Source organism: Wenyingzhuangia marina (genome assembly GCF_900130035.1).
GTDB classification, from domain to species: Bacteria; Bacteroidota; Bacteroidia; order Flavobacteriales; family Flavobacteriaceae; genus Wenyingzhuangia; species Wenyingzhuangia marina.
In genome coordinates, this window is sequence record NZ_FQXQ01000003.1 from 1 (window position 1) to 57,671 (window position 57,671).

Below are 57,671 nucleotides of genomic sequence, written 5' to 3' on the forward strand. Positions count from 1 at the left end.
GCCTATTAGCGCAGATGGTACTAGCAATTGCTGGGAGAGTATGTCATCGCCTTTTTTTAGAAACCTCATTCATCTTTTTGAATGAGGTTTTTTTTGTCCTAAATTTTAATGAAGATGAGTATTAGGTAAATAAAGTTTAAAGTAAATGAAAAAAGCCGATGCTATTTCAGTAGCATCGGCTTTTAATTTTATTTATAATTCTAATATTTTACGAAGTATATTTCAATCTTTTTTCAATTGCTTGAATAATTGTACCTGCAATATCTTTTCCAGTAGCATTTTCTATTCCTTCTAGTCCTGGAGATGAGTTTACCTCTAGTAATAAAGGCCCTTTATTAGAACGGATTAAATCTACTCCAGCAACAGGAAGATTTAATATTTTAGCAGATTTTAAAGCTAGTTTTTTCTCTTCAGAAGATATTTTGACAATAGATGCTGATCCTCCTTGGTGAATGTTTGCTCTAAATTCTCCTTTAGCGGCAGTCCTTTCAATTGCTGCAACAACTTTTCCATCAACAACAAAACACCTTAAGTCTTTACCATTTGCTTCTCTAATAAATTCTTGAACTAAAATATTAGCATTTAAACTTTTAAAAGCGTTGATTACTGATTCAGCAGCCTTATTTGTTTCTGCTAATACGACTCCTTTACCTTGTGTACTTTCTAATAATTTAATAATTAATGGAGCACCCCCTACCATGTGAATTAAATCTTTGGTGTCTAAAGGTGATTTTGCAAAACCTGTTGTGGGAATATGAATATCATTTTTTGAGAACAATTGAGAAGAAAAAAGTTTATCTCTAGAGGAGCTAATAGATTCAGCATCATTTAAACAATATGTTCCTAGTGTTTTAAACATTCTTAATAATGCACAACCATAAAAAGTCATACTTGTTTTAATTCTTGGTATCACCGCATCAAAATCATTAATAACATTACCACCTCTATAACGTATTTCAGGAGTAGCAGTATCTAACTTCATATAACATTGTTGCACATTTAAAAAGACCATTTCATGTCCTCTTGCACGTCCTGCTTCCATTAATCTTTTGTTAGAATACAGTTCAGGGTTACTAGCCAAAACAGCAATTTTTAATCCTGATTTCGTAAGCACAAATGATTTGTACATCTGATCAATTTCTTCAGGACTAATTTTTCCTAAAACAAATTCGTCTGATGGATTAACAATCATTCTATTTTCCATGGCTTGCCTACCTAAAAGCATCTTGAACTCCATGTTATCCCTATCAGCAAGAGTAAGTTCTATTTCCCAAGAATCATCTCCCATGGTAACATAAGATTTGATTACATATCTTTTTTCGGGTATACCAGAAGAACTTTTAACAATTCTATTCCCAACCACTTTTGCTTCACATTCAATAGAAATACTTCTGTTTTCTGTTAGTGGCTGGATATTGAAACGAACCCAATTTTCTTTGTTTTTTTTGTACGGTGTGATATCTGTTGCTTGAATAGAGGAAGTTTTAGCTCCAGAATCTATTCTAGCTTTAATTGCAGGTATTCCTAAATGATTAAAACGACACCATTCTTGATTTCCTACTACTTTTAATTGATTCATAATCTGCATGTTTTGATATAATTAACCACAATTATTAGTTAATTATGTTGACTATTTATTATTTTTAAAGATATGGTATTTTCTTTATTTTAAATGCTTTTAAAATCATATTGAATTGTTATATTTGTCGAATAAAATTTAGAACATGAATTCAGTAAAGTTACATCATCATCACATCCAGTACTGCGCTTAAGCGAGTTGGAAGGATTATGTTGTAATGTAAACATATATTTTCAAACCCGTTTGAGCTGTCTCGAACGGGTTTTTTATTTTAAAAATTGATATAAACTATATACTAATGAGCACGTTAAAAATTGCCATTCAAAAATCAGGAAGATTAAATGAGGATTCTTTGCAACTATTAAAAGAGTGTGGAATTTCTATTGATCATCGTAATGCACAGTTAAAAGCTACGGCGAGAAATTTTCCTTTAGAAGTTTTTTATTTAAGAAATGGAGATATTCCTCAGTATTTAGAAGATGGAGTGGTAGATATTGCAATTTTAGGAGAAAACACTTTGATTGAAAAAGGTGAAAACTTACCTATTGTTGAACGTTTAGGTTTTTCTAAATGTAAAGTTTCTTTAGCGGTTCCAAAAGGAGTAGATTATAAAGATATTTCATATTTTGAAGGGAAGCGTATTGCAACAAGCTATACAAATACATTAGAAAAATATTTAAAGGAGAAAAACATCAATGCAACTTTTCATAAAATTGCAGGGTCTGTAGAAATTGCTCCAAATATTGGTTTGGCTGATGGAATTTGTGATATTGTAAGTTCTGGAGGAACTTTATTTGCGAATGGTTTAAAAGAAGCAGAAGTAATGTTTTGGTCTGAGGCAGTATTGACAAAATCGCCAGTATTATCTCCTGAAAAACAAGCGTTGTTAGATAAATTACAGTTTAGAATTCAAGCAATTTTAAAAGGTCGTGCTAACAGATATGTTTTATTAAATGCTCCTAATGATAAAGTAGATGATATTATCAAGGTTATTCCAGGAATGAAATCTCCAACAGTTTTACCATTGGCACAAGAAGGATGGAGTTCTATACATACAGTAATTCCAAAAGATAAATTCTGGGAAATTCTAGATGAGTTAAAAACTTTAGGAGCAGAAGGTATTTTAACTACGGAAATTGAAAAGATGGTTTTATAATAGTACAAAGTAAAAGTATAAAGTACAAAACAGCGTAGCTATGGTACTTAATACTCAATACTCAGTACTCAGTACTAAAAGTAAATGAAAACATATAACAATCCAGCAAAAAATACATGGGCAGCAATTACCCAACGTCCTGCTAAAGAAGCGAATACGTTAGGAGCAACTGTAAAAGCTGTTTTTGAAGATATTAAAGAGAACGGTGATCAGGCTTTAAAAAATTACACAGAGAAGTTTGATGGTGTAATTTTGTCAGATTTAAAAGTTTCTCAACAAGAAATAGACAATGCAATTCCTTTGGTTTCACAAGAATTAAAAGACGCTATTGTATTGGCTAAAAACAATGTAGAAAAGTTTCATGCCTTTCAAAAAATTGAGAAAAAAGTAATTTCTACAGTCAATGGGGTAGATTGTTGGCAAGAAATGAAGCCTATAGAAAAAGTAGGTTTGTACATTCCAGGAGGTTCAGCACCTTTGTTTTCTACTATTTTAATGTTAGGAGTTCCTGCAAAAATTGCCGGAGCTACAAAAATAGTTTTATGCACACCTCCATCAAAAGACGGTACTATTAATCCAGCAATTTTATTTGCTGCTCAGTTGGTAGGTGTTACAGAAATTTATAAGTTGGGAGGAATTCAGGCCATTGCAGCGATGACTTACGGGACGGAATCTGTACCAAGTGTTTATAAAATATTTGGACCTGGAAACCAGTTTGTAACAGCAGCAAAACAATACGCTTTAACACAAGGATTGGCTATTGATATGCCAGCTGGACCAAGTGAAGTTATGGTTGTTGCCGATAAGGATGCAGATGCTAGTTTTGTAGTTGCAGATTTATTATCACAAGCAGAACACGGTGCTGACAGTCAAGTGATTTTAGTAACGGAATCTCAAAAATTAATTGATGAAGTTCAAATTGAGTTAGAAAAACAATTAGCTGAATTACCAAGACAAGAAGTAGCAAGATTGGCTATAGAAAATTCTAGTGCTATTTTAATAGATAGTATTGATGCTCAAAACGAATTGATTAACGAATATGCTCCAGAACATTTAATTTTAAATGTATTAAATGAGGATGTGTATTTGGATAAAATAGTGAATGCAGGTTCTGTATTTATTGGTCCTTTAACACCAGAAAGTGCGGGGGATTATGCATCAGGAACCAATCATACTTTGCCAACCAATGGATACGCAAGAATGTATAGCGGAGTAAATTTAGACGCATTTACAAAAAAAATCACTTATCAAAAAATAACAGCAGAAGGAATTCAGAATATTGGTCCTGCAATTGAATTGATGGCAGCAGCAGAAGGATTAGATGCTCATAAAAATGCAGTGACTTTAAGGTTGAATAGTTTAAAAAAATAGTTTATAGTTGATGGTTTTTAGTTATTAGTACTAACAGCCAACAACTAACAACCAACAACCAACAACTATGATGAAATTTAATTTAAAAAATATAATCAGAGAAAATGTAGCCAATATGAAGGCTTACTCTTCAGCAAGAGATGAGTTTCAGGGAGCTACTGATGATATGGTGTTTTTGGATGCGAATGAAAATCCATTTGAGAATGGAGTGAATCGTTATCCTGATCCGATGCAGAAAACTGTAAAATCGGAATTGGCAAAAATTAAAGGAGTTGCTCAAGAAAATATTTTGTTAGGAAATGGTTCTGATGAAGTAATAGACTTGATTTTACGTGCTTTTTGTGAGCCTAAACAAGACAATATCATCACTTTGCCACCTTCTTACGGAATGTATGATGTGTCGGCAAATTTGAATAATATCACAATTAAAGAAGTTCCTTTAAAAGAAAATTTTCAACCGAATGTGTCTAAAATATTAGAAACAGTTGATGAAAATACAAAGGTGATTTTCTTATGTTCTCCAAATAACCCATCTGGGAATTTGTTTGACTATGCCAATGTAAAAGCTATTGTAGAAGGTTTTAATGGATTAGTAGTAGTAGATGAAGCATATATCGATTTTGCCTCTGAGCCAAGTTGGGTAACTAGATTATCAAAACATCCGAATTTAATTGTAAGTCAAACCATGTCTAAAGCTTATGGTATGGCGGGAATTCGTTTGGGAGTTTGCTATGCATCTAAAGAAATTATTTCGGTACTAAATAAAATAAAACCTCCTTATAACATCAACGAATTAACACAACAAAAAGCTTTAGAGCGTTTGCTAGCCTATGAAGATGTACAAGAGGAGATTGAAGCTGTTTTGGTAGAACGTGATAATTTAGAAATTGCATTAAAAGAGGTTTCTTTTGTAGAAAAAATTTATCCAAGCGATGCTAATTTTTTATTGGTAAAAGTAGATGATGCAACCAAGCGATACAATCAATTGATAGAAAAAGGAATTGTAGTTAGAAATAGAACTACACAGTTATTGTGTGAAAATACTTTGCGCTTTACAGTCGGAACAATTAAGGAGAACATTGCTTTGATGAAAGCTTTGAAGGAGTTAGAGTAAAAGAAGTTAAGAATTAAAGAAGTTAAGTAAGTGGTAGTCTTTTTGCCTTTTACTTTTATCTAGATACTGAAAAGATGAAAAAAGTTTTATTTATAGATAGAGATGGTACACTTTGTATTGAACCACCTGTAGATTATCAATTAGATAGTTTAGAAAAGTTAGAATTTTATCCAAAGGTTTTTCGTTACATGGCAAGAATTGCTGAAGAATTGGATTATGAGTTGGTAATGGTAACCAACCAAGATGGATTGGGAACAGATTCTTTTCCTGAAGATACTTTCTGGCCAGCTCAAAACAAAGTAATTCAAGCTTTTGAAAACGAAGGGGTAATTTTTAGCGCAGTTCATATAGATAAAACATTTCCTCATGAAAATGCTCCAACTCGTAAACCAAGAACCGGTTTGTTAACGCAGTATTTTGATAAAGAAAAATACGATTTAGAAAATTCTTTTGTGTTAGGAGATAGAATTACCGACATGGAATTGGCTAAAAACTTAGGAGCAAAAGGAATCTTTTTATCAGAGAATCCTGAATTGGGTGCAGAGGAAGTTGAAGCAGATGTAAAAGCAATTCACGATTGTATTGCCTTAACTTCTACCGATTGGAAAGAAATCTACGAGTTTTTAAAATTAGAAGATAGAGTTTCTGAAATCACAAGAAATACCAATGAAACCAAGATTTACATCAAACTAAATTTAGATGGTTCTGGTAAAAATGATATTTCTACAGGAGTCAAGTTTTTTGACCATATGTTAGATCAAATTGGTCGTCATGGAGCAATGGATTTAACTGTAAAAGTAGATGGAGATTTAGAGGTTGATGAACATCACACCATAGAAGATACCATGATTGCTTTAGGAGAATTATTCAACAAAGCATTAGGAAATAAATTAGGAATAGAGCGTTACGGTTTCTGTTTGCCAATGGACGATTGTTTGGCACAAGCTGCCGTTGATTTTGGCGGAAGACCTTGGTTGGTTTGGGAAGCTGATTTTAAACGTGAAATGATTGGAGATATGCCAACTGAAATGTTTTTACATTTGTTTAAATCTTTTACTGATGGAGCAAAATGTAATTTAAACATCAAAGCAGAAGGAGATAATGAACATCACAAAATAGAAGGTATTTTTAAAGCTTTTGCAAAGGCAATGAAAATGGCTGTAAAACGTGATGCAAATAAAATGTTTTTACCAAGTACAAAAGGTTTGCTTTAGCAAAACAGTACAAAGTACTGAGTAAAGAGTATTAAGTTTTAGCGGTACTGCTGTATTAACTTTGTACTTTGTACTATGTACTCAATACTAAAATATATGAAAATAGTAATTATAAACTACGGAGCTGGAAATATACAATCTATCCGATTTGCTATAGAGCGATTAGGATATGAGGCTGTTTTGAGTAATGATGTTGAAGAAATAAAGAGTGCTGATAAAGTAATTTTTCCAGGAGTGGGAGAAGCTAGTTCAGCAATGAAAATGTTAAAAGCTACAGGATTAGATACTGTAATTCCGATCTTAACACAGCCTGTTTTGGGTATTTGTTTAGGAATGCAGTTGATGTGTAAATATTCTGAAGAAGGAGATACAACAGGATTAGGAATTTTTGATGTTGATGTAAAACGTTTTGAAAACATTGTAAAAGTACCTCAAATAGGATGGAACCAAATTAAAGGTTTGGGTTCTAAGATTTTTAATGATGTAAAAGAAGGAGCTTATATGTATTTGGTACATAGTTATTATGCTCCATTAACAAAAGAAACCATTGCTACGACAGAATACGGAGTGCAATATTCTACAGCTTTGCAAAAAGCTAATTTTTACGGAGTGCAATTCCACCCAGAAAAAAGTAGTACAGACGGAGCAAAGATTTTAGAGAATTTCCTCAATCTTTAGATTGAGGGTACAGAGTAGTTAGTACAAAGTAATGAGTTTATGAATAAGTATCAGGATTTAAAAATATGGGAAAAGTCAATGGAATTGGTTGAGAAAACCTATTTATTGATGAAACTATTACCTGATGAAGAAAAGTTTGGACTGGTTAGTCAAATTAAAAGATGTAGTGTTTCTATTCCTTCAAATATTGCAGAAGGAGCTGGAAGAAATTCAAATAATGAGTTTAAACATTTTTTAAGTATCGCAAATGGTTCTACTACAGAATTAGAAACACAAATATTATTAACGGTTAGATTACATCTAGTTGATAAAAATGAAATTCAAGAAATATTAAATTTATGTACTGAAATAAAGAAGATGAATTATGCTCTTCAAAAAAGTTTAAGTTAAAACTTACTACTTTGTACTCAGTACTTAATACTATTATAAATGAGAATAATACCAGCCATAGACATTATAGACGGACAATGTGTACGTTTGTCAAAAGGAGATTATAACACAAAAAAAGTTTACAACGAAAATCCATTAGAAATTGCTAAGCAGTTTGAAGCACATGGAATAGAACATTTACATTTGGTAGATTTAGACGGTGCAAAAGCAAGTCATATTGTAAACCACAAAGTATTAGAAGAAATAGCAACCAAAACTTCTTTAAAAATTGATTTTGGTGGTGGGTTAAAAACAGATGAAGATTTAAAAATAGCTTTTGAATCTGGAGCTACTCAAATTACAGGAGGAAGTATTGCTGTTAAAAATGCGGATGTTTTTAAAGGTTGGATTGCTAAGTTTGGTGCAGATAAAATTATTTTAGGAGCAGATGCAAATAATGAAAAAATTGCAGTTAGCGGATGGTTAGAAGAATCTGATGAAGATTTGATTCCTTTTATTCAAGGATATCAAAAAGAAGGAATTCAATATGTAATTTGTACAGACATTGCTAAAGATGGAATGTTACAAGGACCATCATTTGACTTGTATGAAAAAATATTAAAAGATTGTCCTAACGTAAAGTTAATTGCAAGTGGAGGAATTTCTACTTTTGATGAATTACCTCGTTTAAAAGATTTAGGGTGTGAAGGAACCATTGTTGGAAAAGCGATTTATGAAAATAGAATTAGCTTAAAACAATTGGAGAATTTTATTATTAGTACAAAGTAAAAAGTACTGAGTACAAAGTTTTGTACGCTACTTAATACTCTGTACTTAGTACTTAATACTAAGAAAGATGTTAGCAAAAAGAATAGTTCCTTGTTTGGATATAAAAAATGGACGTACTGTAAAAGGGGTTAATTTTGTGGATTTGCGTGATGCAGGAGATCCTGTAGAATTGGCAAAAAAATATGCAGAAACAGGAGCCGACGAATTGGTGTTTTTAGATATTTCAGCCACTGAGGAACGTAGAAGAACGTTGGTGAATTTGGTTAGAGGTGTTGCAGCACAAGTAAATATTCCATTTACAGTCGGTGGAGGAATTTCATCTGTAGAGGATGTAGATATATTATTGCAGAATGGGGCTGACAAAGTTTCCATCAATTCATCAGCAGTAAAAAGGCCTAAATTGGTTAATGAGTTGTCTCAAAAATTTGGAAGTCAATGCGTTGTAGTTGCTATTGATGCAAAGAAAATTGATGGAGAATGGATAGTGCATTTGGTAGGAGGAAAAGTTCCTACAGAACTAAATTTATTCGATTGGGCAAAAGAAGTTGAAGAAAGAGGAGCAGGAGAAATTTTGTTTACTTCTATGAATAATGATGGAACTAAGGATGGTTTTGCGAACGAAGCTTTGGCACGTTTGTCAGAAGAATTAAACATTCCTATTATTGCAAGTGGTGGAGCAGGAAATATGCAACACTTTGTAGATACTTTTAAAGATGGAAAAGCAGATGCAGCTTTGGCAGCAAGTGTGTTTCATTTTCAAGAAATTGAAATTCCAGATTTAAAACAAGAATTAAAAAGACAAGGAATACCTGTAAGAATATAATAAGTTTTTAATGTTGAAAGTTTAAAAGTTTGTAAAGTAACTTTTTCACTTTTTACTTTAAGACTTTATAAACTTAATAATATGGAAATTAAATTTGACGAAAAAGGACTAGTTCCTGCAATTATACAAGATGCTGAGACTAAAAATGTATTGATGTTAGGATACATGAATCAAGAAGCATTTGACAAAACTTTGTCAACCAATAAAGTTACTTTTTACAGTAGATCTAAAAGTAGATTGTGGACTAAAGGTGAAGAAAGTGGAAACTTTTTAGAATTAGTATCTATTAAAAACGATTGTGATAAAGATACTTTGTTAATTCAAACAAAACCTGTAGGACCTACTTGCCACAAAGGAACAGATACTTGTTGGGCAGAAGAAAATACAGAAAATTTTGGTTTTTTAACCACTTTAGAAAATGTGATTGCTGAACGTGTTAAAAACAAAGATGTTCAAAAATCTTATGTAGCAAGTTTGTTTGCTAAAGGAATTAATAAAGTTGCTCAAAAAGTAGGAGAGGAAGCGGTAGAAACTGTTATTGAAGCTATGGATAATAATGATGAACTGTTTTTGTATGAAGCTGGAGATTTGTTATTTCACTACCTAATGTTACTCCAAGCAAAAGGATTTACCTTAACTGATATTACAGCTGAATTGAGAAAACGTCAGAAGTAAATTGTTTATAAATATTACATTCAAGCCCTAGAAATTCTATTTTCTGGGGCTTTTGTTTTTTATATTTGTGTTCTATTAGGATTATGAAGGACACATATAAACATCAAGGATTAAGAAATAGATTGGCCACCGTTTTACAAGAAAAAGGGGTAACAGATGCCGCTGTTTTGTTAGCTATTAAAGAAATTCCTAGACACTTGTATATGGATGCCAGTTTTGAAGAATATGCTTATCAAGACGTTGCTTTTCCTATTGCTGCCGAACAAACCATTTCTCAGCCTTATACTGTTGGATTTCAATCTCAATTACTAGAAATTAAACCAGGTGAAAAAGTATTAGAAATAGGAACAGGTTCAGGGTATCAAACCAGTGTTTTGGTTAGATTGGGAGGTGTTGTTTATACGATAGAACGTCAACAAGAATTGTATAAAAAAACGCAGTTATTACTGCCAAAACTAGGCTATAAACCTAAGTATATGTATTTTGGTGATGGATATAAAGGCTTGCCTCAGTTTGCTCCTTTTGATAAAATTATTGTGACTTGTGGAGCTCCATTTTTACCAAAAGCATTATTAGCCCAACTTAAAATTGGGGGAAGGATGGTAATTCCAGTTGGGGATGCACAACAAATGATGACTTTAATTACTCGTAATTCAGCTAAAGAATTTGACAAACAAGTGATTGAAGAATGTGCTTTTGTACCTATGTTGACAGATAAAAGTCTTAAGAATTTTTCTTAATCGTTCTTAGGTTTCTTTCTCTTTCATCAAAAGTTTGTTCAGAAAGAGGTAATACTGTTTCTTCAAACAATTTCATGAATTTGGGACTATGTTCCGTTGTTTTGTTTTTTTCTAAATCAAAATGAACAAAACTAATCCAAGCCACAGACTTTAGTACTGTTTTATCTTTGTTAAACATTCTTACTTCAGCTTGTAAATGTTTTTTAGAATAAGCAATGGTTTGTGATTCAAAAGCAACTTCTTCCATTGTATAAGCAGGTACCAAATAGGCCAATTGTGTATTGGAAATTACCCAACCTATTTTTTCCTTTAGAATCATGGTAAAAATATCAATACCATAAGCATCCATCACTTGATCTTCTCTTTGATTGATGAAATAATCAATATAACGACCGTTATTTAAATGATTAAAAGGGTCACAATCTTGAAAACGAATTTTTGTTTTACTAGTTAATATTTTGGGCTTATTCATATTAGTTTTTAGGTGTTAAAATAACACAAGGAATAATCATTTCTTCTAATGATATTCCTCCATGTTGATAGGTGTCTTTGTAATATTTTGTATAATGATTTTGATTGTTTGGATATACAAAAAACAAATTGTCCTTAGCAAAAACAAAAGAGCTATTCATATTTTCCTGAGGCAGAAATATTCTTTTAGGATCGTGTTCGGCGTACACATCTTTTTCTTGATAAGTAATGCTTCTACCTGTTTTGTATCTTAAATTAGAAGCAATGGCTTTGGTACCAATTACTTGAGTGGGTTTACTACAATTTACCGTTCCATGATCTGTGGTAATAATCAGTTTTATGTTGTCTTTTTGTGCTTTCTGAATCAATTCTAACATGGCAGAATTTTGAAACCAAGTATCTGTTAACGCTCTGTAAGATTTGTCATCAGAAGCCAATTCTTTAATTACCTGAGTTTCTGTTTTAGCATGAGATAACATATCAACAAAATTAAAAACCACTACATTAAACTTATTGTCTTTATATTGATTGTAGTCTTGTAAAAGATCTTTTCCTGATTTTTGAGAACTGATTTTATGATAAGAAAAAGGCAAATCTTTTCTTAAAGACTGTAATTGCCTTTTAAGAAATTCTTCTTCGTGCATATTTTTTCCTCCTTCATCATTTTCGTTTAACCAAATATCTTTATGTTTGGTGGCCATTTCTAAAGGAGTTACCCCAGAAAAAATGGCATTACGAGCATAATGAGTTGCTGTGGGTAAAATGCTATAAAAAGGAATCTCATCTTGTTTTTTATAATATTTTAATATGGTTTTTTCTAAAACTAAATATTGATCATAACGTAGATTATCAACTACAATAACCATGGTTTTATCACTATTTTCTATTTCGGGTAAAATAATGTTTTTAAATAGTTCATGTGATAAAATGGGAGCATCCTCATCATAAAACCAATCGGAGTAATTTTTTTTAATGTATTTAAAGAAAATCTGATTGGCTTCTTGTTTCTGATTTTCAAGAATACTTAATAAACCTGCATCGCTAATATTTTCCAATTCAAGTTCCCAGTAAATTAGTTTTTTATAAATTTCTATCCATTCAGAATGAGAATTTACCGAAGCCAATTCCATAGAAATTTTCCTAAATTCTTGTTGGTAATTAATCGTAGTTCTTTCACTAACCAAACGGGAATGATCCAAATTCTTTTTTAAACTTAAAAGTATTTGGTTTGGGTTTACAGGTTTTATTAAGTAATCGGCAATTTTAGAACCAATAGCTTCTTCCATTAAATATTCCTCTTCACTTTTGGTAATCATTACCACAGGAATGTTGTTTTGAATATTTTTGATGCTTGTTAATGTTTCAAGTCCACTTAAACCAGGCATATTTTCATCTAAAAAAATAATATCATAATTATTAGATTTTACTAAATCAATAGCATCTGCCCCGTTGGTACAAGGAGTGACATTGTAGTTTTTGTTTTCTAAAAATATAATATGTGGTTTTAAAAGATTGATTTCATCGTCAACCCAAAGAATTTCAATGTTATTCATATGGTAAGAATCTGTGATTTACTAAATATAAAGGAATTAGATTTTTATATTTGTACTACACTAAAAGTACAAAAATTGAAAACCCCAAGCAATAAAGTTAAAATTATAAACGATCCAATCTACGGGTTTATTACAATTCCTAACAAATTAATTTTTGATTTAATAGAACACCCTTATTTTCAACGTTTAAGAAGGATTACTCAAATGGGGATGTCTAACTTAGTGTATCCTGGAGCTCACCATACAAGATTTCATCATGCTGTAGGTTGTATGCATTTAATGCAAAAGGCCATTACTGTGTTAAAAAATAAAGGAGTTATTATTTCTGATGATGAAAAAAATGGAGTTTGTATGGCTATTTTATTGCATGATATTGGTCATGGACCCTATTCCCACGCTTTAGAACACAGTATTGTTGATGGAGTAAGCCACGAAGCAATTTCTTTGTTGTTTATGAAAGAATTAAACAAAGAATTTAAGGGGGAGCTAAATTTAGCTATCGAAATTTTTGAAGGTAAATATCCACGTAAGTTTTTAAATCAACTGGTTTCTAGTCAGTTAGATATTGATAGAATGGATTATTTAAAGAGAGATAGTTTTTATACAGGAGTAGCAGAAGGAAATATAAGTTCAGAGCGTTTGATAGATATGTTAAACGTGGTGAATGATCAATTGGTGGTTGAAGAAAAAGGAATTTACTCCGTAGAAAAGTTTATTGTAGGTAGAAGGTTGATGTATTGGCAGGTGTATTTGCACAAAGCTGGAGTTGTTGCTGAAAAGATGTTGGTAAATTTATTAGCTAGAGCTAAATATTTGGCTAGTCAAGGGGTAGATTTACCAAGTAGTAAAGCACTACATTATTTTTTATATAAAGAAGTAGAAGAAACATTTACATTACAAACCTTAAAAACGTTTTCTAGATTAGATGATTACGATATTCTATCTGCTATAAAAGACTGGATTAGTCATGATGATAAAATTTTATCACAATTATCAGAAATGATTATCAATAGAAAATTATTAAAAGTTCAATTAAGTAATGAAAGTTTTGATCCTGAATATGTTAAAAATATCAAGAATAAAATGTTAACACAGGGATGGTCACAAGAAGATTTAAAATACTTTTTTGTGTTAGATACCATTTCTAATCAGGCATATAACGATACTTCAAGTAAAATATACTTATATTATAAAAATGGAGATATTGTAGATATTGTGGAGGCATCCGATCAATTGAATATACAAGCATTAACAAAGCCAGTTATTAAACATTTTCTTTGTTATCCTAAAGGCATCAAATTAGCCTAAATAGAATTTAATTTTATATTTTTGCCGTTCATGGAATTTAAAGCAACACAAATAGCTGAGATTTTAGGAGGTGATATTGTTGGAGATGACTCTGCAACAGTTTCAACACTAGCTAAAATAGAGGAAGGAGAAAAAGGATCGATGACTTTTTTATCTAATCCCAAATACACCTCATACATTTATACAACAAATGCATCTATTGTAATTGTTAATAAATCTTTTGAGCCTACTGCAGAAATTAGTGCAACATTAATTAAGGTAGATGATGCTTATCAAGCATTTACTCAGATTTTAGAATTCTATAATGAATATAAAAATCAGAAGGTAGGAATTGACATGAATACTTTTATATCAGATTCTGCTAAACTAGGACAAGATATCTATTTAGGAGCTTTTGCTTATATTGGAGAAAATGTTGTGATAGGGAATAATGTAAAAATATATCCACAATGTTATATTGGTGATAATGTTGTAATTAAAGACAATACTACATTATTTGCTGGGGTAAAAATATATGCTGATTGTATAGTTGGGAGCAATTGTAAAATTCATGCAGGAACTGTAATTGGTTCTGATGGATTTGGTTTTGCTCCTACTGAAACAGGTGTCTACAAGAGTATTCCACAGATAGGAAATGTAATCATAGAAGATCATGTTGATATTGGTGCTAATAGCACTATTGACAGGGCTACTATGGGATCTACAGTTATTAAACAAGGAGTTAAATTAGACAACTTGGTACAAATTGCCCACAATGTTGTAGTTGGTAAAAATACGGTAATAGCTTCACAATCAGGTGTAGCAGGTTCCAGTAAAATAGGAAAAAACTGTATGTTTGGAGGACAAGTAGGTATTTCTGGACATGTAAGTATAGGCGATAATGTTAAAATTTCTGCCAAGTCAGGAGTAGCTAAAAACATAAAAGACAACGAAGTTCTAAGAGGTATTCCAGCTATGGATTATGGAGATTATAATAAGTCTTACGTGATGTTTAAAAAATTACCAGAAATTGTTCAAGAATTAAGAAATAACAAAAGCTTAAAATAAGAATAGCATGTTAAAACAAAAAACAATCCAAAAGGAGGTTACTTTAACAGGTGTGGGCTTACATACTGGAAAAGAAGTTACAATGGTATTTAAACCTGCTCCAGAAAATTATGGATATGCGTTTGTTCGTGTAGATTTAGAAGGGAATCCAGTCATTGAAGCCAAGGTAGAATATGTTACAGAGACAGAAAGAGGTACCAATCTAGAGAAAAAAGGTGTGAGTATCAATACTTCAGAGCATGTGTTGGCAGCAGCTGTAGGTTTAGGAATTGATAATTTAACGATTGAAATGAATGCATCAGAACCTCCAATTATGGATGGCTCTTCAAAATATTTTATAGAAGCTTTAGAATCAGCAGGTATTGTTGAGCAACAAGCTCCGGTTGATGAATATATTGTAAAAGATATTATTTCATATAAAGACGAAGCTACCGGAAGTGAAATTATTTTAATGCCTGCAGATGAATACCAAATAACGACTATGGTAGATTTTGGGACTAAAATTTTAGGAACTCAAAATGCTACTTTAAATCGTATTTCAGATTTTAAAGAAGAAATATCAGCAGCACGTACTTTTAGTTTTTTACATGAATTAGAAATGTTGTTAGAGCACAACTTAATTAAAGGAGGTGATTTAAACAATGCTATTGTTTATGTTGATAAAAAAATATCAAATGAAACTTTAGAAAAATTAAAGAAAGCATTTGGTAAAGATGATATTAAAGTAACACCAAATGGAATTTTAGATAATTTGGAATTGCATTGGGCTAACGAAGCTGCTAAACATAAATTATTAGATGTTATTGGAGATTTAGCTTTGGTAGGAACTCGCATTAGAGGAAAAGTAATTGCCAATAAGCCAGGGCATAAAATAAATACTTCTTTCGGAAAACGTTTGGCTAACATTATCAAACAAGAAAAAAGAAAAAGTGTTCCTTCATATGATTTGAATCAACCACCTTTGATGGATATTCACCAAATCATGAAGTTATTACCACATAGGCCACCATTTTTGTTAATTGATAGAATTTTAGAATTGACAGATGACTATGTGGTTGGAATGAAAAATGTTTCTATGAATGAACCATTTTTTGTAGGACATTTTCCAGATGCTCCAGTAATGCCAGGAGTGTTACAAATAGAAGCTATGGCACAATGTGGAGGAATTTTGGTGTTAAGTACAGTACCCGATCCTGAAAACTATTTAACATACTTCATGAAAATGGATAATGTTAAGTTTAAACAAAAAGTATTACCCGGGGATACCCTTATTTTTAAAGCGGAATTAATTTCCCCTATTCGTAGAGGAATCTGTCATATGAGATCTGTTGGTTATGCAAATGGTAAAATAGTAGTAGAGGCTGAATTAATGGCTCAAATAGTTAAGAAAAAATAAATAAATATGAATCAACCACTAGCTTATATTCATCCAGGTGCAAAAATTGCACGTAATGTTGTTATTGAGCCATTTACAACTATCCATAATAATGTAACCATTGGTTCAGGTACGTGGATTGGTTCTAATGTAACCATTATGGAAGGGGCTATTATTGGAGAAAATTGTAAAATTTTTCCAGGAGCAGTAATTTCTGCAATGCCTCAAGATTTAAAATATGATGGTGAAGAAACCACTACAGTGATAGGGAATAATGTTACCATTCGTGAGTGTGTAACTATTAACCGAGGGACTTCAGATAGAATGAAAACTGTAATAGGTGACAACTGTTTAATTATGGCTTATTGTCATGTGGCACATGATTGTATTGTGGGGGATAATTGTATTTTTTCTAACGGGAGTACTTTAGCAGGGCATACTAATATTGGAGACAATGTTATTTTAGCAGGTATGACAGCTATTCATCAATTTTGCTCTATTGGAGATCATGCATTTGTAACAGGTGGATCTTTGGTAAGAAAAGACGTCCCTCCATATGTTAAAGCAGGTAGAGAACCATTGTCTTATGTCGGAATTAACTCCGTTGGTTTGAGAAGAAGAGGTTTTTCAGTTGAAAAAATTAGAGAAATCCAGAATATTTATAGAATCCTGTTTCAAAGTAAATACAATAATTCACAGGCAATTAGAATTATAGAAGCAGAAATGGAAGCTTCAAGTGAAAGAGATGATATCATTAAATTCATCCAAAATTCACAAAGAGGAATTATGAAGGGATATTTTAGTAATTAAGAATAAAATTTTTAAGATGGCAACAACATCAGATATTAGAAACGGATTGTGTATTGTTTATAACAGTGACACTTTCAAAGTAGTAGAATTTCAACACGTAAAACCAGGGAAAGGACCTGCTTTTGTAAGAACTAAATTAAAAAGTTTAACCTCAGGAAAAGTTATTGATAATACTTTTTCTGCTGGACATAAAATTGATGAAGTTAGAGTTGAAACAAGAAAATATCAGTATTTATATGCAGAAGGAGATACCTTTAACTTTATGAATACAGATGATTATAATCAAATCACTTTAGATAAAGCTGCTTTAGATGCTCCAGATTTGTTAAAAGAAGGAGAAGTAGTAACTGTTATTGTTCGTGCAGAAGATGAAATGCCATTAGCTGTAGAAATGCCTCAATCAGTAATTTTAGAAGTTACTTATACAGAACCAGGTGTAAAAGGTAATACAGCTACAAATGCAACTAAGCCAGCTACTGTAGAAACAGGAGCTTCTGTAAACGTACCTTTGTTTATAAACGAAGGAGATATGATAAAAATTGAAACAGCAAAAGGAACTTATCAAGAAAGAATTAAGGTCTAAGTAGCAGTATTATAAATAAAAAAACACCCAAAATGGATTTTCATTTTGGGTGTTTTTTATAAAATTATTACAGGTTTTATTTATTTGTGATAAAAAAATTAAAAGGACAGATATTGCAAACAAATATTTATATTTGTTTGCAATGAATTTTAATCAAAAATAAAATTAAATGAGTGTTTTAGTAAATAAGGATTCTAAAATTATAGTTCAAGGATTTACAGGAAGTGAAGGAACTTTTCATGCTTCTCAAATGATTGAATACGGAACAAATGTAGTTGGTGGAGTTACTCCAGGAAAAGGAGGACAAGAGCATTTAGGTAGACCAGTTTTTAATACAGTACAAGATGCTGTTGATAAAGCAGGAGCTGATACAACTATTATTTTTGTACCACCGGCATTTGCTGCAGATGCAATTATGGAAGCTGCTGATGCAGGAATTAAAGTAATTATATGTATTACTGAAGGAATTCCTGTTGGAGATATGGTAAAAGTAAAAGCTTATTTACAAAATAAAGAAACTCGTTTAATTGGACCTAACTGTCCAGGAGTAATTACTCCTGGTGAAGCTAAAGTTGGTATTATGCCAGGATTTATCTTTAAGAAAGGGAATGTAGGTATTGTTTCTAAATCAGGAACTTTAACTTATGAAGCTGCCGACCAAGTAGTAAAACAAGGTTATGGAATTACAACTGCAATTGGTATTGGTGGAGATCCAATTATTGGAACTACTACTAAAGAAGCTGTAGAATTGTTGATGAATGACCCAGAAACTGAGGCAATTGTAATGATTGGTGAAATTGGAGGTCAATTAGAAGCAGAAGCTGCTAGATGGATCAAAGCAGATGGTAACAGAAAACCAGTTGTAGGATTTATTGCTGGACAAACTGCACCTGCTGGTCGTACTATGGGACACGCTGGAGCTATTGTAAGTGGTGAAGGAGAATCTGCACAAGCTAAAATGGAAATCTTAGCAGAGAATGGAATTCACGTGGTAGCATCACCTGCAAAAATTGGTGAAGCAATTGCAAGTGTTTTAGCCGGAGTTGCAAAATAAAAAAACAAAGAATGGGATTATTACAAGATAAAACAGCCATCATTACTGGTGCAACAAGAGGAATTGGTAAAGGAATAGCATTAGAATTTGCTAAGCAAGGAGCTAATATTGCTTTTACATATAGTTCATCTGTTGAGGCTGCAAATGCTTTAGAAACAGAATTAGCTGTTTTTGGTGTAAAAGCTAAAGGATATCAATCTAATGCAGCAGAATTTGATGCAGCTCAAGCATTGGCTGCTGATGTTTTAAAAGAATTTGGAACGATTGATGTATTAATTAATAATGCTGGTATTACAAAAGACAATTTATTAATGCGTATTTCTGAGGAAGACTTTGATAAGGTAATCGAAGTAAACTTAAAATCTGTATTTAACTTAACAAAGGCTGTAATTCGTCCAATGATGAAGCAAAGAGCTGGTTCTATTATTAACATGAGTTCTGTTGTTGGAGTTCAAGGAAATGCAGGACAAACAAACTATGCTGCTTCTAAAGCGGGAATGTTAGGATTTACTAAATCTGTGGCTTTAGAGTTAGGATCTAGAAATATTCGTTGTAATGCAATTGCTCCTGGATTTATTGAAACTGAAATGACAGCTAAATTAGATGAAGCTGTTGTAGATGGATGGAGACAAGCAATTCCTTTAAAAAGAGGGGGGCAACCAGAAGATATTGCAAACGCATGTGTGTTTTTAGCTTCTGATATGTCTGCATATATTACAGGACAAACATTAAACGTAGATGGTGGTATGATTACTGCATAATTTACTCTTAAATATAATTTATAAACCACTTTAAAGAAATTTTCTTTAAAGTGGTTTTTTTATGTAAGTGTCAAGCCAATCAATCTCTAAATCATTAGTAATAGCATATAATAATACGTAAATTCAACATTATTAATAATTAACTTAATCAAACGAATAATGATAGATCAAAACATGAAAATACCAAAGTCTCTACCGATAATTATTGCCATAATAGTCGTGGGAATTATTTTTATTTCAAAATCGGCAATAAGTATAGAATCTGGAAAAGCAGGGGTTTTATTTAAGACTTTTGGAGGAGGTGTGGTGACCGATGAGCCTGCTTTGGGAGAAGGTTTTCATATTATAGCACCGTGGAATAAGGTTTTTGTTTATGAAGTTAGACAACAAGAATTGTTTGAAAAAATGAAAGTATTGTCTTCTAACGGATTAGACATTCAATTAGAAGTAAGTGCTTGGTATATGCCACAAACGGATAAATTAGGTGATTTACATCAACAAAAAGGACAAGAATATCTGACTAGAGTTATTTTACCATCTTTAAGATCTGCAGCTCGTTCAGTAGTTGGTAGATATACACCTGAACAAATATATTCTAGTAAAAGAGATGTGATTCAGAATGAAGTTTTTGATGAAACAAAAAAAATATTAGATGATCAATTTATACAGTTAAATGAAGTATTGGTAAGAGATGTAACTCTACCGACTACCATTAAAAATGCAATTGAAAAAAAATTAAAACAGGAGCAGGAGTTTTTAGAGTATGAGTTTACTATTCAAAAAGCTCAAAAGGAAGCGGAACGTCAAAGAATTGATGCTGAAGGAAAAGCAACGGCAAACAAAATTTTAAATGCATCGTTATCAGAAAATATTTTAAAAGAAAAAGGAATTCAAGCCACTTTAGAATTGGCGAATTCTCCAAATGCAAAAGTAGTTGTAATAGGATCGTCTAAAGATGGAATGCCTATTATATTAGGAAATCAGTAAAGTATTGATTTGCTAAATAAGTAAATGAGACAATTAAAATATTAAGCTCAAAGATTTTCTATCTTTGAGCTTTTTTTATGCTATGATAAATTCACTAAAATATTTATTTAAAAACTATTTATACTTTTTGGCTATTTATGCGATTTCCAGAATTGTATTTATTGTTTACAACTTAAATAGTTTTGATATTTCTTTTAAAGAAGCCATTCTTTCTTTTGTGTATGCTTGGAGGGTAGATACAGTGATGGCATGTTATATTTTAATTATTCCTACTTTATTGTTGAGTCTTCATTTCTTGTATCCAAATAAAGCTACTCATTATATAGTAAAAACATTAGTAATGATTTTTACATTGATTAATGCTATGATCATGATTGGAGATATCGGAATTTATAAAGAATGGAATACCAAAATTAATTACAAAGCACTTACCTATTTAAAAGATGTTGATGAAGTAGTAAGGACATCAACCAATGGTTTGTTAATTTCCGGTGCTGTTTTGTTTCTATTGATGTTGGTTTTGTCTTATTATTTATATCAAAAAATAGTTCCTAAAAACATCCATGTAAAACAAAGTTATATGCTTCCTGTTCCTTTTTTCTTGTTGGCAGGAGGAGTTGTTTTCTTAGGATTAAGAGGTACGGGAATTACACCTATTGATCAAAGTGATGCTTATTTTTCTGAAAATGATTTTGCCAATGCTGCCGCTATTAATTCAACGTTTAATTTAGCAAGGAGTGTAGAGTCTAATATAAAAGTAGGAGATAAAAATCCGTATCATTTTTTTACCAAAGAAGAATTAAATAAGAGAATTTCTAATTTATATGAGGTAAAAAAAGATACAACAATCTCAATTTTAAAAAACTCAAAACCCAATATTGTTTATATTATTTTAGAGGGTTTTTCATCAGATTTGATTGCTGCAAACGGAGGGTATAAAAAAGTAACCCCAACCTTAGACTCTATAATTAAAAATGGATATAATTTTAAAAATGTAGTTTCTCCAGGATTAAGATCTCATGTTGGAATGATTAGCATTTTTAGTGGTTTTCCTGCCTTGCCAACCGTAAATGTTGCCACCCAAAGAGATAAGTTTACCAATTTGCCCAATTTTGTAAAAGACATTAAAAAGCTTGGATATGAAACAGGATATATTTTCGGCGGAGATTTAAAGCATGGAAAAGTTTTAGACTATATTTTTAATTGTCATTTTGATCATTTAATTAAAGGAGAAGATTTTTCGGGTGATATTCCTACTGGAAAATTAGGAGTTGCAGATGAATATTTGTTTGAGAGAAAAATTCAAGAAATTGATAAAATGAAACCTCCTTTTATGATGGCATCTTTTACCTTAAGTACCCATTCTCCATTTGATTATCCTATGAAAGATGTTTTTAAATTTGGGGGTGGATATCAACAATACATCAATTCAGGACATTATACAGATAAGGCTTTAAAAGAATTTTTTAGAGTAGCAGCTACCAAACCTTGGTACAAGAATACTTTGTTTGTGATTACAGCAGACCATAGTCACCCAACTCCAAACCATTGGGAAAACTTTGTAGCTAATAAAAATAGAATTCCATTATTGTTTTTTGGAGACGTTATTAAAGAAGAGTATAGAGGAATTCAAAATTCAAAATATGCCAGTCAGTTAGATATTTCATCAACAGTATTACATCAATTAGGTTTAGATGCTAAAGAATATCAGTGGAGTAAAAATCTATTCAACCCGAATACAAAAGGTTTCGGTTTTTATGTATTTAATGATGCTTATGGTTTGGTAAGTCAAAACGAAAATGTATTTTATAATCATGAAACAAAAAAGACGGTGTATCAACCAGAGGAAACGTTTTATGATAAAAATAAAGAAGAGGTTCTTAAAGCATTGTTACAAGCTTTGTATGATGAGTATTTAAAATTATAGAAAATGAAAATATCAGAAATTAAAGAAAAGGTATTATCGAATAAATGGAAGCCTTTAAAATTGTTTTCATATCAATATACTAGTACAGACGGAAGAACAGAAGAGCAAGTAAGAGAAGTTTACGACAAAGGAGATGGGGCTGCTGTTTTTATGTATAATAAACAAGCAAAAAAGGTATTGCTTACCAAACAGTTTAGAATGCCGGCTTATATAAATGGAGTGGCTTCAGGAATTGTTACAGAGGTTCCTGCTGGGATGTTAGATAAAGATGATCCTGAAACATGTATTATTAGAGAGATAGAGGAGGAGACAGGTTATAGAGTTCCCAAAGTTAAAAAAGTAAGAGATTGCTTTATGACTCCTGGGGCGGTCACAGAAATTACCCACATGTTTGTAGCAGAATATGATGAAAGTATGAAAGTTGCCGAAGGTGGTGGACTGAATGATGAACAAGAAGATATTATTGTTTTTGAAATGGGGTTTGCAGAAGTAAAAAAAGCGATAGAAAATAATGAGTTTAATGATGCTAAAACATTAATATTGTTACAATATGCTTGGATTCATAATTTATTAGAGGATTAGAGGTTTAAATCATAGAAATACGTAAATTTGAGTTTCATACTATAATAAACTTAATTAATGGCAAAAGTAATTATCAATAGCTTTGAAGACTTTAAAGCTTATGAGGGGAAAGAAATTGGAATTTCAGAATATTTAGCAATTCCACAAGAGAGAATTAATCAGTTTGCAGATGCAACTTTAGACCATCAATGGATACATTGTGATGCAGAAAAAGCAAAAGAAGGTCCTTTTGGTACTCCTATAGCTCACGGATATTTAACTTTGTCTTTAATGCCATATTTATGGGAGCAAATTATTGAAGTAAACAACAGTAAAATGTTGGTAAATTACGGAATAGAAAAATTAAAGTTTAATAAACCTGTACCTGTTGATGCCAAAGTTAGATTAAGAACTAAGTTAAAATCAATAGATAATTTAAGAGGTATTTCTAAAGCTGTACTTTCTATTAATATCGAAATTGAAGGAGAAAGAAAAACGGCTTTAGATGCTGATATTGTTTTCTTATATCATTTTGTAAACTAATGCATAACAAACAAGAAATAAAACAATTGGTACAAAAAAACATTCATCAAATTAAGGTGAGTGAGTTTGTTACCGAAGGTGGTTGGCCTAATATAGACAATGTAGATGTAGCAATTTATAGTCAAAAAGAAATAGACAATGAAGAAATTATACATTTACAAATTTTATATACGGTAGACAAAGCTGGTTGTTGTTTTATTCCAGGAGGAGAAGAACAAAAAAGACTATCAAAAACAGTAACCATTAATAAGAATAGTGTAACCATAGTCTAAAATTTGTTTTTAACACATACAAAACCTGTTCTTTAATTAGTACAGGTTTTTTTATGCTTAAAAAATACAATATCTTGTTGTTTAACTAACATATACATGCATACTACTTTGAAAGTATTTGTAAACTTTATTATTTCATTTTTTTTAGGAATTACATTTTGTTTTTCCCAATCACAAATAATGTTTAAAAAAATAAACCAAACCAACGGTTTATCAAATGGTGGAATTATTTGTATGGATATGGGTAAAGACGGCTTTGTTTGGATTGGAACAAGAAATGGATTAAATAGGTATGATGGATTAGATATTAAAGTTTACAATAAAATAAATAGCAACCTAAACTCTAATGATATATCAGACTTATTGGTTGATAAAAAAAATAGACTTTGGATTACCACTTTAGGAGGTGGTTTAAATTACTATAATGCTAAAAAAGATTCTATTGAAGTTTATAAGGTAAGTAATAACAATCAATTATTATCAAATAGAATAAGTTCTGCAATAGAAGATTCTAAAGGAAACATATGGTTAGGTACAGATAAAGGGCTTTGTAAATTAGAACCAGATTCTATGACATTTACTTCTTACTCTAATCAATTAAATATCAATCAAAGTAAAAAGAGCAATAGTATTACTTCTATTTATGAAGATAAAAATGGAAATATATGGACAGGAACTTTTGGGAATGGTCTTTTTATTTTTGATATATCAGAAGAAAAGTTTAAACAAATTGTTCCCAAAAAAACACAAGTTTCTGATTTTATTTACACCATTTCAGCTTTAAATCCAGATAAAATTTTAATAGGAACTAACGGAAGTGGTTTGTTGTTAGTAGATTTAGCAACTTTAAAATTTTCAGATTTTTTTAAAGAAAACTTATCCGTTAAGCAGGATGTTAAAATTGTTCGTTCTATTAAAAAAGATAGTAAAGACAATTTGTGGATTGGAACTGATGGTAATGGAGTTTTTGAAATTCAATATCCAAATGGAAAAGAGCCTATTGTTCATAATTATTTATATAATTCTCAATTAGAATCATCTTTGTCTGGAAATGCTATTTACGAAATTATGGAAGACGATCAGGCCAATATTTGGTTTGGTACTGCATGGAATGGTATTAGTATTCTAGATAGAAACAATACCAACGAAATTTTATTTAGTGATATTGTTGGAGCAAATCCATCTCCTGTTTTATCGCTTTATAAAAATGATGAAAAACTTTACTTAGGATTAGATGGAGAAGGTTTAACTGTTTATAATCTTCATCATAAAAAGGTTAAGTATTTTAATAAAAAAAATAATTATCAATCTATTAAGGCTAGGTATATTCAAAAAATTGTAGAAACCAGTAACGGAGATATTTGGTTGGGTACATTTTCTAATGGGTTGATAAAATTTGATGAACAAGAGAATAAAACAATTCAATACAAACATCAATATAACAATGAAAACGCTATTAGTTTTAACGATGTAAGAGACATTGTTGAAGATGAAAAACACAATTTATGGATTGCTACTTGGGGTGGAGGTGTTAATTATTTTAACAATAAAACCAAGCAGTTTACTAGTTATAAAGAAAATGCTAAGGACAATACAGGTGTAAATAATAATAATGTAGTCGATTTAGAAGTAGAAAATCAGGAAATATGGATGGCTACTTTTGGTGGTGGGTTAAATGTTTTTAATAAAACTACCAAGCAGTTTAAATATTATACGTATAAAGAACAAGACAGTACCACTATTGCTAGTAATAATATTTTTTCTATTTATAAAGATTCAAAAGGTTATTTATGGATAGGAACTTTTGGTGAGGGAATTAATAGAATGAATTTAAAAACCAAAAAAGTAGAACGTTTTGAACATTTTGATGAAATTAAATATTTAACCATTACCGGAATTATAGAAGATAATCATCAAAATATTTGGTTTAGCACAAGAGAAGGAATTTTAAATTATAGCTATACAACCAACAGTTTTAATTCCTTCTCTAGTTTGTCGGGAGAGTATCATATAAATTCCGTTTATAAAGATGAAGAGGGGATGCTATATTTTGGAGGGATGAATGGTGTTTTAAAAGTAAATCCTCAAAAAGTAAATACAGTATCTATAAAACCAAAGGTTAAAATAACAAACTTTAAGTTGTTTAATAAAGAGGTTAAAATTGGGGAGAATCAAATTTTAAAAAAGAATATTGTTTTTGAAGATGAAATAGTCTTAAAACACAATCAAAACGTATTAACATTTGAATTTTCTGCTTTAAAATTTCCGTTTTCCAATACTTGTGAATATGCTATAAAAATGGAAGATTTTGATATAGATTGGCGATTTATAGGAAAAGATAGAACTGTAACTTACACCAACTTATCTCCCGGTGATTATGTTTTTAAAGTAAAAAGCAAAGAAGTTGGTAGCGAATGGGGGAATGATTATACCTCAGTAAATGTTGTTGTTCTAAAACCTTTTTGGTTAAAATGGTGGGCTTTTGTAATCTATGCCCTCATATTTATGTTTTTGTTCTATTTGTTTAGAAAGTACACCATTGCTTGGGAAAGAATGAAAGCTAACTTAGAATTTGAAAAATTAACGCACGAAAAAGACAAAGAACTTTACAATTTAAAACAACAGTTTTTTACCAACATATCTCACGAAATTAGAACCCCAGTAACTTTAATTTTAAGCTCTATTAACAGGTTATTTGACAAAGGAGAGTTACTAGAAAGCAAACAAATAAAATCGGCACATACCATTAGAAAAAACAGTAATGTTTTATTACAGTTGGTAAATGAATTGTTGGATATTAGAAAATTTGAGACTAATGAAATTAATTTAAGAGTTAGTCAAGGAGAATTTGTGTCTTATTGTAAAGAAATCTTTTTATCGTTTTCAGAAATTGCTTCAGACAGAAACATTACCTATACATTTCACTCAGAAATTCCCAAAGTAGATTTGTGGTTTGATAAAAATCAGTTTGAAAAAGTAATCTATAATCTGTTAACCAATGCTTTTAAGTTTACTAAAAACGGTGGAACTATTAGTGTGAGTATTGAGAATAACGAAAACGAGGTTTATTTAATAGTAAAAGATTCGGGAATTGGTATGACCAAATCTCATTTGTCTAAAATTTTTAATAGATTTTATCAAGTAAATAACAATAGTACCGATGAAAAACTCGGTTTTGGTTTGGGATTATCTATTACCAAAGAAATTGTGGATTTACACAAAGGAAACATCAATGTTAAAAGCGAGAAAAATAAAGGAAGCTTTTTTGAAGTAAAAATTTTAAAAGACAAACATCATTTTGATGAAAATCAGATAGAAGAAAACAACACTATTATACCACAAGAAACAGAAGCAATTAAAGAATTAAAGAAAAAAACATCAAAAAAAGCTCAAGCAAAAGAAGTTATTTTAATTGTAGAAGACAATAAGGGAATTCAGGATTCTTTACATGAAATTTTAAGTAAAGATTATACTATTTTACAGGCGTTTAATGGAGAAGAAGGGTTAAAAATAGCCACTAAAAATTTTCCAGACATTATTATTAGTGATGTAATGATGCCTGTAATGGATGGACTTGAATTTGTTAAAAAATTAAAACTAAACACATTTACAAGTCATATTCCTATTATTTTATTAACAGCAAGAACTTCTGTAAAAAATAGAATGGAAGGTTTTGATACTGGTGCCGATGAATATATAGCAAAACCTTATGAAGAAGAGTTACTAAAAACAAGAATTTCTAACCTACTTAATAATAGAAAACTATTAAGAGAAAAATTTATTAATGATAACTTTTTAAATCCAAAAGAATTAGCCATTAGTTCTCCAGATCAATTGTTTTTAGAAAAATTATATAAGAGTATAGAGCCCAATTTAGAAGCTAATAATTTAAAAGCAGAAGTCATTGCTAAAGAATTAGGAATGAGTCATTCCGTGATGTACAAAAAAATTAAGGCATTAACTGGACTTAGTTATGTAGAGTTTATTAGAGATTATAGATTATCCATAGCCAAACAATTAATAAAAGACTTAGGTTATTCTGTTTCCGATGCTTGTTACAAAGTTGGCTACTCTGATAGAAAATATTTTAGTAAACTCTTTAAGCAAAAGTTTAATAAAAACCCTTCAGAGTTTTTAAAATCATAAATCACTTGGTTTTTAGTGAAAATCTAATTTTTTTATCGTATAATCTATAACATCCATAAAATCAGGAGTGTTTTTTAGAGAATAACGAAAAACTTACCCTTACTTAATGAAATTGACCCACCTAAAAAGTCAATAAAATAAGGTACTTGCACATGTTAATTATTACCAAGTCTTTGTCGTTGTGTTTTGATGAGATAAAGAGGTCTTAATTACATTTAACTTTTTAATAAAACTATTTATGATGAATTTCTCTCGAGAAAAAAGGCATCCAGCCAGCTTAAAACAGCTACTTTTTATGTTGCTTTTGATATGTTTTTCTATAACATCTTTTAGTCAACAATTAAATGTATCTGGAACGGTTACAGATGCTACTGATGGTACTCCATTATTAGGAGTAAACATTATGATTAAAAACGCAAACTCTGGAACCACTACAGATTTTGATGGAAACTACAATATTAAAGTTAATAAAAACGATGTATTGGTGTTTTCCTATTTAGGATATCAAGTAACAGAATCGGTCGTGCAAAATAATGTTTTAAGCATTCAGTTAAAGAAAGATACTCAAGCTTTAGATGAAGTGGTAATTATAGGATACGGTAGTACTACTATAAAAGATGCTACAGGTTCTGTAACAGCAGTAACGTCTAAAGATTTTAACAAAGGAAATATTGTAACTCCAGAAAATATGCTAACAGGTCGTGTGGCAGGTTTGTCTATTAATACAGGAGGAGAACCTGGTTCGGGTTCAACCATTAGAATTCGTGGAGGAGCATCTTTGGGAGCTTCTAATGATCCTTTAATTGTAATTAATGGTATGCCAATAGATAACAATACTATTGGAGGTTCTAGGTCTATTTTAAGTACCATAAACCCAAATGATATCGATTCGTTTTCTGTGTTAAAAGATGCTTCTGCAACAGCCATTTATGGATCAAGAGCTTCAAACGGAGTTATTATCATTACTCTAAAAAAAGGAACAAGAACTTTTTCTGCCAATTTAGATATGAGCATGAGTGTGCACACACTAGCAAATAAGGTTGATGTTTTTAGTGCCGATGAGTTTAGAGAAATTGTAGCTCAACAAGACCCTAGTTTGTTAGCTTCTTTAGGAACTGCAAATACAGATTGGCAAGATGAAATTTACAGAACAAGTGTTTCTGCAAACACCAACTTATCGGTAAACGGAATGTTGTTTGATAGAATCCCTACTAGAGCTTCTTTAGGTAGAAGTTTACAAAACGGATTGATGTTAACTTCTGGTTACGAACGTAACACGGGGTCTGTAACTGTAAATCCAGATTTTTTTGACAGACATTTAAAAGTTAGTGTAAACGCAAACGTGTCTTTAGAAAAAAACAGATTCGCCTCTGGTCAACAAGGAAATGCATTAACTTTTGACCCTACACAACCGGTATATGATGAGAACTCTCCCTTTGGTGGTTATTTCCAATATTATAATGATGATAATAATGGAGTAATTAATAGTAGTGATTTGGTAGAAAGAGCTCCGTTAAACCCTGTAGCAGAATTACTACAAAGAAACAGTAGAAGTGAAGTAAAAAGATTATATGGTAATGTTAAATTAGACTATAATTTTCATGCCATTCCAGAACTTTCAGCTGTTTTAAATTTAGGGTTAGATGTAAGTACTGCCGAAGGATTCACAAGAGTGTCTGATCAAAATCCTTTGTTTCAAGCAGACGGACGTATTGTTGGTTCATATTCAGAATATACAAATGATAAAAGCAATCATTTATTAGACGGTTACTTGTCTTATATAAAAGAATATGATGAATTTAATTTTGAGGCTACAGCAGGATATTCTTATCAAAAATTCACCAGTGAAAGTTATGTAACTAATGAATTGCTAGATGATGGAGTAGACAGCGAGCCGGTAACAAGTGTTACACCAGATTTAGTATTGATTGGTTTTTTTGGAAGAACAAACCTTTCTTTTTACGATAAATATTTGTTTACACTTTCTTATCGTAGAGATGGAACCTCACGTTTTAGTAAAAACAATCGTTGGGGTAATTTTCCAGCAGCAGCTTTTGCATGGAAACTTAAAGAAGATTTGTTTCCAGAAGCAGAGACTTTATCAACTTTAAAATTAAGATTGGGTTGGGGTATTACAGGTCAACAAGACATAGGACAAGATAACTTAGATTTGTTTTTATCTAAATACACCAAAGGATTATCAACCTCTCAATATATATTTGGAAACAATGTAACTTCTATTGGAATTCCAAACTTTAGAAATGAAAATCTAAAATGGGAAGAAACTACAACCTATAATGCTGGTTTTGATTATGGATTGTTAAACGACAGGTTTACAGGAGCTATAGAAGGTTTTTATAAGGAGTCTAAAGATTTGTTAGCCAATGCAGCTATTTCTGATGGTTCTAACTTTAGTAATTCAGGATTTCAAAATATAGGGAATTTTACATCAAAAGGAATTGAGTTTTCTATAGGAGGAGATATTTTTAAGAATAGAGATGGTTTTAATTGGTATGCAAACTTTAATACCACATTTATCAAAACTGAAATTAAAAATTTAGCTTTAGATCAAGATCAACTGGTTGGAAATACAGGAGCAGGTGCAGGTGATGGAGCTACGGTTCAGGTTCATAGAGTAGGATATACACCATTTTCATATTACGTATACAAGCAAATTTATGACACGAGTGGAAACCCTATAGAAGGAGCTTATGCCGATTTGAATGGAGACAATATTATTAATGAATCAGATTTGTACATCCATCACAATGGTATGCCAACAGTAACCATGGGGTTTGCTTCTAATTTTAGTTATAAAAACATCGATTTATCTTTTAATTTAAGAGCAAGTTTAGGAAACTATAATTATAATGGAGCCAATGCAACCAGAGCACAATACGGAGCATTAAGAAATAGTTCGGTAGTGTCAAACTTACCAACATCAGTATTAGATACAAACTTCCAATCTTCGGAAACAGTGTTGTTGTCAGATTATTATATAGAAGATGCTTCTTTCTTAAAAATGGATAATTTGAGTTTAGGATATACGTTTAACAAAATTTTTAGTCAAAGTTCTTCGGTTCGTTTGTCTGCTAGTGTACAAAATGTATTTACTATTTCAGGATATTCAGGAGTAGATCCTGAAGTGTTTGGAAACGGTATAGATAATTCAATAACTCCTAGACCAAGAACATTTTTAATAGGAGCTAACGTTAGATTTTAAAACATAACAGTATGAAAAATAAATTAACACATAAAGTAATATACATATTAGGTACTGTATTAATTCTTGTAGGTTGTACAAACGATTTAGATATTGAGGTAAATGATCCTAATGCTTTTTTGGTCGATGATTTTTACGCTACCCCAGAATCTTATAAGCAAGGTTTGGCTGGAGTATATGGAAACTTGGCCTTAACAGGTGCAAATGGACCAGGAGATTCAAATATTTCAGGTTTAGATGCAGGTACAAGTCAATACGGTAGAGCATTTTGGAATTTACAAGAATTAACCACAGATGAGGTAAAATGGTCATGGGAAAATGATGGTGGTTTAAGAGGATTAAATAGAAATACATGGACAGCAGACAATGTTGTTATTAGAGGGTTTTACGGAAGATGTATGACTCAAGTAGCTTTTGTTAATGAATATTTAAGACAAACTACCAATGACAAATTAAACAGCAGAGGAGTAAGTGATAATACTCGTGCCGAAGTACAAACATTTAGAGCAGAAGCTCGTTTTTTGAGAGCTTTGGCTTACTATCATTTAATGGATTTGTTTGGTAAAGCAGGTTTTGTAACAGAAAATGACCCTGTAGGAGCGTACCAATCTCCACAATACAATCGTGCTGAATTGTTTGCCTTTGTGGAGTCTGAAATCAATACTATTTTACCAGAATTAGCAGATCCTTTACAAAATGAATATGCAAGAGTAGACAAAGCTGCTGCTTGGATGTTGTTAGCTAAAATTTATTTAAATGCAGAGGTGTTTATTGGAGAAAATAAGTACGATGAATGTTTAACTTATTGTAATAATATTATTGCATCAGGTTATATTTTATCACCTGTATATGCTAATAATTTTAATGCAGACAACCATAGCAATTCTGCAAGAAACGAAATTATTTTCCCTATTGTTTCCGATGGAGTTGTGACTCAAAATTATGGACCTACTACGGTCATGGTCAATGCACAAGTAGGATCTATAGAACAAAACGGAGCTGATTTTGGTGTAGCAGGATGGGCTGGTGGATTAAGAGTAACCAAACAATTCTCTGAAACCATGTTAAATGGTACTTATGATACCGATGATAGAAATACCATTTTAAGTGACGATAGAACTATTGAAATGACTGATATGTATGATTATGGAACAGGATATGTTACCGCAAAATGGTCTAACAAAACATCTACAGGAGCTAATGGTTCTGCTACCGAAATAGTAGATACTGATTTTCCTATGTTTAGACTTGCTGATGTTTATTTAATGTATGCAGAAGCTGTTGTTAGAGGAGGTTCAGGAGGAACATTATCTACCGCTAAAGATTATATCAATTTATTAAGATCAAGAGCTAACAATCCATTTATGGTTACAGAAAACGATGTTGATTTAGACTTGATTTTAAATGAACGTATGGTTGAATTATATGGAGAAGCACATAGAAGACAAGACTTAATCCGTTTCGGAAAATATACAGGAGGTTCTTATAACTGGTCTTGGAAAGGAAGTGTGGTAAGTGGAATTGCCATAGGTAATTTCCGTAAGGTTTTTCCATTACCAAAGGCGAGTGTAGCTGCCAATCCAAATCTTACACAAAACACAGGATATTAAAATAAAAAAGACAAACACTAAAAATATATACAATGAAAAAATTAATCATCATATTTATAGCATTTATTTCATTAGTAGGATTAAACGCTTGCTCAGACGACAGTTCACCTATTTTTGTAGCACAACCTAGTACAGAAGGAATTTCTTTTACAAGTTCGTTTGCAGCAAAATATTTATTGTCTAACGCAACCAAAGAAAATATTGCTGATAGAATTATTTGGAGTGCAGCAGATTTTGGAGTTTCAACAAATATTTCATACGAACTTTTAGCAGCTATTGATGTAGATGCCGATCCATATAAAATTATAGGAACCACTAGTGAAACCAATTACGGAATTACAGTAGATCAATTGTTGTCATTTGCAAAAGATTTAGGTTTAGATGATGATCCTACAACAACCAATACAGATGGAACACCAAATAATACAGGAGTGGTGTACCTTAAAGTAAAAGCAAGTATGGGGTCAACAGGAACAAATGAAGTGATGTCTGAGGTACAGCCTATTAATATTGAATGGATAGAAACAGTTGCTAATGATGGAGGGTGTCCTTCTCTTTATGCTGTTGGAGCAGGTTTAGATAATATTGGATGGAACTTTGTTCCTGCAGGAGAAATGGTGTGTGATGGTGATGTATTACAATTAAAAGCATCTTTTATTAATGAAAACTTTAGATTTTTTCAAGAATCAGGAGACTGGGCTTCAGATTTAAAATATTCTTATTACGAAGGTGAAGGGTATACTATTGATGCCAATTTAGAAGATGCTCAAGATGATGCAAACTTTAAGTTTATAGGAACTCCAGGTATTTATACATTAACTATAGACAATGTTAATAAAACAATTGTGTTAACACCTTCTAATTCTTTATGGACAGTTGGTGGAGCTGTTCCAGGAGGTTGGTCTTTTGATGCTGCAAATACAGTTGAGTTTATTGAATCTACTCCAGATGTTTGGTCTGCAAGTATTGCTTTGGCTAATGAAAAATTTAGATTTTTTACAGCTTTTGATGATTGGAACTCAGGTTTAAACTATTCTTATTATGCAGATCAAAACTTTACCATTGATGCTGCTTTTGAAGACGAAGGTGAAGGAGATGGAAACTTTGTTTTTGTTGGAACTCCAGGAACCTATACGTTAACAGTAAATGCTGTTGATAAAACCATTACTTTAGAATAATAGCCAAATGAAAATATTTATGAAATTTTATTTTAGTACTTTTTTAATCTTAGCTTGTTTCCATTTAGGTTCTTGTCAAAGTTCAACTTCTATTGCAGAAGAGGAACAAGATAAAGAAGTAATTACTCCAGATACCGATGAAGCTGCTTTTTATTACGGAGCAGATTTATCGTATGTAAATGAAATGGAAGATTGTGGTGCTGTTTATAAAAATGATAGAGGAATTACTCAAGACCCTTTTAAAATTTTTAGCAATGCAGGAACCAATTTGGTACGTGTTCGTTTGTGGCACAATCCAACTTGGACTAATTATTCTAATTATGAAGATGTAAAAAAAACAATATCTAGAGCCAAAGAGTTAGGAATGAATGTGTTGTTAGATTTCCATTATTCAGATTCTTGGACAGATCCTGAAAAACAAAAAATTCCAGCTGCTTGGGAAATTCAAATGAATAACAAAGTAGCTTTAGGAAAGTTACTGTATGATTATACTTATGAAACCTTAAATAATTTAGCAGCAGAAGAATTATTGCCAGAAATGGTACAGGTTGGTAATGAAACCAATCCTATGATTTTGCAAGGAGATGAGTTGGTTTGGCCTATAGATTGGGATCGTAATGCTTATTTAATTAATCAAGGAATAAAAGCTGTAAGAGATGTTTCGACAGTGCAGGATGCGAAGATTGAAATAATGTTGCATATTGCTCAACCTGAAAATGGTTTGTGGTGGTTTAAAGAAGCAACAGCTAGCGGAATTACTGATTATGATTGGATTGGTTTGTCATATTATCCAATTTGGTCAGAATATACTTTAGACAATGTGGAAACACCTTTAAAATCGTTGATAGATACTTATAAGAAAAAATTAATGATTGTAGAAACAGCATATCCTTTTAGCCTAAATAATAATGATGCCGCTAATAATATATTAGATGCTAATGCATTAATAAATGGCTATGCAGCAACACAACAAGGTCAATTAGATTATTTAAATAAACTGAAAGAAGTTGTGGTAAAAGCCGGAGGATCTGGAGTTGTTTATTGGGAACCAGCATGGGTTTCTACAAATTGTAAAACGCAATGGGGTAGAGGTTCTCATTGGGACAATGCAACTTTATTTGATAATAATAACAAAGCAACTTTAGGAATGCAGTTTTACAACGGTTCTAAATAATTACTAAATATAATAAAGAAGAATTAAGAATGACAAAGTTTAAATCTTTCCTATTCACATTATTTCTTATTCTTTCACAAGTTTCTTTTTCCCAAGTTAGAACGGTTAAAGAGTTAGATATTAATTGGAAGTTTCAAAAAGGAGATGTTGAGAATGCTCAACAAGAATCATATAACGATTCAAAATGGGAAACCGTAACCGTTCCTCACGATTGGGCAATTTATGGGCCTTTTGATAAAGAAGTTGATAAACAAACAGTAGCCATTGTACAAAATGGCGAAAAAGAAGCGACTGAAAAAACAGGAAGAACAGGAGCTTTGCCACATGTTGGAACTGCTTGGTACAGAAATAAGTTTACTATTTCTGAAGCTGATTTAGCTAAAAAAACAATTCTTCTTTTTGAAGGTGCCATGAGTGAACCACAAGTGTATTTAAATGGAGAAAAAATTGGTGAATGGGCTTATGGTTATAGCTACTTTTATTTTGATATTTCTAAGTTTCTTAAAAAAGGAGAGAATACTTTAGCGGTAAAATTAAGTAATAAAGAGTTTGCTTCTCGTTGGTATCCTGGAGCTGGTTTGTACAGAAAAGTAAGTTTAATTACTAAAAATAAAGAGAGTATTAACCAATGGGGAACATACATTACCACTCCAAAGGTTAGCAAAGAAGAAGCTAAGGTAAATATAAAAACAAAAGTATCTGTTACAAACGGGGCTTTGGTTACAACTATTTTAGATGCTGATGGTAAAGAGATTTCATCAAACAAAACAACCTTGGAGTTTGGAAATGAATTTGATCAAAATATAAAAGTTGACAATCCAAATTTATGGAGTCCAGAGCATCCTTATTTGTACAAAGCAGTTACCAAGTTGTATGTAAATAATGAGTTGAAAGATGAGATAACTACTCGTTTTGGAATTAGAGAAATTAAATACGAAGCCAATAAAGGATTTAGTTTAAACGGAAAAGTGACTAAGTTTAAAGGAGTTTGTCTACATCATGATTTAGGACCTATTGGAACAGCTATTAATAAAGCAGCGTTAAGACGTCAGTTAACTATTTTAAAAGAAATGGGCTGTAATGCCATTCGTAGTTCTCACAACATGCCGTCTTTTGAACAATTGGAGTTGTGTGATGAAATGGGATTTTTATTTTTAGCAGAAAGTTTTGATGAATGGGCTAAAGCAAAGGTAAAAAATGGTTATCACCGATTTTTTGATGAATATGCAGAAAAAGATATTGTAAACTTGGTTGCAGCTACTAAAAATCACCCAAGTATTGTCATGTGGAGTTCAGGAAATGAAGTACCAGATCAGCATGGAGAAGCAGGAGTGAAACGTGCAAAATGGTTACAAAAAATTTTTCATAGAGAAGACCCAACAAGACCTGTAACAGTAGGAATGGATCAGGTGAATTCTGTAATGAAATCTGGTTTTGGAGCGTTGTTAGATATACCAGGATTGAACTACAGAGTTCATTTATACGAAGAAGCAAATAAGAGATTCCCACAAGGATTTATTTTAGGATCAGAAACAGCATCAACTGTTAGTTCTAGAGGAATTTATAAGTTTCCTGTAAAGCAAGGAAAAAATGTTCAGTATGATGATTTTCAATCTTCTTCTTATGATTTAGAAGCTTGTAGTTGGTCTAATGTTCCTGATGAAGATTTTGTATTACAAGATGATAAAGACTGGGTAATTGGAGAGTTTGTTTGGACAGGTTTTGATTATTTAGGAGAACCAACTCCGTATGATACCAGTTGGCCATCACGTAGTTCTTATTTTGGAATTAATGATTTGGCAGGATTACCAAAAGATAGATATTACTTATATAGAAGTCGTTGGAATAAAGATGCTGAAACATTACATATTTTACCTCATTGGAATTGGGAAGGTAGAGAAGGAGAAGTAACACCAGTTTTTGTATATACAAATTACGATAGTGCTGAACTTTTTATCAATGGAAAAAGTATGGGCGTTCAGAAAAAAAATAAGAATACTCCGCAAAATAGATATCGTCTGATGTGGATGGATGTTAAGTACGAACCAGGAATCGTAAAGGTTGTTGCATTTGATAAAGATGGAAAAGCAGTAGCTCAAAAGGAAATTAAAACTGCAGGAAAACCATATAAATTAGTTTTGAATCCTGATAGAAAAACCATTAAAGCCAATGGAAAAGACTTGTCTTTTGTTACAGTTTCTGTGGTTGATAAAAATGGAATTCCTTGTCCAACAGTCACTCATCAATTAAAGTTTAAAGTAACAGGAAAAGGAACTTACAGAGCGGCTTGTAATGGAGATGCTACTTCTTTAGAGCAATTTCACTTACCAACCATGAAATTATTTGGTGGAAAATTAGTCGTGTTGGTACAATCTGAAAAAGAAGCTGGAAATATAGAATTAACAGTAACAGGAAAAGGGTTAAAAACTGGGAAAGTAAGTTTACGTTCAGAAGAGTAAAAAACTTATATATAAAATAAAAACCCCATTCTACAAAGTAGAATGGGGTTTTTATTTTAAGCTATTTTAATGGAAGTCATAGAAAGAGAACCCCCAACATATTGATCGTTAAAAATTGAAATTTCTTCATTTTTGTCTTTTAAAGCTAAAGTATAAATTAAAGGCAAATAATGCTCTGGTGTAGGGATGGACATATTAAAAGCGCTTCCTTGTTTGTTAAAATGGATGAGGTCTTTATGATTGTCATTCAAAATAAAATCTTTCATTTTTTCGTTGGCTTCAATCGCCCAATCAAATCCATACGATCCTGTATTCATTTTATCCCAAGCAATTCTCCTTAGGTTGTGCACCATATTTCCGCTTCCTACGATCAGTACTCCTTTGTGTCTAAGTTGTTGAATTTCTTTGGCCAACTCATAGTGATATTGAGCGGGTTTAGAATAATCAATGCTCATTTGAATGACAGGAATATCGGCTTTTGGATATAAGTGTTTGATAACACTCCAGGCTCCATGATCTAGTCCCCATTTTTCATCTAAACCAACTTCTGTTTGGGTGACTAATTTTTTGGTTTCCACAGCCAATTCAGGACTACCTGGAGCTGGATATTGCACATCAAATAAAGCTTTTGGAAATCCACCAAAATCATGAATTGTTGGAGGATGTTGCATTGCTGTTACAAAAGTTCCTTTGGTTTCCCAATGGGCAGAAATACATAAAATAGCATTGGGTGTAGGCAATTCTTTACCTAATTTTCTAAAAGAGGCTACAAACTCATTTTCTTCAATAGCATTCATTGGACTTCCATGTCCTAAAAAAAGTACAGGCATTTTAGATGTGTTGCTTAAAGAAGAGGTGATGTTTTGTAAATGATGTAGACTCATAAAATTTTATTTTTACGTACTCAGTCGTAATTTTTAGTGATAGATATCAAAAGAAACGTGTTTGATGTATTTTCTGTTGTAAGTATATAAGATGTGAATTTTTTTATCTGTAGTTTGAATGATGGCTGGATAACTAAATTCTCCTTCTGTTTGATGCTCTAAATCCAATAATTTTTTCCAGTTTAATCCATCTTTAGAATATTCAACATCTAGTACATTACGTCCATTAAACCAATCAGCACCTCTTGGTAAAGGATTGTTTACTAGTAAAAAGAAATTTTTGCTTAAAGCAATCCCATCAATTCCAGAATTAGAGTTTACTACATTAATACTATCCATTTCAGACCATGTTTGTCCGTAATCTTTAGACCAAGAATTAATAAGTTTATCATGTTTACTTCTGCAAAGCATTTGGATATTATCATCCGCATGTATTAAAAAAGTGGGTTGAATCACATTAAAATTAGCTTTGTTATTAACGGCTATTTTTTTCCAAGTTTTGGTAGCTTCCGCATAAGTTTCTACATGCACTCTCCAATCATCATCAGTAGTGCTTTCTGTACTGCTACCACATAAAATAACTCCCGGAGTAACTTCTATAGGTTTGTTTTTAATAGGTCCTAGAAATCCGTCAGGCAAATAGGTAGTTTTACTCCAAGTTTGTCCATTATTTTTAGAACTAATCATAGCACCAAACCATTCTCTAGGGTTTTTACCAACTTTATAGAACAGATACAAAACATTGCTTTTACTTTTAAATAATACCGGATTCCAACAAGGTAGCGTGTCGTTATCTTTCACCAAAGGTTTGACAATACATTTTGGTTTAGACCATTTTTGATTGATAAAATTAGAGGAGTAGATACCAACATCTTTAGCTCCTTCATAGGTTCCTCCAAACCAAGCTGCCATTAAATGATTAGGACTCACTTCTTCTATAGTTGCAGAATGGGAGTTGTTAGTAACTGGCGGAACTGCAATATAAGTTTGCGTAATATTACTTAATAATGGGCTATTCTGTTTAACAGGTTTGCAAGAAAACGAAGCTATAGCAATAGCTACTAATAAGATGTGTTTTAATTTCATTGGGGTTAGGGATATAAATTTTGTACGAAAATAAACAATTATATAGAAAAGCAAGATGTGAAAAGGCAGCTTAACACTAGTACAAAAAAACACAAGCATTTTGTGTACTTGTGTTTTTTGTAGATATTTTATTCAAATTATTTTAAACGCTCTAGCGCTTCGGCAAATTTATTTCCTAAATCTATATAGCCTTCACTGTTATAATGATAAGGATCTGAGTATTTATAATATCGTGTTTCCCTAACAATGGCTGCTTTTTTGTCTTTTAAGACAAATTTTTCCTGTGCTGCTTGGACTAGTTCTCCATATTTCCAGACTTTACCTTGTTTGTTGTTCCAAGAGTCTGATATTTTTCCAATTACTACTGGTAAGTCATCTACTCTAAAAGCAGCTCTTATTAAGTTCATTAAAGTTGATAAGTGATCGTAATATCTTAGTGCAATCTCTTCGCTAGGAGCATCGCTTTCTCCTTGCATCCAAATAATTCCGCTAGGTACTAAAACATCTCTAATACCATCACCATCAATGTCCGTTTGAGCATAAGCATTTTTAACAGTTTCTAAAAAGTAATCATATTGATTTTTTCCTGTTTTACCACGGAAATTATGATCCCAGTTTCCAGTTCGATTTCCCAACGTATCTATAGAAGTTCCTCCTCTAGAATATTTAATCAATGCAATTTTTTGATTAGGATACAATTCTTGTAATTTTTTAGCAAAAGATAATTCTATTCCAAAACGATCTGATAATTTGTTTTCTTTTCCATCAGAAGAAAAACCTCTACCATGCCCAGAGGTTAAAGGAGACCAAATTCCTTTTCCTCCATCTGTTCTTTCATCTTTGGTTGGATTTCCATGAAAAATCCATATATCTTTAAATTCCTTGGATAAAGATTTAGGCAAGTCTTTGTTGTATCCGTAGCCATCCATGTTGGATTGACCTCCTAAATAAAAAACTTTGACAGAGTCTACTTTTTTAGATTGTGCAAATAATGTGAACGGGAATACTATTAGAATAAATAATTTTTTCATGCTTTATTTAGGTGTTTTAATTTGATGTATTTCAACGTTTTGAGCAGGCATGTTTTGTAAAGTTTCTCCATCACCTTGCCCTACTTTTTGTACGTATAAATTCAATTTTTTCTTAGTTCTCCAAAGTTCCGTATCATAACTAGGCTCCCAACTATCTAAAGAATTATTAGTAATGGTTTTGGTTTCCCAAGTGGTTAATTCATCATTAGTGTTATAAGTTAATACTGCTTTATTATCGTATTCAATATCACGATAAATAAGCATGACTTTTGTTTTTTCTTTTTTGTTATTCACAATTACTTGAGGTCTAGAAATAGGAATTTTTTTTGTTCCACCACCACCTAAAGTAAAAGGTGTTTTACGGTTGGTCATGGCTGTAGTTTTCCACCCTTCTTTACTTTTGTAGATTAAAAAGAATTGAGGAACTGTTTCTCCTTTTTTAGTAAAATAAGTAGCTATGTATGGATTTCCATTTGCATCAGCATACATGGAAGTTTGGTTGATTAAAGTACTTTTTTGAGGAATAATAGAAACATATTCTGCTGATGCTTTAGTAATTGGTAAATTGTATTTTGTTCCATCTGATTTTTCCCAAGTCTTTCCAAAATCATTGGTTTTTGCATAACACATATCGTGGTTTGACGACACATCCCAAGTTTCTCTCCACACCCAAGAAATATGAAAAGTTCCTTGACTATCTAAAGTTGCTTGCCAATATGCATTACGTTTGTCTTCTCCATCAATTAAAGAAGAATGTACTCTTGTCCAATTTCCTTCTTTGGTGTGATATCTATTAATGACTAAATTTCCGTGACCAGAACCACCATCTCTATATAAGAAAAACAAATCCCCATTAGGAAATTTATAAAACTCAGGATAGGTAACAAAATTCTCATTTTCGCCAATCATGCTTTGTTGTTCAGAAAGTTCTAAACTATTTGGTTTGATAGATGTTGCATACAATAATTTGTTGTTATGATGTCCCCAAGAAACATGTAAATATCCTTTACCATCTACCGTAAGACTAATGCTACAATGAGCATCCAATACATTTCCTTTGTATTGAGTCGTATGAACTTCCCACTTATTAGATTTTTGTTTTCTTTTTGCCAAGGTCAAAAAACCTTCTGCATCATAATAAGCTACATATTGATGTTTTTTATGAGAAATTACTGAGTTTTTTCTAAATACAGTAGCATTTACAGAGTTTTGAGACCATCCTTTACCAACCACAGAAATTTGTGCTACAGATTTATGAAAAGGTGTTAAAAGAAACAAAAATGATAAAAAGAGATATTTAATTTTCATGCTTTTTAAATAATGTATGATATGTTTAATAGGATGGGATTTTCCTGTTTGTTTATGGGGAGCAAACAAATATAAACAAAACAAGTAAGAGGTAAAGTAGGAGAATTGGTAAAATAAAGGGAGGAATAATATAGATTTCTCTATTTTTTTATAAAAATAAAATGATTTAAAACCCTGTTAATTTACTAGGGTTTAAGACTATAATTAATTTTCTTTAAAATATTTTTAACTAATTATTTAGTTTGAACTAAGTTTTTAGTTTATATTAGTGAAAAAATTAATCTTATGAAAACACTTACCAAAGCAGAAGAAGACATTATGCAAATTCTCTGGCGTTTAAAAAAATCTAGTGTAAAAGCACTGATTAAAGAATTCCCCGATCCAAAACCTGCATATAATACAGTTTCTACCATTGTTCGAATTTTAGAAAATAAAGGCTATGTAGATTATGAAAAAAAAGGAAAAACTCATTTATATTTTCCGTTGTTAGAAAAGAATGAATATAGTAATCAGTCCATCAATCAGTTGGTGAATAATTATTTTCAAGGTTCTTTTAAAAGTTTGGTCTCTTTTTTTGTAGATAAAAATGATGTAGATCTATCGGATATAGAATCTCTACTGAAAGAAATGAACGATAAAAAAGAAGAGTTATGATTTACATTTTAGAAATTATCATGTTTCAAATGTTGTTTTTAGCCTTGTATTATATGTTTAAAAACGAAACATTTTTTAACTACAACAGAATTTATTTGTTAGGAACATCAGTATTGTCTTATGTATTGCCGTTTGTAAAGTTTGATGCTTTTAGAACCACTTCTTTACCTATCAATACCATAAATATGTTACCTACTGTTTTTATTGGGGATACTACACAAAACTTGGTGAATAATACAAATACCAATTCGTTTTCTTGGGACTGGTGGTATCTTCTTTTACTAGGAAGTACAGTTATGTTGGTGATTTTTACAGTAAAATTATGGAAGTTGATAAAACTTTCCAAAAACGAACTGGTAACAAAAAGTGAAGAGGTTCGTCTTGTTACTATAAAAAATAGTCAATCTGCTTTTTCGTTTTTCAATTGGATTTTTATGGGAGATCAACTAAAAGGAGAAGAAAGAGAAATTATACTAGCACACGAACTAATACACGTAAAACAAAAACACAGTGTAGATTTATTGTTTTTTGAAATTCAAAGAATTGTGTGTTGGTTTAACCCTTTGGTATATCAATATCAAAAAGAAATACAGTCTTTGCACGAATTTATTGTAGACAACCAAATGATACAAAAATCAGGGAAACAAGAGTATTGTAAAAACATCTTAACGCAATTATTAAATGTTCCAAAATTGTCGTTTGTCAATACATTTTATAAAAAATCAATCATTAAAAAAAGAATCGCTATGATTACAAAAAAAGAATCAAAATCTACCGCAAGGTTAAAGTATGCATTTATTATTCCTGTACTGATGGGAATGTTATTTTACACTTCTTGTCAGCAAAATGAGAAAGAAGTAGAAGAACAAGTATTAGAGCTAAAGGATGGTAAAGTATTTGTTAAGGAAAATATTTCAGAAACAGCAAAAAGAGATATGTTAATAGAAGGAGTACCTTTTGCAGCTGTACAAAATCCAGCAGTTTTTCCAGGTTGTGAAGATGCCGAAGATTTAAAAAAATGTTTTAGTGATAAAGTGTCTAAATATATATCTCAAAACTTTGACATCGGATTGGCTGAAGAATTAGGACTTACAGGTGTGCAAAGAATGGCGGGTATGTTTAAGGTCGATGTTAATGGAAATGTTACAGATATTAAAGTAAGATCAGTTAATCCAGATCTAAAAGAGGAATTTGAAAGAGTTTTAGAAAGTTTGCCACAAATGGAACCTGCTACGCACGATGGAGAAAAAGTGAGTATGTTATTCTCTTTACCGCTTGTGTTTAAAGTTGATGCTAAAACAGAAGAAAAAAAATAGTTTAAAACTTAAACTATGCTATGAAGAAGAAGAAACAAAGCCCAAACGTCTGTTTGGGCTTTGTTTTGAATTAGAAAAAAATGTAATGAAAAAGAGATTAATAAGTTTATTCGTTTTATTAATGTTTATAAGTAAAATACATTGTCAATCTACCAATGTTACATATGGAGATAGTTTGTTTTTATTAGGTAATTATTCAAAAGCAATTGAAGTTTATAAAAACAATAATTTAGAAGATGTTGATGAGAAAATAGCGGAAGCATATTTGGGAATTGGAAATTATGAGTTGGCTTTAGAATATTATAAAAAAGGCATAACATCAACCCCAAATAATATTTTAGTTAAATATAAATATGGGAAATTACTTTCTAGAACAAAAAAATATGAGGAAGCTCTAAAAGTATTTAATGAACTTATAGAACTAGATGATAGTAATCCTAATTATCATTATGAATTAGGTATTGTTTTAGAACATAAAAAAAACAAACTGGCTTTAAATAAGTTTTATAAGGTCTTTAAACTAGATAGTACGCATCAAAAATCAATTTTTAAATTGGCAAAAAATCAGTTAATTAAAAGGCATTATGATTCTGTAAACTATTATATAAATGTTGGGTTAAAATCATATTCAAACAACGTCGCTCTTATTAATTTAAAAGCTCAGAATTATTATCATCATAAAGAATATTCAGAAGCCATTAAATGGTTTCAAAAATTAATAGCGTTAAATGAGTCCAATCAGTTTATTCACGAAAAATTAAGTTCTTGTTATCAGAATACTAATCAATTACCTTTGGCTATTAAGCATATATTATTGGCTTTAAAGTTTGAAGAAAAAAATGCTGATAATTTATATGGATTAGGACTGTTATATGAACAAGAAGAAGATTATATAAATGCAGAAAATTTTATAGAAGAAGCTATTTCAGTTTTGAAAGTACCTCTCGATAAAAAATATTTAAGATTGGGATATGTTCAATGTCAACAACAAAAGTATCCAGAAGCTATTAAATCTTTTCAAAAAGCAATAAAAGAAAATGATAAAAATGAGGATGCTCACTTTTATTTAATTTACGTAAAAGATAGATATTATAAAGATTTTGATATAAAATTATATGATGATTTTATGAAGAAATTTCCAAAGACCAAGTATAAAACAACTGTTAAAACAAGGTTAAAATTATATAGAAAAGAGAAATTTTTAAAAGGAGATAAAGAAGATTGATATAGTTAACAGAATTTTATTTCAAAACATCACCTTTGTAATACCAACCACAAAATTTCATAACTTTGCAATATCATGAAAAACAGTTTTCACAAATACATGGCCGTTGTTTTAGCCCTTATTGTAGTTTTTTCTACAGTATCGGTTACACTTACCATGCATTTTTGTGGAGAAAAAATATCTGATGTTACTGTTTTACAAAACGTAAAAACATGTTGTGCTGATACTCACAAATCTGATGGAATTACACAAGTATCTAAAAAAACTTGTTGTTCCGATGTAAAAATCACCAAAGATTCACAAACAGAAATTCAGACTCAAAACACAGCTTTGAGTATCCATCAAAAAGTATTTTTTACTTCTTTTGTAACCGCTTATCTATCATTGTTTGGTGATGAAACCAAACAAGATGTTACTTTTTTAGATTATTCACCACCTCTGGTTGTAAAGCCTATTTACAAGCTAGATGAGGTTTACCTTATTTGATTTATTTTATTTTTTTAGAAGTTAATCCTAATCTTAATTATAAGGTTTAGGAAGTTTTATTTGTGCGTTTTGCACTAGTTTCTAATGAATAAAATCAAAAAATCATGTTGCATAAAAGCATCAAATTTTTAATAGAAAACAAATTAGTAGCACTTTTGTTGCTACTACTATTTGTAGGTTGGGGAATCATCAATGCTCCTTTCGGTTGGGATACTAAAATCTTACCAAGCAATCCTGTAGCGGTTGATGCCATTCCAGATATTGGTGAAAATCAACAAATTGTATTTACCAAATGGGATGGAAGGTCTCCTCAAGATATCGAGGATCAAATTACCTATCCTTTAACTTCTTCTTTATTGGGGATTCCGGGAGTAAAAACCATTCGAAGTTCGTCTATGTTTGGCTTTTCTAGTATCTATATTATTTTTGATGAGGATGTTGAATTTTATTGGAGTAGAAGTCGAATTTTAGAAAAATTAAATTCTTTACCAAGTGGATTGTTACCTAATGAAGTAAATCCCGCTTTAGGTCCTGATGCTACAGGATTGGGACAAGTATTTTGGTACACTTTAGAAGGTAGAGATAAAGATGGAAATGTCACCGGAGGTTGGGATTTACAAGAACTCCGCACCACACAGGATTACTATGTAAAATATGCTTTGTCATCAGCAAGTGGTGTTTCAGAAGTCGCATCTATTGGTGGCTATGTACAAGAATATCAAATTGATGTACAACCAGAATTATTAAGACAATACAATATTAATTTGCAAGCAGTCGTAAAAGCGGTTAAACAAAGTAATAAAGATATTGGAGCGCAAACTTTAGAAATTAATAAGGTTGAATATTTGGTTCGTGGTTTGGGCTATGTAAAATCGATTAGTGATATAGAAAATGCAGTGGTCACTTCTAAAGATTTTAAATCGATTAGAGTAAAGGATATTGCTAAAGTTCATTTAGGACCAGCTGTTCGTAGAGGAATTTTAGACAAAGAAGGTGCTGAGGTTGTAGGTGGTGTGGTGGTAGCTCGTTATGGTGCCAATCCGCTAGAAGTGATTAACAACACCAAAGAAAAAATTAAAGAGCTAAGTAAAGGATTGCCTTCAAAAGTATTAAAAGATGGAAGAACTTCTCAGCTAACTATTGTGCCTTTTTATGATCGTTCAGAATTAATTAAGGAAACTTTAGGGACTCTAAATGAAGCTCTGACCTTAGAAATTTTGATTACCATTTTGGTGATTGTGGTGATGGTAAACAATTTAAGAGCTTCTATTTTAATTTCAGGATTGTTACCTGTAGCTGTTTTGATGGTTTTTGTGGCCATGAAAATGTTTGGGGTGGATGCCAATATTGTGGCTTTGTCAGGAATTGCCATTGCTATTGGAACGATGGTAGATGTTGGAGTGATTTTGTCCGAAAATATTATTAGGCATTTAGATGAAGAAAAGGAAAAGTGGAAAGTTGAAAGTGAAAACCGATTATCGAATATCGACCATCGAAAAACACCCATCAACACTATAGTGTACAATGCCACCACAGAAATATCAGGAGCTATTGTTACAGCAGTTTTAACTACTGTTATAAGTTTTATTCCAGTATTTACCATGATAGGTGCTGAAGGAAAATTGTTTAGACCTTTGGCATTTACAAAAACTTTTGCACTAATAGCTTCGTTAATTGTAGCCTTGTTTTTTATTCCGCCATTTGCAGCCTATCTATTTAAAAAAACAGCTATCAAAAAGAAGGCTCAAAAAAGCATACAGTTTTTATTGTTACTTCTTGGCTTGGTAGGTGTAGTTTACGGACATTATTTAGGATTTGCTTTAATAGGGTTTGCCATTATTACTTTATTGAATTTGTTTAATAAAATAAGCACAAACCTAATGAGTAAACTACATCTGTATTTGATTAGCATTACAATTGTGGTTTTATTAACGGAATTTTGGAGGCCTTTGGGAGTTGATAAAAATTTAGTTCTAAACTTTTTCTTTGTTGCTATTCTTTGTTTTGGAATTTTAGGTGTTTTTGCTTTGTTAAGAAAATATTACAGTCTTATTTTAACTTGGGCTTTGCATCATAAACTGTTGTTTTTAAGTATTCCAACAACTATTGTTATTTGTGGATTTTTGATTCTAAAAAACACAGGAAAAGAATTTATGCCCTCTCTAAATGAAGGATCTTTTTTATTGATGCCCACGTCAATGGCTCATGCAGGTGTTGAGGAAAATAAACGTGTTTTACAGCAGTTAGATATGGCGGTTGCCAGTATTCCAGAAATTGAAACGGTGGTAGGAAAAGCAGGGAGAACAGAGTCTTCTTTAGATCCCGCTCCTTTGTCTATGTATGAAAATATCATTCAATACAAATCAGAATATCAATTAAATAGTCAAGGGAAAAGTCAGAAATATAAGGTTGATGAACATAATTTGTTTGTCTTAAAAAATGGGCGATTAGCTACGGACGGAAGTGAAAAGTTTAAAGATATCCACAGTTCAAAATATGCATCTTTTGTAGATGAAAATGAATTGATTCCTGATGAAGATGGAGCGTTTTATAGAAATTGGAGAACGCATATCAAATCTCCAGATGATATCTGGAATGAAATCGTAAAGGTGACCAAATTACCGGGGATAACCTCTGCTCCTAAATTACAACCAATAGAAACTCGTTTGGTGATGTTACAAACAGGAATGAGAGCTCCTATGGGAATTAAGGTAAAAGGGAATAGTTTAAAAGAAATTCAAGCTTTTGGAGAAAAATTAGAAACAATTTTAAAAGAAGCTGAAGGTGTAAAAAAAGAAGCTGTTTTTGCCGATAGAATTGTAGGGAAACCATATTTATTGATAGATATTGATAGAGAAAAAATTGCTCGTTATGGAGTGTCAATAAATGAAGTTCAAGAGATTTTAGAAGTAGCTGTTGGTGGAATGCAAATTACTCAGATAGTTGAAGGTAGAGAACGTTATGGAGTAAGAGTTAGATATCCTAGAGAACTAAGATCAAATCCAGAAGAGTTAAAAAATATTTACATTCCTGTGGCGAGTGGAAAACCAGTTCCGTTGAGCGAATTGGCAAATATAAAATATGAGCAAGGACCACAAGTGATTAAAAGTGAAGATACTTTTTTAGTAGGCTATGTGTTGTTTGATAAACAAGATGGTTTTGCAGAAACTAATGTGGTAGAAAATGCTCAGAATTTGATTCAACAAAAAATAGATACAAGAAGTTTAACCATTCCTAAGGGAATTAGTTATCAGTTTACGGGAACGTATGAAAATCAATTAAGGGCAGAAAAAACCTTGTCTTTTGTAGTGCCTTTGGCTTTATTCATTATTTTCTTAATTCTGTATTTTCAGTTTAAGTCTGTAGCAACTTCTTTAATGGTGTTTACAGGAATTACGGTAGCTTTTGCAGGAGGATTTATTATGCTTTGGTTGTACGGACAAGATTGGTTTTTAAATTTCAGCTTTTTTGGTGAAAACATTCGTGATTTGTTCAACATGAAAACCATCAATTTAAGTGTGGCGGTTTGGGTAGGTTTTATTGCTTTGTTTGGAATTGCAACTGATGATGGTGTGGTGATGGCTACTTATTTAACCCAAACGTTTGATAAAAACAATCCGACTACGGTTCAAGAAATTAGAGCATCTGCTAAGTTTGCTGCAGAAAAAAGAATTAGACCTTGTTTGATGACTACGGTGACAACTATTTTGGCATTGTTACCCGTATTGACTTCTACAGGTCGTGGAAGTGATATTATGATTCCTATGGCCATTCCAAGTTTTGGAGGAATGATTATAGACATCACCTCTTATTTTATTGTGCCAGTTTTGTTTAGCTGGAGAAAAGAAGTTCAACTAAAAAAAATGTTAAAATGAAAAATATAGCTATTATTTTGTTTTTCACTTTTCACCTCGCAAGTGGACAAGATTTACAATCATATATTTCAGAGGCTTTAGAAAACAATCCAACCATTCAGAAGTTTGAATTGAAGCATGAGTTGATGCAAGAAAAAACTAATGAAGTTAACAGTATTCCAAACACAGAATTTGGTTTAGGATATTTTGTGAGCAAGCCAGAAACTAGGGTAGGAGAACAAGATTTTAAACTGTCGGCAAAGCAAATGTTTCCTTGGTTTGGAACCATTACTTCTAGAGAACATTATGCAAATGCTTTAGCAGCTGTTTCTTATGAAGATATTGCCATCGCCAAAAGAAAATTGGCATCAGAAATACATCAATCTTATTATAATTTATATACGCTTAAAGAAAAAAATAGCATTGTTGATGAAAATTTAGAACTTTTAAAAGTGTATGAAACCATGGCTTTGGCTTCGGTAGAATCTGGAAAAGCAACAATGGTACAAGTACTGAGAATTCAGATGAGAGAAAATGAATTGTTGGCTTTAAAACAAGATTTGTTAGAAACTTTTGCATCGGAAAAAACAGTTTTTTCCAAATTGCTCAACAGAAATCACCCTGATGGAATTTCAGTTGTTGATACTTTATTTATTCCAAAAGAAGAAATGGATGTGTTAGATTCTTTAAGTATTCATCCAGAGTTGATTAAGTTTGATAAAATGTATGCTTCTGTGGAAAAATCAGAATTGTTGAATCAAAAAGATAAAGCTCCTATGATTGGTGTTGGCTTAGATTATATATCGGTTACAGAAAGACCTAATATGACTTTAGCGGACAATGGAAAAGATATTTTGATGCCTATGCTAACCGTTTCAATTCCCATTTTTAATAAAAAATACAATTCTAAAACCAAGCAGAATGAGTTGGCTCAACAAGAAATTATATCTCAGAAAAAAGAGCGACAAAATGAGTTAGAAACCTTGTTGAGTAAGGCCGTACATGAAAAAGCATCGGCTAGAATTAATTATAAAATGCAAGTAGAAAACATTATTAAAACTAAAAATGCTGAAGAAATTCTTATCAAAAAATACGAAACCGAAAATATTGATTTTTATGAGGTTTTAGATTTACAAGAATTGCAATTAAAGTTTCAAATGAATCAAATAGAAGCTTTGAGAAAGTATTTTATGGCACAAACGACCATTGATTATTTAAGCGTTAAAAAATGAAAAAACATCTTTACATAAAAAACATGGTTTGTGATCGTTGTAAATCGACCTTAAAGAATGAAATTGAGAAATTAGGAATCAATATTCATCGTCTTGAATTAGGAGAAATTGTGATTGATGAGGTGGAAAGTTCAGTTTTAGCCCAAATAGAAAATGCCATTAAAGTAAATGGTTTTGAATTGGTAAAAGAAGAATCAGATTTATTGATAGAACAAGTAAAAGCTATTCTAATAGAACGACTAGATAAAGGAATAGATACCAATTTATCTGAAGAGATTGCTTTAAAACTTCATAAAGATTATTCTTGGGTAAGTAAGTTATTCAGTAAAAAAATGGGGATGACGATAGAAAAGTTTTTCATCCATTTAAAAATAGAAAAAGCCAAAGAATATTTGCAGTTGAGCGATTTAAACTTTTCGGAAATTGCTTATAGTTTAGATTATAAATCTAGTAGTCATTTGGCAAAGCAATTCAAATCAGTAACAGGAATGTCTATGAGTGAATATAAAAACTCAAAGCAATGGAACAGGAAGGATTTTGACAAAATTATATAAATATTCACCAGAATGATGATAAAAGAGTAGCGAGTTGATGTATAATTTTGTATTATAAAATTAAAATAGATGAAACATACATATCAAATAAAAGGAATGACATGTAACGGTTGTGTTGCAGGTGTAGAAGAAAAGTTAAATAAAATTAATGGTATAAATAATGCCAAAGCCAACCTTGAAAAAGGAGAAGTTAGTATTGATTCTGAAACATTATTTTCTGTGCAGGCTATTCAAAATGCACTTCCTGATAAATATACCATTACAGAAAAAGAGACTCCCAATATAAAAACAATGAATGTTTCTGAGGAAAAAAGCAAATGGCAGCAGTTAAAACCTTTGTTTTTAATTCTGTTTTACATTGCCGTAGCCAGTAATTTAATAAAATATAAAGAGTGGAATATAAACGATGTAATGCTAAATTACATGGGCTTGTTTTATATAGTCTTTAGTTTTTTTAAGTTTTTAGATTTAAAAGGTTTTCCAGACTCTTTTAAGATGTACGATCCTATAGCTAAAAGAATTGCAATTTATGGTTGGATATATCCTTTTCTGGAAACCATTTTAGGATTGATGTTTTTATTTACATATCAAATTGACATCGCTCTTTTGATAACCATTATTGTTTTAGGAGCCACTACTTTTGGAGTAGTAAAAACCTTACTAGATAAAAAATCTATTAAATGTGCTTGCTTAGGAACCGCTTTAAATTTGCCTATGACAGAGGCAACTTTTATAGAAAACACCATTATGTTAATCATGGCTTTTGCTATGTTTTTTGTATAAAAAAAGATGATTATGAAAAAATACATAACCTATTCAGGTTTGTTGATTTTAGGTTTTTTATTAGGTTGGTTGTTGTTTGGAAAATCTAATAATATCGAAAATCATGAACATCATTCAGAAGAACAAAAACATCAAATGTGGACTTGTTCTATGCATCCAAGTGTGATGAAACCTGAACCCGGAGATTGTCCTATTTGTGGTATGGATTTAATTCCAATAACTGTTAATGATGAAGAGGAGAAAGCAATAAATCCTAATCAGTTTACAATGACTAAAAATGCCATGGCTTTGGCGGACGTTGAAACTATTGTGGTTGGAGAGAGCCAAAAAGAGGAGAACAATATAGTTTTGTCTGGATTGATTTCAGAAAACAAAGACCATACAGCCACACAATCTGCTCATTTTGATGGACGTATAGAAAAGTTATACGTTACCTCATTAGGACAAAGAGTCACCAAAGGTCAACCTATTGCAGAGGTATATTCTCCAGAATTAATTACTGCTCAACAAGAATTAATCATTGCAGCTAAAACCAAAAAGAATCAACCATTATTGTACAATGCAGTAAGAAATAAATTTAAAAATTGGCAGATACATACGCATCAGTTAGATGAAATTGAAAAGAGTGGACAAGTAAAAACCAATTTAAAAATTTATGCTCATGTGTCTGGAGTAATTACTGAAATTTCGGTTGATTTGGGAGCACATATCATGATGGGGAAACCTATATTAAAAGTATCAAATTTAAGTACGGTTTGGGCCAATTTTGATGTGTATGAAAATCAACTGTCTTTGTTTAAAGTTGGTCAAGAAATTGATGTTACTACCAATGTAATTCAAGGAAAAACAATAAAAGGAAAGGTTGATTTTATAGATCCTATTCTAGATGAACAAACTAGAACAGTAAATTTAAGAGTGGTGTTGGATAATAAAAATCAATTATTAAAACCTGGAATGTTTGTTGAAGGAATGGTTGAGAATCATATAGAAATATCTTATCAACTACAAGTTCCAGAAACAGCTGTGCTGTGGACCGGAAAAAGATCTGTAGTATATATAAAATCGGAAAAAGAAGCTCCTGTTTTTGAATTACGAGAGGTCACTTTGGGTAGCAAAATGGGGAACTATTATGTTATTTTAGAGGGATTGGAGAAAGGTGAAGAAATTGTAAGCAAAGGAACTTTTACCGTAGATGCTGCTGCACAATTACAAGGAAAAAAATCGATGATGAATCACGATTCAAATTCCCTTGAAATGCATATGAATCATTAAATAAAAATGTATAACTTTTAAATAAAAATAGAAAATGAGAAAATTAGTTTTAAGTGCTTTGTTTATAGGCTTGATGACAGTAGTAAGTTGTGGAAGTAAATCAGAAAAAAAAGCGGTTGTAGTGAATGAAAATACAACAAGTATGAATGTTGGAGTACGTGGTAATTGTGGCATGTGTAAACATACTATAGAAACTGCTGCTAAAGATGTTGAAGGTGTAGTAACAGCGGATTGGAGTGTTGAAAATAAAAAAATTGAAGTAAGTTATGATAAGACAAAAACCAACCAAGCAGCTATTGAGAAAGCTATTGCTGAGTCTGGGTACGATACAGAAAATGTAGCGAGTAATGATGCTTCATATGAAAAATTACCAGGATGTTGTCAATACGACCACAGCATGGAAATGAATCAATAATTAAAAAGGCGATATCATTTGATATCGCCTTTTTTTATTTCTTTAATTTGCTGCCAACCCAAAGTGTGGTAAGCGATAAACAAATCCAAAAAACATCAATAAAAAATAATTGATATTGTTGATTTTGTAATGTATTCCAAAACCAATTTCCTGTACAAATACCATTTACAATAGGAATACATAAACCTATATAACTTCCTAGTTTTAGCGTCCATTTATTAGTAAAGTAAATATCTTTTTTTACGATGAAAAATAAAGTAAATAGTAGCCATCCTATAAAATAAAAAGCATAAATAAAAGATTGACTCATTTGTGTAGCAAATACTTTTACAGCAATAAAAGACAAAGCTGTAATAGGATACATGCTTAAACAAATAGCTAAGTAAACAATAACTACTTTTTTATTAAAACGCTTTCTTTTTTCGGGCACATTCTTTTTATCTCTGGCAACCAACCAAATCATCACTCCAGAAATAATTACAAAACAAGAAGTGATTCCTAGTAAAAAACTAATAATTTTTAATAGATAACCACCATAATCACCAAAGTGAATTCTGTAAAGAATGTTTTTTACACTTTCTAAATAAGAAGTTGTTTCTTCTGGTTTTTTCTGATATATAACTTTATGATTGGTTGCTTTGTAGGTGATTTTTCCAAAACCATTAAATTTTAAACTTCTATCTGAATGTCCTTCAAAAGTGATATGCTCGTTTGTGTCTCCAAAATTTTGAATCAATATTTTAGTAACATTAAAAGAAGGCCATTCTTTCTCTAGCTCTTTTAAATAGAGGTTGTAATCTACTACTTTTTCTCTTTTTTGTTGATGAAAAGTGTAATCGGTGGGAGTATAGCCCAAATCTTTATACAATTCTTGTTGATTACCATTGTAAATAACCATGACGTTGGGAGCTACCAAAAGTAATTTAATCATAAAAAAAGCTCCTGTAACGGCATAAACAAATTGAAAAGGCAAACCTATCATTCCTAAAGCAGTATGAGCATCTGTCCACATCGCTTTTAATTTTGCAAAAGGCCTAAAAACATAAAAATTAGAAATGATTTTTTTCCAATGAATTAACACTCCTGTAATAATGGCAAACAAGAAAAAGAAAGCGGTAAAGCCCGCTAAATAATAGCCTATAGGATATTTAATTTGCGCTAAAAAATGCAATCTATATAAAAATTCTCCTAATGAGTAAGAACTGATATAATTGTGTTGGCTAAAGTTTTGTGTATCTAAGTAAAAGAAATCTCTAGTTTTGTTTTCTGTTGCCGCCAAAGTGTCTTTGGTTGCAGAAATGGAAACATTTACTCTTCTTTCGTACCCGTGTTTTACAAAAGTTACATCACTACCATATAAATTTTTAGTTGTCTGAACCGTATCAATTGCTTGGTTGATGTCAAATGAAATGTTTTCGGAAACTTTTGTGCTTTCATTTCTTTCCCAATTAATAATGTCATCTCTAAAAAACGAAAAAGACCCCGCAAAAAAGATGATGTATAAAACCACACTAATTACAATTCCGCTAACGGTATGTGTGTGAAATAAAATATTGTGTTTTCTATTATCCATAGTTTTATTGAATTGGAAAGTAAAGTTTACTCAGGTAAATAATGATAGAAAAGATGAGAGAAATTAAAAGGTAAATCCCCCAAATTTTCCATCCGTTTTTAGCTAAAAAAGCAAGTACTAATAACGTTGCCCAAAGAATAAATCCTGTAAAAGTTGCTGTAATAATTACGTTTACGTGGTTAAACCAATAACAAAGTGCTAAATGAAAAGTTATACACACTAAATATCCACCTAAAATACCTGCAGATATTTTAGCAAAACGTTGCCATTTGGATGAGGTTAAATATTTTGGATTTGCTGGCATTTTATATAGAAGTTATTTGTTGAAACCATTCAATTAAAAAAAACAAAATAAAGACCATACTAATATTTTTATAATTGATGAGTTGCAATGGTGTTAATAAAATAATTAATCCGCCAATGGTCATAAAACCAATTATATTAAATAAGATACCAACACAAAAACCTAGTTGATTTATTGAGATGATAAAGCTTGTGATTAAAAGCATCAAACCATTTTTTTTAGCTGGAGATGGATGAGTTTGAATCTTTTTTTCAAATCCTAAACTAGAGTCTATTTTAATTCTTTTAGTAGTGAAATAGAATATATAAAAAGTAAAAAAGAGGAGGATGATTAAAATTGAAATCATGTTGTTTTTATAATTAGAAATACCCCTAGTAGTTATTTTAAAGACTAATAGGGATATTTTTATGATTGAATAATGTAGATTACATAGTTGCTATCAGATTCATAATGTTATTTTTAGAAACGATATGTAAAGTTTACAGAGAATAGTCTTTTGTTTTGGGGACTAATTGTAGACCAACCTTTGTAATAAGATTTGTTTGTTATGTTGTCTAATTTTAAACCAATTCTAAAATCATTTACATCGTAGAACAAAGAGCTATTGATAATTGTATAAGATGGAATAGTAAAAGTTCCTGCTGTATTTCGGTTAAAAATTTTGTTGTCACTAGCGTAGTTTCCTCCAAAACCAAGTCCGAAATTATTTAGCTTTCCTTTATTAAATTTATAACTAGCCCATAAGTTTGCTAAGCTTTCTGGTCCTGAACTTTCTGGTCTTCTTCCTTTAAAATCAGCATCTCCCTCTACTAATTTACTATCGTTATAACTATATCCTGCAATAATATTTAAACCTCTTATCGGACTAGCCGTGATACTTGCTTCAAAACCTTTACTGTTTTGTTCTCCGTTTTGTGAGTAGTAGTAATTATTTGCATCAACATCAATTCTTAAAGATTTGTCTTTAACATTGATATCATAGTAACTAAAGGTTGCAGATAATTTTTCGTTAAATAAGTTCAATTTTGTTCCTACTTCAAATTGAGTTGCATGTTCTGGATTTAAAGATTTGTTTGAAGGAACTCCATCAGTTAGTTCTTCAACAGGAGCTAGATTACTAAATCCATCCATAAAGTTAGCAAATAAAGATACTTTGTTTAAAACAGGTTGATATACCATTCCGAATTTAGGAGATAAAGAAACTTGATGATAACTATTATTAGAAAATCTATCAACTCTTAAACTTGCCATGGCAGAAAGTTGAGGTAATATATTTATGACATCAGAAGCATATGCGCTATAAACTTCTTGTTTGGTTTGACTAAATTGGGCTCCTGAATTTGCCAAAGTTGCAATTCCTGCATCTGCACCAGCTTGGGTTAAAACTCCAGAGTCATAAGTTCCTGTACCTTTAGGAGTACCAAAATAGGCATGTAAATTATTAACCATTGATTGAAATTCGTCTGGATTAGTTCCAACATACGCAAATCCCTGATTGGCATAACCAGTACTATTGTTAATTATCATTTTATTAAAATAATCAAGACCAATGATTAGTCTATTTCTAATACCGGCAACTTTAAAATCACTAATAAAGTTTTGTTGAATATCAGTTCCTATAGTTTCTGAATTTTGTTTACTTGTGTACCTTGATAATATAATACCATTGTTAATGGCTGTACCTCCAATAGTTTCGGCCGTGCTGGTAACTTCATATAAATAGGAATAATATCCATCGGATTTAGCACTGCTACGAGAAGCTACAGTTTGTGACGTCCAAACATCATTTATTTTGTAATTTATTTGTCCTTGTAAACTATATGTTGGAGTTTCTATATACAAATCATTACTTGTGTAGGACTTGGTGTTGTCATAATTTAATTCATCAATATTGTGAACCCTCAAGGCAGCACTTCTGTCTAAAAACAACATGGTTTGATTGGTGTTTTTTCCGTTGTAGAATTCGGTATTGACGTTAAAAGAAAGTCTATCGTTAGCTTTATATGCAAAAGAAGGAGCAAAGAAAAATGATTTTTTAAATCCAGCATCTTGGAAACTATTTTGATTATGATAGGCTGTATTAATTCTAATTGCTGAGGTTTTTTCTTTATTTATTGTTGTGTTATAATCTGCTGTAACTCTGT

49 protein-coding genes (1 of these 49 running past the window's edge) are annotated in these 57,671 nt (G+C 31.3%); 38 read left to right on the forward strand and 11 right to left on the reverse strand.

Annotation, left to right across the window (positions count from 1 at the left end; translation table 11 throughout):
• Nucleotides 1-208 precede the first annotated feature (208 nt).
• On the reverse strand, nt 209-1,579 hold the full coding sequence (gene rimK, locus BUB70_RS06945) for a 30S ribosomal protein S6--L-glutamate ligase (protein ID WP_073119869.1): 1,371 nt from the start codon (nt 1,577-1,579) through the stop codon (nt 209-211).
• A 298-nt stretch (nt 1,580-1,877) separates the two neighbouring features.
• Between rimK and hisG the strand changes: the two genes are divergently transcribed.
• The 10 genes from hisG (at nt 1,878) to BUB70_RS06995 (ending at nt 10,508) form a co-directional block, all read left to right on the forward strand.
• Nucleotides 1,878-2,735, forward strand: a complete 858-nt coding sequence (hisG, locus tag BUB70_RS06950; RefSeq protein WP_073119872.1) for an ATP phosphoribosyltransferase — start codon at nt 1,878-1,880, stop codon at nt 2,733-2,735.
• Nucleotides 2,736-2,819: 84 nt separating this feature from the next.
• Nucleotides 2,820-4,106: a histidinol dehydrogenase gene (hisD, locus tag BUB70_RS06955; RefSeq protein WP_073119874.1), complete on the forward strand. Its 1,287-nt coding sequence runs from the start codon at nt 2,820-2,822 to the stop codon at nt 4,104-4,106.
• 67 nt (nt 4,107-4,173) lie between these two features.
• Complete coding sequence (hisC, locus tag BUB70_RS06960; RefSeq protein WP_370456749.1) at nt 4,174-5,220, forward strand: histidinol-phosphate transaminase; 1,047 nt, start codon at nt 4,174-4,176, stop codon at nt 5,218-5,220.
• A 74-nt stretch (nt 5,221-5,294) separates the two neighbouring features.
• On the forward strand, nt 5,295-6,434 hold the full coding sequence (gene hisB / locus BUB70_RS06965) for a bifunctional histidinol-phosphatase/imidazoleglycerol-phosphate dehydratase HisB (protein ID WP_073119878.1): 1,140 nt from the start codon (nt 5,295-5,297) through the stop codon (nt 6,432-6,434).
• A gap of 96 nt (nt 6,435-6,530) precedes the next feature.
• Nucleotides 6,531-7,112: an imidazole glycerol phosphate synthase subunit HisH gene (hisH, locus tag BUB70_RS06970; protein WP_073119880.1), complete on the forward strand. Its 582-nt coding sequence runs from the start codon at nt 6,531-6,533 to the stop codon at nt 7,110-7,112.
• 39 nt (nt 7,113-7,151) lie between these two features.
• Nucleotides 7,152-7,502 carry a four helix bundle protein gene (locus BUB70_RS06975; protein ID WP_073119882.1) on the forward strand — a complete coding sequence of 117 codons (351 nt, stop codon included), beginning with the start codon at nt 7,152-7,154 and terminating at the stop codon, nt 7,500-7,502.
• Nucleotides 7,503-7,541: 39 nt separating this feature from the next.
• On the forward strand, nt 7,542-8,270 hold the full coding sequence (gene hisA, locus BUB70_RS06980) for a 1-(5-phosphoribosyl)-5-[(5-phosphoribosylamino)methylideneamino]imidazole-4-carboxamide isomerase (protein ID WP_073119885.1): 729 nt from the start codon (nt 7,542-7,544) through the stop codon (nt 8,268-8,270).
• Nucleotides 8,271-8,337: 67 nt separating this feature from the next.
• Nucleotides 8,338-9,093: an imidazole glycerol phosphate synthase subunit HisF gene (gene hisF, locus BUB70_RS06985; protein WP_073119888.1), complete on the forward strand. Its 756-nt coding sequence runs from the start codon at nt 8,338-8,340 to the stop codon at nt 9,091-9,093.
• Nucleotides 9,094-9,174: 81 nt separating this feature from the next.
• Nucleotides 9,175-9,768 (forward strand): bifunctional phosphoribosyl-AMP cyclohydrolase/phosphoribosyl-ATP diphosphatase HisIE, encoded by a 594-nt coding sequence (gene hisIE / locus BUB70_RS06990; protein ID WP_073119891.1) that lies wholly within the window; start codon nt 9,175-9,177, stop codon nt 9,766-9,768.
• 83 nt (nt 9,769-9,851) lie between these two features.
• On the forward strand, nt 9,852-10,508 hold the full coding sequence (locus BUB70_RS06995; protein ID WP_073119894.1) for a protein-L-isoaspartate(D-aspartate) O-methyltransferase: 657 nt from the start codon (nt 9,852-9,854) through the stop codon (nt 10,506-10,508).
• Here the strand turns inward: BUB70_RS06995 and BUB70_RS07000 are convergent.
• The gene (locus tag BUB70_RS07000; RefSeq protein WP_073119896.1) at nt 10,492-10,980 is read right to left on the reverse strand and encodes an acyl-CoA thioesterase; all 489 of its coding nucleotides are present in this window, start codon (nt 10,978-10,980) and stop codon (nt 10,492-10,494) included. The genes BUB70_RS06995 and BUB70_RS07000 overlap by 17 nt on opposite strands.
• 1 nt (nt 10,981) lies before the next feature.
• On the reverse strand, nt 10,982-12,532 hold the full coding sequence (gene porX, locus BUB70_RS07005; protein ID WP_073119898.1) for a T9SS response regulator signal transducer PorX: 1,551 nt from the start codon (nt 12,530-12,532) through the stop codon (nt 10,982-10,984).
• A 75-nt stretch (nt 12,533-12,607) separates the two neighbouring features.
• Here porX and BUB70_RS07010 point away from each other — a divergent pair, with 75 nt between their 5' ends.
• The 18 genes from BUB70_RS07010 to BUB70_RS07095 all read left to right on the forward strand — a co-directional run bounded on the left by BUB70_RS07010 (nt 12,608) and on the right by BUB70_RS07095 (nt 37,550).
• Nucleotides 12,608-13,840 carry an HD domain-containing protein gene (locus BUB70_RS07010; protein WP_073120883.1) on the forward strand — a complete coding sequence of 411 codons (1,233 nt, stop codon included), beginning with the start codon at nt 12,608-12,610 and terminating at the stop codon, nt 13,838-13,840.
• Between the two features lie 30 nt (nt 13,841-13,870).
• Complete coding sequence (gene lpxD / locus BUB70_RS07015; RefSeq protein ID WP_073119900.1) at nt 13,871-14,887, forward strand: UDP-3-O-(3-hydroxymyristoyl)glucosamine N-acyltransferase; 1,017 nt, start codon at nt 13,871-13,873, stop codon at nt 14,885-14,887.
• A gap of 7 nt (nt 14,888-14,894) precedes the next feature.
• Complete coding sequence (locus tag BUB70_RS07020) at nt 14,895-16,283, forward strand: bifunctional UDP-3-O-[3-hydroxymyristoyl] N-acetylglucosamine deacetylase/3-hydroxyacyl-ACP dehydratase (RefSeq protein ID WP_073119903.1); 1,389 nt, start codon at nt 14,895-14,897, stop codon at nt 16,281-16,283.
• A gap of 6 nt (nt 16,284-16,289) precedes the next feature.
• Nucleotides 16,290-17,072 (forward strand): acyl-ACP--UDP-N-acetylglucosamine O-acyltransferase, encoded by a 783-nt coding sequence (gene lpxA, locus BUB70_RS07025; RefSeq protein ID WP_073119905.1) that lies wholly within the window; start codon nt 16,290-16,292, stop codon nt 17,070-17,072.
• 16 nt (nt 17,073-17,088) lie between these two features.
• Nucleotides 17,089-17,655, forward strand: coding sequence for an elongation factor P (efp, locus tag BUB70_RS07030; protein ID WP_073119907.1), 567 nt, complete (start codon nt 17,089-17,091; stop codon nt 17,653-17,655).
• A gap of 169 nt (nt 17,656-17,824) precedes the next feature.
• On the forward strand, nt 17,825-18,709 hold the full coding sequence (gene sucD, locus BUB70_RS07035; protein WP_073119909.1) for a succinate--CoA ligase subunit alpha: 885 nt from the start codon (nt 17,825-17,827) through the stop codon (nt 18,707-18,709).
• Nucleotides 18,710-18,720: 11 nt separating this feature from the next.
• Nucleotides 18,721-19,470 (forward strand): 3-oxoacyl-[acyl-carrier-protein] reductase, encoded by a 750-nt coding sequence (gene fabG, locus BUB70_RS07040; RefSeq protein ID WP_073119910.1) that lies wholly within the window; start codon nt 18,721-18,723, stop codon nt 19,468-19,470.
• 174 nt (nt 19,471-19,644) lie between these two features.
• Complete coding sequence (locus BUB70_RS07045) at nt 19,645-20,457, forward strand: prohibitin family protein (RefSeq protein WP_073120886.1); 813 nt, start codon at nt 19,645-19,647, stop codon at nt 20,455-20,457.
• Nucleotides 20,458-20,539: 82 nt separating this feature from the next.
• Nucleotides 20,540-22,384: an LTA synthase family protein gene (locus BUB70_RS07050; RefSeq protein ID WP_073119913.1), complete on the forward strand. Its 1,845-nt coding sequence runs from the start codon at nt 20,540-20,542 to the stop codon at nt 22,382-22,384.
• Between the two features lie 3 nt (nt 22,385-22,387).
• Complete coding sequence (locus BUB70_RS07055; protein WP_073119915.1) at nt 22,388-22,966, forward strand: NUDIX domain-containing protein; 579 nt, start codon at nt 22,388-22,390, stop codon at nt 22,964-22,966.
• 57 nt (nt 22,967-23,023) lie between these two features.
• Nucleotides 23,024-23,488 carry a MaoC family dehydratase gene (locus BUB70_RS07060; protein WP_073119918.1) on the forward strand — a complete coding sequence of 155 codons (465 nt, stop codon included), beginning with the start codon at nt 23,024-23,026 and terminating at the stop codon, nt 23,486-23,488.
• Nucleotides 23,488-23,760 (forward strand): hypothetical protein, encoded by a 273-nt coding sequence (locus BUB70_RS07065; RefSeq protein ID WP_073119921.1) that lies wholly within the window; start codon nt 23,488-23,490, stop codon nt 23,758-23,760. Before BUB70_RS07060 ends, BUB70_RS07065 begins: the two co-directional genes overlap by 1 nt.
• Nucleotides 23,761-23,940: 180 nt before the next feature.
• Nucleotides 23,941-27,906, forward strand: coding sequence for a hybrid sensor histidine kinase/response regulator transcription factor (locus tag BUB70_RS07070; protein ID WP_073119924.1), 3,966 nt, complete (start codon nt 23,941-23,943; stop codon nt 27,904-27,906).
• Nucleotides 27,907-28,201: 295 nt separating this feature from the next.
• On the forward strand, nt 28,202-31,129 hold the full coding sequence (locus BUB70_RS07075) for a SusC/RagA family TonB-linked outer membrane protein (protein ID WP_229742983.1): 2,928 nt from the start codon (nt 28,202-28,204) through the stop codon (nt 31,127-31,129).
• Nucleotides 31,130-31,140: 11 nt separating this feature from the next.
• A complete protein-coding gene (locus BUB70_RS07080) occupies nt 31,141-32,739 on the forward strand; it encodes a RagB/SusD family nutrient uptake outer membrane protein (protein ID WP_073119930.1) in 1,599 nt (532 codons plus the stop codon).
• Nucleotides 32,740-32,771: 32 nt separating this feature from the next.
• Entirely contained in the window at nt 32,772-33,917 is a 1,146-nt protein-coding gene (locus tag BUB70_RS07085) for a SusE domain-containing protein (protein ID WP_073119933.1), read from the forward strand.
• 19 nt (nt 33,918-33,936) lie between these two features.
• Complete coding sequence (locus tag BUB70_RS07090; RefSeq protein WP_229742982.1) at nt 33,937-35,091, forward strand: glycoside hydrolase family 53 protein; 1,155 nt, start codon at nt 33,937-33,939, stop codon at nt 35,089-35,091.
• Between the two features lie 29 nt (nt 35,092-35,120).
• The gene (locus BUB70_RS07095) at nt 35,121-37,550 is read left to right on the forward strand and encodes a DUF4982 domain-containing protein (RefSeq protein ID WP_073119939.1); all 2,430 of its coding nucleotides are present in this window, start codon (nt 35,121-35,123) and stop codon (nt 37,548-37,550) included.
• A 56-nt stretch (nt 37,551-37,606) separates the two neighbouring features.
• Here the strand turns inward: BUB70_RS07095 and ygiD are convergent, their stop codons facing one another.
• The 4 genes from ygiD to BUB70_RS07115 all read right to left on the reverse strand — a co-directional run bounded on the left by ygiD (nt 37,607) and on the right by BUB70_RS07115 (nt 41,859).
• Complete coding sequence (gene ygiD / locus BUB70_RS07100) at nt 37,607-38,434, reverse strand: 4,5-DOPA-extradiol-dioxygenase (RefSeq protein ID WP_073119942.1); 828 nt, start codon at nt 38,432-38,434, stop codon at nt 37,607-37,609.
• Nucleotides 38,435-38,467: 33 nt separating this feature from the next.
• Nucleotides 38,468-39,520, reverse strand: a complete 1,053-nt coding sequence (locus tag BUB70_RS07105; RefSeq protein ID WP_073119946.1) for a sialidase family protein — start codon at nt 39,518-39,520, stop codon at nt 38,468-38,470.
• Between the two features lie 137 nt (nt 39,521-39,657).
• Nucleotides 39,658-40,551 carry a sialate O-acetylesterase gene (locus tag BUB70_RS07110; protein ID WP_073119949.1) on the reverse strand — a complete coding sequence of 298 codons (894 nt, stop codon included), beginning with the start codon at nt 40,549-40,551 and terminating at the stop codon, nt 39,658-39,660.
• Nucleotides 40,552-40,554: 3 nt separating this feature from the next.
• Nucleotides 40,555-41,859: a BNR repeat-containing protein gene (locus tag BUB70_RS07115; RefSeq protein WP_073120888.1), complete on the reverse strand. Its 1,305-nt coding sequence runs from the start codon at nt 41,857-41,859 to the stop codon at nt 40,555-40,557.
• A 285-nt stretch (nt 41,860-42,144) separates the two neighbouring features.
• Between BUB70_RS07115 and BUB70_RS07120 the strand changes: the two genes are divergently transcribed.
• From BUB70_RS07120 to BUB70_RS07165, 10 genes are all read left to right on the forward strand, one after another.
• Complete coding sequence (locus tag BUB70_RS07120; RefSeq protein WP_073119952.1) at nt 42,145-42,513, forward strand: BlaI/MecI/CopY family transcriptional regulator; 369 nt, start codon at nt 42,145-42,147, stop codon at nt 42,511-42,513.
• Entirely contained in the window at nt 42,510-43,829 is a 1,320-nt protein-coding gene (locus tag BUB70_RS07125) for a M56 family metallopeptidase (protein ID WP_073119955.1), read from the forward strand. The genes BUB70_RS07120 and BUB70_RS07125 overlap by 4 nt, the downstream gene beginning before the upstream one ends.
• Nucleotides 43,830-43,914: 85 nt before the next feature.
• A complete protein-coding gene (locus BUB70_RS07130; RefSeq protein WP_073120890.1) occupies nt 43,915-45,054 on the forward strand; it encodes a tetratricopeptide repeat protein in 1,140 nt (379 codons plus the stop codon).
• Between the two features lie 75 nt (nt 45,055-45,129).
• On the forward strand, nt 45,130-45,540 hold the full coding sequence (locus BUB70_RS07135; RefSeq protein ID WP_073119959.1) for an HYC_CC_PP family protein: 411 nt from the start codon (nt 45,130-45,132) through the stop codon (nt 45,538-45,540).
• 104 nt (nt 45,541-45,644) lie between these two features.
• Nucleotides 45,645-49,415, forward strand: coding sequence for an efflux RND transporter permease subunit (locus tag BUB70_RS07140; protein ID WP_073119962.1), 3,771 nt, complete (start codon nt 45,645-45,647; stop codon nt 49,413-49,415).
• Entirely contained in the window at nt 49,412-50,626 is a 1,215-nt protein-coding gene (locus tag BUB70_RS07145) for a TolC family protein (protein ID WP_073119965.1), read from the forward strand. The genes BUB70_RS07140 and BUB70_RS07145 overlap by 4 nt, the downstream gene beginning before the upstream one ends.
• Entirely contained in the window at nt 50,623-51,180 is a 558-nt protein-coding gene (locus BUB70_RS07150; protein ID WP_073119967.1) for a helix-turn-helix domain-containing protein, read from the forward strand. The genes BUB70_RS07145 and BUB70_RS07150 overlap by 4 nt, the downstream gene beginning before the upstream one ends.
• 69 nt (nt 51,181-51,249) lie before the next feature.
• Nucleotides 51,250-51,963, forward strand: a complete 714-nt coding sequence (locus BUB70_RS07155) for a heavy metal translocating P-type ATPase (RefSeq protein WP_073119970.1) — start codon at nt 51,250-51,252, stop codon at nt 51,961-51,963.
• Between the two features lie 12 nt (nt 51,964-51,975).
• Nucleotides 51,976-53,235: an efflux RND transporter periplasmic adaptor subunit gene (locus tag BUB70_RS07160; RefSeq protein WP_073120892.1), complete on the forward strand. Its 1,260-nt coding sequence runs from the start codon at nt 51,976-51,978 to the stop codon at nt 53,233-53,235.
• A 34-nt stretch (nt 53,236-53,269) separates the two neighbouring features.
• Nucleotides 53,270-53,650: a heavy-metal-associated domain-containing protein gene (locus BUB70_RS07165; RefSeq protein ID WP_073119973.1), complete on the forward strand. Its 381-nt coding sequence runs from the start codon at nt 53,270-53,272 to the stop codon at nt 53,648-53,650.
• 34 nt (nt 53,651-53,684) lie between these two features.
• Here BUB70_RS07165 and BUB70_RS07170 read toward each other — a convergent pair whose 3' ends face one another.
• The 4 genes from BUB70_RS07170 to BUB70_RS07185 all read right to left on the reverse strand — a co-directional run.
• Entirely contained in the window at nt 53,685-55,223 is a 1,539-nt protein-coding gene (locus tag BUB70_RS07170; RefSeq protein WP_073119975.1) for a PepSY-associated TM helix domain-containing protein, read from the reverse strand.
• Nucleotides 55,224-55,227: 4 nt separating this feature from the next.
• A complete protein-coding gene (locus tag BUB70_RS07175) occupies nt 55,228-55,527 on the reverse strand; it encodes a hypothetical protein (protein ID WP_073119980.1) in 300 nt (99 codons plus the stop codon).
• A 1-nt stretch (nt 55,528) separates the two neighbouring features.
• Entirely contained in the window at nt 55,529-55,873 is a 345-nt protein-coding gene (locus BUB70_RS07180) for a hypothetical protein (protein ID WP_073119983.1), read from the reverse strand.
• A 113-nt stretch (nt 55,874-55,986) separates the two neighbouring features.
• Nucleotides 55,987-57,671, reverse strand: the 3' portion of a protein-coding gene (locus BUB70_RS07185; RefSeq protein ID WP_073119986.1) for a TonB-dependent receptor. 784 nt of this gene lie beyond the right edge of the window; 1,685 of the gene's 2,469 nt are visible here — the last part of the coding sequence; the start codon falls outside the window, past its right edge; it ends in the stop codon at nt 55,987-55,989.

Bases quoted from the DNA above. Each gene is read 5' to 3' on its own strand.
- rimK (WP_073119869.1), bottom strand. From the start codon at position 1,579: ATGAATCAATTAAAAGTAGTAGGAAATCAAGAATGGTGTCGTTTTAAT.
- hisG (WP_073119872.1), top strand. From the start codon at position 1,878: ATGAGCACGTTAAAAATTGCCATTCAAAAATCAGGAAGATTAAATGAG.
- hisD (WP_073119874.1), top strand. From the start codon at position 2,820: ATGAAAACATATAACAATCCAGCAAAAAATACATGGGCAGCAATTACC.
- hisC (WP_370456749.1), top strand. From the start codon at position 4,174: ATGATGAAATTTAATTTAAAAAATATAATCAGAGAAAATGTAGCCAAT.
- hisB (WP_073119878.1), top strand. From the start codon at position 5,295: ATGAAAAAAGTTTTATTTATAGATAGAGATGGTACACTTTGTATTGAA.
- hisH (WP_073119880.1), top strand. From the start codon at position 6,531: ATGAAAATAGTAATTATAAACTACGGAGCTGGAAATATACAATCTATC.
- BUB70_RS06975 (WP_073119882.1), top strand. From the start codon at position 7,152: ATGAATAAGTATCAGGATTTAAAAATATGGGAAAAGTCAATGGAATTG.
- hisA (WP_073119885.1), top strand. From the start codon at position 7,542: ATGAGAATAATACCAGCCATAGACATTATAGACGGACAATGTGTACGT.
- hisF (WP_073119888.1), top strand. From the start codon at position 8,338: ATGTTAGCAAAAAGAATAGTTCCTTGTTTGGATATAAAAAATGGACGT.
- hisIE (WP_073119891.1), top strand. From the start codon at position 9,175: ATGGAAATTAAATTTGACGAAAAAGGACTAGTTCCTGCAATTATACAA.
- BUB70_RS06995 (WP_073119894.1), top strand. From the start codon at position 9,852: ATGAAGGACACATATAAACATCAAGGATTAAGAAATAGATTGGCCACC.
- BUB70_RS07000 (WP_073119896.1), bottom strand. From the start codon at position 10,980: ATGAATAAGCCCAAAATATTAACTAGTAAAACAAAAATTCGTTTTCAA.
- porX (WP_073119898.1), bottom strand. From the start codon at position 12,532: ATGAATAACATTGAAATTCTTTGGGTTGACGATGAAATCAATCTTTTA.
- lpxD (WP_073119900.1), top strand. From the start codon at position 13,871: ATGGAATTTAAAGCAACACAAATAGCTGAGATTTTAGGAGGTGATATT.
- BUB70_RS07020 (WP_073119903.1), top strand. From the start codon at position 14,895: ATGTTAAAACAAAAAACAATCCAAAAGGAGGTTACTTTAACAGGTGTG.
- lpxA (WP_073119905.1), top strand. From the start codon at position 16,290: ATGAATCAACCACTAGCTTATATTCATCCAGGTGCAAAAATTGCACGT.
- efp (WP_073119907.1), top strand. From the start codon at position 17,089: ATGGCAACAACATCAGATATTAGAAACGGATTGTGTATTGTTTATAAC.
- sucD (WP_073119909.1), top strand. From the start codon at position 17,825: ATGAGTGTTTTAGTAAATAAGGATTCTAAAATTATAGTTCAAGGATTT.
- fabG (WP_073119910.1), top strand. From the start codon at position 18,721: ATGGGATTATTACAAGATAAAACAGCCATCATTACTGGTGCAACAAGA.
- BUB70_RS07045 (WP_073120886.1), top strand. From the start codon at position 19,645: ATGAAAATACCAAAGTCTCTACCGATAATTATTGCCATAATAGTCGTG.
- BUB70_RS07050 (WP_073119913.1), top strand. From the start codon at position 20,540: ATGATAAATTCACTAAAATATTTATTTAAAAACTATTTATACTTTTTG.
- BUB70_RS07055 (WP_073119915.1), top strand. From the start codon at position 22,388: ATGAAAATATCAGAAATTAAAGAAAAGGTATTATCGAATAAATGGAAG.
- BUB70_RS07060 (WP_073119918.1), top strand. From the start codon at position 23,024: ATGGCAAAAGTAATTATCAATAGCTTTGAAGACTTTAAAGCTTATGAG.
- BUB70_RS07065 (WP_073119921.1), top strand. From the start codon at position 23,488: ATGCATAACAAACAAGAAATAAAACAATTGGTACAAAAAAACATTCAT.
- BUB70_RS07070 (WP_073119924.1), top strand. From the start codon at position 23,941: ATGTTTAAAAAAATAAACCAAACCAACGGTTTATCAAATGGTGGAATT.
- BUB70_RS07075 (WP_229742983.1), top strand. From the start codon at position 28,202: ATGTTGCTTTTGATATGTTTTTCTATAACATCTTTTAGTCAACAATTA.
- BUB70_RS07080 (WP_073119930.1), top strand. From the start codon at position 31,141: ATGAAAAATAAATTAACACATAAAGTAATATACATATTAGGTACTGTA.
- BUB70_RS07085 (WP_073119933.1), top strand. From the start codon at position 32,772: ATGAAAAAATTAATCATCATATTTATAGCATTTATTTCATTAGTAGGA.
- BUB70_RS07090 (WP_229742982.1), top strand. From the start codon at position 33,937: ATGAAATTTTATTTTAGTACTTTTTTAATCTTAGCTTGTTTCCATTTA.
- BUB70_RS07095 (WP_073119939.1), top strand. From the start codon at position 35,121: ATGACAAAGTTTAAATCTTTCCTATTCACATTATTTCTTATTCTTTCA.
- ygiD (WP_073119942.1), bottom strand. From the start codon at position 38,434: ATGAGTCTACATCATTTACAAAACATCACCTCTTCTTTAAGCAACACA.
- BUB70_RS07105 (WP_073119946.1), bottom strand. From the start codon at position 39,520: ATGAAATTAAAACACATCTTATTAGTAGCTATTGCTATAGCTTCGTTT.
- BUB70_RS07110 (WP_073119949.1), bottom strand. From the start codon at position 40,551: ATGAAAAAATTATTTATTCTAATAGTATTCCCGTTCACATTATTTGCA.
- BUB70_RS07115 (WP_073120888.1), bottom strand. From the start codon at position 41,859: ATGAAAATTAAATATCTCTTTTTATCATTTTTGTTTCTTTTAACACCT.
- BUB70_RS07120 (WP_073119952.1), top strand. From the start codon at position 42,145: ATGAAAACACTTACCAAAGCAGAAGAAGACATTATGCAAATTCTCTGG.
- BUB70_RS07125 (WP_073119955.1), top strand. From the start codon at position 42,510: ATGATTTACATTTTAGAAATTATCATGTTTCAAATGTTGTTTTTAGCC.
- BUB70_RS07130 (WP_073120890.1), top strand. From the start codon at position 43,915: ATGAAAAAGAGATTAATAAGTTTATTCGTTTTATTAATGTTTATAAGT.
- BUB70_RS07135 (WP_073119959.1), top strand. From the start codon at position 45,130: ATGAAAAACAGTTTTCACAAATACATGGCCGTTGTTTTAGCCCTTATT.
- BUB70_RS07140 (WP_073119962.1), top strand. From the start codon at position 45,645: ATGTTGCATAAAAGCATCAAATTTTTAATAGAAAACAAATTAGTAGCA.
- BUB70_RS07145 (WP_073119965.1), top strand. From the start codon at position 49,412: ATGAAAAATATAGCTATTATTTTGTTTTTCACTTTTCACCTCGCAAGT.
- BUB70_RS07150 (WP_073119967.1), top strand. From the start codon at position 50,623: ATGAAAAAACATCTTTACATAAAAAACATGGTTTGTGATCGTTGTAAA.
- BUB70_RS07155 (WP_073119970.1), top strand. From the start codon at position 51,250: ATGAAACATACATATCAAATAAAAGGAATGACATGTAACGGTTGTGTT.
- BUB70_RS07160 (WP_073120892.1), top strand. From the start codon at position 51,976: ATGAAAAAATACATAACCTATTCAGGTTTGTTGATTTTAGGTTTTTTA.
- BUB70_RS07165 (WP_073119973.1), top strand. From the start codon at position 53,270: ATGAGAAAATTAGTTTTAAGTGCTTTGTTTATAGGCTTGATGACAGTA.
- BUB70_RS07170 (WP_073119975.1), bottom strand. From the start codon at position 55,223: ATGGATAATAGAAAACACAATATTTTATTTCACACACATACCGTTAGC.
- BUB70_RS07175 (WP_073119980.1), bottom strand. From the start codon at position 55,527: ATGCCAGCAAATCCAAAATATTTAACCTCATCCAAATGGCAACGTTTT.
- BUB70_RS07180 (WP_073119983.1), bottom strand. From the start codon at position 55,873: ATGATTTCAATTTTAATCATCCTCCTCTTTTTTACTTTTTATATATTC.